The 56236-nt window shown below is 73.2% G+C and carries 53 protein-coding genes and 1 pseudogene (2 of these 54 running past the window's edge); 15 read left to right on the top strand and 39 right to left on the bottom strand.

Going from position 1 to position 56236, the window contains the following annotated elements; translation table 11 throughout:
• A protein-coding gene (gene deoC, locus F4692_RS12390; RefSeq protein ID WP_179619926.1) for a deoxyribose-phosphate aldolase crosses the window boundary here: on the bottom strand, positions 1-246 show its start. 729 nt of this gene lie to the left of the window's left edge; only the first 246 of its 975 coding nucleotides appear in the window; it begins with the start codon at positions 244-246; its stop codon lies off the left edge, out of view.
• Positions 247-324: 78 nt separating this feature from the next.
• Between deoC and F4692_RS12395 the strand changes: the two genes are divergently transcribed.
• Positions 325-933, top strand: coding sequence for a hypothetical protein (locus F4692_RS12395; RefSeq protein WP_179619927.1), 609 nt, complete (start codon positions 325-327; stop codon positions 931-933).
• A gap of 7 nt (positions 934-940) precedes the next feature.
• Here F4692_RS12395 and yidC read toward each other — a convergent pair whose 3' ends face one another.
• From yidC to F4692_RS12415, 4 genes are read right to left on the bottom strand one after another with little or no spacing between them, the layout of a single operon-like run.
• On the bottom strand, positions 941-1732 hold the full coding sequence (gene yidC, locus F4692_RS12400; protein ID WP_179619928.1) for a membrane protein insertase YidC: 792 nt from the start codon (positions 1730-1732) through the stop codon (positions 941-943).
• A 59-nt stretch (positions 1733-1791) separates the two neighbouring features.
• Complete coding sequence (locus tag F4692_RS12405; RefSeq protein ID WP_179619929.1) at positions 1792-2061, bottom strand: hypothetical protein; 270 nt, start codon at positions 2059-2061, stop codon at positions 1792-1794.
• Positions 2062-2090: 29 nt separating this feature from the next.
• Positions 2091-3251 (bottom strand): right-handed parallel beta-helix repeat-containing protein, encoded by a 1161-nt coding sequence (locus F4692_RS12410; protein WP_179619930.1) that lies wholly within the window; start codon positions 3249-3251, stop codon positions 2091-2093.
• The gene (locus F4692_RS12415; protein WP_179619931.1) at positions 3244-4908 is read right to left on the bottom strand and encodes a phospho-sugar mutase; all 1665 of its coding nucleotides are present in this window, start codon (positions 4906-4908) and stop codon (positions 3244-3246) included. Before F4692_RS12415 ends, F4692_RS12410 begins: the two co-directional genes overlap by 8 nt.
• Positions 4909-4966: 58 nt before the next feature.
• On the opposite strand from F4692_RS12415, the gene F4692_RS12420 reads away from it, so the two are divergent.
• Positions 4967-5338 carry a VOC family protein gene (locus F4692_RS12420; protein ID WP_179619932.1) on the top strand — a complete coding sequence of 124 codons (372 nt, stop codon included), beginning with the start codon at positions 4967-4969 and terminating at the stop codon, positions 5336-5338.
• 378 nt (positions 5339-5716) lie between these two features.
• Here F4692_RS12420 and F4692_RS21950 read toward each other — a convergent pair.
• Positions 5717-6094, bottom strand: a pseudogene (locus F4692_RS21950) (NYN domain-containing protein); the annotation flags it as partial.
• A gap of 47 nt (positions 6095-6141) precedes the next feature.
• On the opposite strand from F4692_RS21950, the gene F4692_RS12430 reads away from it, so the two are divergent.
• Positions 6142-6786 (top strand): MOSC domain-containing protein, encoded by a 645-nt coding sequence (locus F4692_RS12430; RefSeq protein ID WP_179619933.1) that lies wholly within the window; start codon positions 6142-6144, stop codon positions 6784-6786.
• 42 nt (positions 6787-6828) lie between these two features.
• On the opposite strand, the gene F4692_RS12435 is transcribed toward F4692_RS12430, so the two are convergent.
• From F4692_RS12435 to tpx, 8 genes are all read right to left on the bottom strand, one after another.
• Positions 6829-7503, bottom strand: coding sequence for a biliverdin-producing heme oxygenase (locus F4692_RS12435; protein WP_218858409.1), 675 nt, complete (start codon positions 7501-7503; stop codon positions 6829-6831).
• Between the two features lie 10 nt (positions 7504-7513).
• A complete protein-coding gene (locus tag F4692_RS12440; protein ID WP_179619934.1) occupies positions 7514-9727 on the bottom strand; it encodes an Ig-like domain-containing protein in 2214 nt (737 codons plus the stop codon).
• Complete coding sequence (locus F4692_RS12445; RefSeq protein WP_179619935.1) at positions 9724-11094, bottom strand: hypothetical protein; 1371 nt, start codon at positions 11092-11094, stop codon at positions 9724-9726. The genes F4692_RS12440 and F4692_RS12445 overlap by 4 nt, the downstream gene beginning before the upstream one ends.
• Positions 11091-12275 carry a hypothetical protein gene (locus F4692_RS12450; RefSeq protein ID WP_179619936.1) on the bottom strand — a complete coding sequence of 395 codons (1185 nt, stop codon included), beginning with the start codon at positions 12273-12275 and terminating at the stop codon, positions 11091-11093. Before F4692_RS12450 ends, F4692_RS12445 begins: the two co-directional genes overlap by 4 nt.
• Positions 12269-13090 carry a heme ABC transporter ATP-binding protein gene (locus F4692_RS12455; RefSeq protein WP_179619937.1) on the bottom strand — a complete coding sequence of 274 codons (822 nt, stop codon included), beginning with the start codon at positions 13088-13090 and terminating at the stop codon, positions 12269-12271. The genes F4692_RS12450 and F4692_RS12455 overlap by 7 nt, the downstream gene beginning before the upstream one ends.
• The gene (locus F4692_RS12460) at positions 13087-14184 is read right to left on the bottom strand and encodes a FecCD family ABC transporter permease (protein ID WP_308645284.1); all 1098 of its coding nucleotides are present in this window, start codon (positions 14182-14184) and stop codon (positions 13087-13089) included. Before F4692_RS12460 ends, F4692_RS12455 begins: the two co-directional genes overlap by 4 nt.
• Before the next feature lie 11 nt (positions 14185-14195).
• Positions 14196-15326, bottom strand: coding sequence for a heme/hemin ABC transporter substrate-binding protein (locus F4692_RS12465; RefSeq protein WP_179619939.1), 1131 nt, complete (start codon positions 15324-15326; stop codon positions 14196-14198).
• Between the two features lie 159 nt (positions 15327-15485).
• Positions 15486-15983: a thiol peroxidase gene (gene tpx / locus F4692_RS12470; protein WP_179619940.1), complete on the bottom strand. Its 498-nt coding sequence runs from the start codon at positions 15981-15983 to the stop codon at positions 15486-15488.
• 36 nt (positions 15984-16019) lie between these two features.
• On the opposite strand from tpx, the gene F4692_RS12475 reads away from it, so the two are divergent.
• Entirely contained in the window at positions 16020-17330 is a 1311-nt protein-coding gene (locus tag F4692_RS12475; protein ID WP_179619941.1) for a DUF2252 domain-containing protein, read from the top strand.
• A gap of 20 nt (positions 17331-17350) precedes the next feature.
• On the opposite strand, the gene F4692_RS12480 is transcribed toward F4692_RS12475, so the two are convergent.
• The 5 genes from F4692_RS12480 to F4692_RS21250 are packed head-to-tail and all read right to left on the bottom strand — an operon-like array spanning position 17351 to position 20959.
• Positions 17351-18370 carry an aldo/keto reductase gene (locus F4692_RS12480; protein ID WP_179619942.1) on the bottom strand — a complete coding sequence of 340 codons (1020 nt, stop codon included), beginning with the start codon at positions 18368-18370 and terminating at the stop codon, positions 17351-17353.
• A gap of 52 nt (positions 18371-18422) precedes the next feature.
• Entirely contained in the window at positions 18423-18797 is a 375-nt protein-coding gene (locus F4692_RS12485; protein WP_179619943.1) for a MerR family transcriptional regulator, read from the bottom strand.
• Positions 18798-18830: 33 nt separating this feature from the next.
• Positions 18831-19640, bottom strand: coding sequence for an NAD-dependent epimerase/dehydratase family protein (locus F4692_RS12490; protein ID WP_179619944.1), 810 nt, complete (start codon positions 19638-19640; stop codon positions 18831-18833).
• A gap of 10 nt (positions 19641-19650) precedes the next feature.
• The gene (locus tag F4692_RS12495) at positions 19651-20475 is read right to left on the bottom strand and encodes a purine-nucleoside phosphorylase (protein ID WP_179619945.1); all 825 of its coding nucleotides are present in this window, start codon (positions 20473-20475) and stop codon (positions 19651-19653) included.
• Positions 20476-20506: 31 nt separating this feature from the next.
• Positions 20507-20959, bottom strand: coding sequence for a gamma-glutamylcyclotransferase family protein (locus F4692_RS21250; RefSeq protein WP_179619946.1), 453 nt, complete (start codon positions 20957-20959; stop codon positions 20507-20509).
• 105 nt (positions 20960-21064) lie between these two features.
• On the opposite strand from F4692_RS21250, the gene lpdA reads away from it, so the two are divergent.
• Both lpdA and F4692_RS12510 read left to right on the top strand, forming a co-directional pair.
• A complete protein-coding gene (gene lpdA, locus F4692_RS12505) occupies positions 21065-22468 on the top strand; it encodes a dihydrolipoyl dehydrogenase (protein WP_179619947.1) in 1404 nt (467 codons plus the stop codon).
• Between the two features lie 118 nt (positions 22469-22586).
• Entirely contained in the window at positions 22587-23984 is a 1398-nt protein-coding gene (locus tag F4692_RS12510) for an NAD(P)H-quinone dehydrogenase (RefSeq protein WP_179619948.1), read from the top strand.
• Here F4692_RS12510 and F4692_RS12515 read toward each other — a convergent pair.
• From F4692_RS12515 to F4692_RS12545, 7 genes are all read right to left on the bottom strand, one after another.
• Positions 23920-24810 (bottom strand): DNA-formamidopyrimidine glycosylase family protein, encoded by an 891-nt coding sequence (locus tag F4692_RS12515; RefSeq protein WP_179619949.1) that lies wholly within the window; start codon positions 24808-24810, stop codon positions 23920-23922. The genes F4692_RS12510 and F4692_RS12515 overlap by 65 nt on opposite strands.
• Positions 24811-24869: 59 nt before the next feature.
• Positions 24870-25607 carry an alpha/beta fold hydrolase gene (locus tag F4692_RS12520; RefSeq protein ID WP_179619950.1) on the bottom strand — a complete coding sequence of 246 codons (738 nt, stop codon included), beginning with the start codon at positions 25605-25607 and terminating at the stop codon, positions 24870-24872.
• Positions 25604-26425 (bottom strand): alpha/beta fold hydrolase, encoded by an 822-nt coding sequence (locus F4692_RS12525; protein ID WP_179619951.1) that lies wholly within the window; start codon positions 26423-26425, stop codon positions 25604-25606. Before F4692_RS12525 ends, F4692_RS12520 begins: the two co-directional genes overlap by 4 nt.
• 64 nt (positions 26426-26489) lie before the next feature.
• Complete coding sequence (locus tag F4692_RS12530; protein ID WP_179619952.1) at positions 26490-28166, bottom strand: helix-turn-helix domain-containing protein; 1677 nt, start codon at positions 28164-28166, stop codon at positions 26490-26492.
• Between the two features lie 35 nt (positions 28167-28201).
• The gene (locus F4692_RS12535; RefSeq protein ID WP_179619953.1) at positions 28202-29614 is read right to left on the bottom strand and encodes an FAD-binding oxidoreductase; all 1413 of its coding nucleotides are present in this window, start codon (positions 29612-29614) and stop codon (positions 28202-28204) included.
• A complete protein-coding gene (locus F4692_RS12540; RefSeq protein WP_179619954.1) occupies positions 29611-30900 on the bottom strand; it encodes an MFS transporter in 1290 nt (429 codons plus the stop codon). The genes F4692_RS12535 and F4692_RS12540 overlap by 4 nt, the downstream gene beginning before the upstream one ends.
• 122 nt (positions 30901-31022) lie before the next feature.
• Positions 31023-31679: a hypothetical protein gene (locus F4692_RS12545; protein WP_179619955.1), complete on the bottom strand. Its 657-nt coding sequence runs from the start codon at positions 31677-31679 to the stop codon at positions 31023-31025.
• 100 nt (positions 31680-31779) lie between these two features.
• Between F4692_RS12545 and F4692_RS12550 the strand changes: the two genes are divergently transcribed.
• Positions 31780-33021, top strand: coding sequence for a SpoIID/LytB domain-containing protein (locus F4692_RS12550; RefSeq protein WP_179619956.1), 1242 nt, complete (start codon positions 31780-31782; stop codon positions 33019-33021).
• Positions 33018-33959, top strand: a complete 942-nt coding sequence (locus F4692_RS12555) for an SGNH/GDSL hydrolase family protein (protein WP_179619957.1) — start codon at positions 33018-33020, stop codon at positions 33957-33959. Before F4692_RS12550 ends, F4692_RS12555 begins: the two co-directional genes overlap by 4 nt.
• A 145-nt stretch (positions 33960-34104) precedes the next feature.
• Here the strand turns inward: F4692_RS12555 and F4692_RS12560 are convergent, their stop codons facing one another.
• Both F4692_RS12560 and F4692_RS12565 read right to left on the bottom strand, forming a co-directional pair.
• Complete coding sequence (locus F4692_RS12560) at positions 34105-37491, bottom strand: pyruvate carboxylase (protein ID WP_179619958.1); 3387 nt, start codon at positions 37489-37491, stop codon at positions 34105-34107.
• A gap of 60 nt (positions 37492-37551) precedes the next feature.
• Positions 37552-38496: an NAD-dependent epimerase/dehydratase family protein gene (locus F4692_RS12565; protein WP_179619959.1), complete on the bottom strand. Its 945-nt coding sequence runs from the start codon at positions 38494-38496 to the stop codon at positions 37552-37554.
• A gap of 126 nt (positions 38497-38622) precedes the next feature.
• Here F4692_RS12565 and F4692_RS12570 point away from each other — a divergent pair, with 126 nt between their 5' ends.
• Positions 38623-39330, top strand: a complete 708-nt coding sequence (locus F4692_RS12570) for a TetR/AcrR family transcriptional regulator (RefSeq protein WP_179619960.1) — start codon at positions 38623-38625, stop codon at positions 39328-39330.
• Between the two features lie 3 nt (positions 39331-39333).
• On the opposite strand, the gene F4692_RS12575 is transcribed toward F4692_RS12570, so the two are convergent.
• From F4692_RS12575 to F4692_RS12585, 3 genes are all read right to left on the bottom strand, one after another.
• Positions 39334-41022, bottom strand: a complete 1689-nt coding sequence (locus F4692_RS12575) for an FAD-binding dehydrogenase (RefSeq protein WP_179619961.1) — start codon at positions 41020-41022, stop codon at positions 39334-39336.
• A complete protein-coding gene (locus F4692_RS12580) occupies positions 41019-41645 on the bottom strand; it encodes a TetR/AcrR family transcriptional regulator (RefSeq protein WP_179619962.1) in 627 nt (208 codons plus the stop codon). The genes F4692_RS12575 and F4692_RS12580 overlap by 4 nt, the downstream gene beginning before the upstream one ends.
• Positions 41646-41755: 110 nt before the next feature.
• Positions 41756-43546: an acetyl/propionyl/methylcrotonyl-CoA carboxylase subunit alpha gene (locus tag F4692_RS12585; protein WP_308645285.1), complete on the bottom strand. Its 1791-nt coding sequence runs from the start codon at positions 43544-43546 to the stop codon at positions 41756-41758.
• A gap of 160 nt (positions 43547-43706) precedes the next feature.
• Between F4692_RS12585 and F4692_RS12590 the strand changes: the two genes are divergently transcribed.
• From F4692_RS12590 to F4692_RS12610, 5 genes are all read left to right on the top strand, one after another.
• Positions 43707-44903, top strand: coding sequence for an acyl-CoA dehydrogenase family protein (locus F4692_RS12590; protein ID WP_179619963.1), 1197 nt, complete (start codon positions 43707-43709; stop codon positions 44901-44903).
• A gap of 60 nt (positions 44904-44963) precedes the next feature.
• Entirely contained in the window at positions 44964-46292 is a 1329-nt protein-coding gene (locus F4692_RS12595) for a sensor histidine kinase (protein WP_179619964.1), read from the top strand.
• Positions 46289-46972 carry a response regulator gene (locus F4692_RS12600; RefSeq protein ID WP_179619965.1) on the top strand — a complete coding sequence of 228 codons (684 nt, stop codon included), beginning with the start codon at positions 46289-46291 and terminating at the stop codon, positions 46970-46972. Before F4692_RS12595 ends, F4692_RS12600 begins: the two co-directional genes overlap by 4 nt.
• Positions 46973-47053: 81 nt before the next feature.
• Entirely contained in the window at positions 47054-47935 is an 882-nt protein-coding gene (locus F4692_RS12605; protein WP_179619966.1) for an ABC transporter ATP-binding protein, read from the top strand.
• Complete coding sequence (locus tag F4692_RS12610; protein WP_179619967.1) at positions 47932-49176, top strand: ABC transporter permease; 1245 nt, start codon at positions 47932-47934, stop codon at positions 49174-49176. The genes F4692_RS12605 and F4692_RS12610 overlap by 4 nt, the downstream gene beginning before the upstream one ends.
• A gap of 42 nt (positions 49177-49218) precedes the next feature.
• On the opposite strand, the gene F4692_RS12615 is transcribed toward F4692_RS12610, so the two are convergent.
• From F4692_RS12615 to F4692_RS12650, 8 genes are all read right to left on the bottom strand, one after another.
• On the bottom strand, positions 49219-49677 hold the full coding sequence (locus F4692_RS12615; RefSeq protein WP_179619968.1) for a VTT domain-containing protein: 459 nt from the start codon (positions 49675-49677) through the stop codon (positions 49219-49221).
• Positions 49677-50306 carry a CDP-alcohol phosphatidyltransferase family protein gene (locus F4692_RS12620; protein WP_179619969.1) on the bottom strand — a complete coding sequence of 210 codons (630 nt, stop codon included), beginning with the start codon at positions 50304-50306 and terminating at the stop codon, positions 49677-49679. Before F4692_RS12620 ends, F4692_RS12615 begins: the two co-directional genes overlap by 1 nt.
• Before the next feature lie 43 nt (positions 50307-50349).
• Positions 50350-50949 (bottom strand): Maf family protein, encoded by a 600-nt coding sequence (locus F4692_RS12625; protein ID WP_179619970.1) that lies wholly within the window; start codon positions 50947-50949, stop codon positions 50350-50352.
• On the bottom strand, positions 50946-52649 hold the full coding sequence (locus F4692_RS12630; RefSeq protein ID WP_179619971.1) for a DUF885 domain-containing protein: 1704 nt from the start codon (positions 52647-52649) through the stop codon (positions 50946-50948). Before F4692_RS12630 ends, F4692_RS12625 begins: the two co-directional genes overlap by 4 nt.
• 45 nt (positions 52650-52694) lie before the next feature.
• Entirely contained in the window at positions 52695-53420 is a 726-nt protein-coding gene (locus F4692_RS12635; protein WP_179619972.1) for a hypothetical protein, read from the bottom strand.
• Complete coding sequence (locus tag F4692_RS12640; RefSeq protein WP_179619973.1) at positions 53417-53695, bottom strand: type IV toxin-antitoxin system AbiEi family antitoxin domain-containing protein; 279 nt, start codon at positions 53693-53695, stop codon at positions 53417-53419. Before F4692_RS12640 ends, F4692_RS12635 begins: the two co-directional genes overlap by 4 nt.
• A gap of 121 nt (positions 53696-53816) precedes the next feature.
• Entirely contained in the window at positions 53817-54044 is a 228-nt protein-coding gene (locus F4692_RS12645; RefSeq protein WP_179619974.1) for an acyl-CoA carboxylase subunit epsilon, read from the bottom strand.
• A 96-nt stretch (positions 54045-54140) separates the two neighbouring features.
• Positions 54141-55769, bottom strand: coding sequence for an acyl-CoA carboxylase subunit beta (locus tag F4692_RS12650; protein ID WP_179619975.1), 1629 nt, complete (start codon positions 55767-55769; stop codon positions 54141-54143).
• Between the two features lie 50 nt (positions 55770-55819).
• Here F4692_RS12650 and F4692_RS12655 point away from each other — a divergent pair, with 50 nt between their 5' ends.
• Positions 55820-56236 carry the 5' portion of a biotin--[acetyl-CoA-carboxylase] ligase gene (locus F4692_RS12655; RefSeq protein ID WP_179619976.1) on the top strand. Its footprint extends 381 nt past the window's final position, so the window shows 417 of its 798 coding nt (coding positions 1-417); it begins with the start codon at positions 55820-55822; the stop codon falls past the right edge of the window.

Raw genomic sequence — 56236 nt, forward strand, 5'->3', positions numbered from 1 at the left:
CAGCGCCCGCACCTTGCCGTGGGTGTCCTGGCCCTCGAGCGTGGTGAGGTCGACCATGCGGATGGCCAGGTCGATCGCCCAGGCCTTCGACGTGGTCTTGATGGACCGGGTGCCGAGACCGGCGGCGCGAGCCTCGCAGCCGACCTGGTCGACCCCGGGGAGGCCGTGGAGGAATCGGCGGAGGGAGGAGTCCGAGCGCACGATGTCGTCGAAGACCCCTGAGCTCGCCGTTGAGCTGGCAGTCACCGACCCAGCATAGGGTTGGCCCCGAGGGCCCGGCCAACCCGCACGGGCCCAATGTCTGCTCAAATCGACGAGGTGAACATGGCACGGCTGCCCGACGAGCGCGAGTCCGTGGTCGAGCGCTTCGACGCCACCAGCGGGCGCGTGTCGGGCTGGATGACGGTGGTGCTCTGCGCGCTGCTGGTCGTCGCCGGGCTCGTCTACCTCGACGACGGCTTCCCCGCCTGGGTCGCGGCTGCGGGACTGCTGGTGGGGGTCCTGGCCTGGGCCGCGATGCTCCGCCCCGCGCTGTGGGTGACCGAGGAGCACCTCGTCATGCGCAACCTCGCCGAGACCGTCCACGTCCGCCTCGCCGCCATCGAGGAGATGGCGGTGCGCCAGGTCCTCGCCGTCCGGGCGGGTGACCGGCGCTACGTGTCCACCGTCCTCGGGCGCACCTGGCGCAAGGCGCTGCTGACCCGACGCTCCGGACCCGCCGAGGGCGGCCCCCGCGAGGGCATGCTCTACGTCGACTGGGCGGAGAACCGGCTCCACGAGCTGGTCGACCTCGCCCGCCGGCGCGCGGGCGTACGGGCCGGGTCGAAGGAGCAGCTGGCGCTGCCCGACCCCGTACGCCGCGAGCCGGACCTCGTGCCCCTCGTGCTGGTCGCGGTCGCCGCGCTCCTGCTCGTCGTCAGCTTCTTCGTCTGACCGGGCGTCACGCCCGTCGGGCCGCCGCCGGCGTCCCGGGGGTCGGCCACCAGCGGGCCACGACCGCCGACTGCCCGAGCGTCCAGGTCTGGCTGCAGACCCAGTAGACGAGGAGCGCCACGGGCACGACCCCGCCGGCCAGGAGCAGGCCGCCCGCGGACAGGGCGGGCATGACCCGCTGCGCGGCGAGGACCGCCTCGGGCATCCCCTCGAGCGGCGTGTTGGGCGCGACGACGTACCGCTGGGTGACGTACGACAGCAGTGCCGCCGTCACCGCCAGCCCCGCCACGACGGCGACGTGCGCCGCCCCGGGGCCGACGTAGCCGTGCCCGGCCAGCGAGACGCCGACGATCGACGCCGCGCCGAACGACGACACCAGGCCGGCGTCCATCGCGCCGACGACCGTGCCGGACGCGACGTCGGAGACGAGGTGGTAGAGAGCGACCCACACGGGCAGCTGGACGAGCACGGGCAGGCAGCCCAGCCGGCTGACGCCGTGCTCGGCGGACACCGTGCGGCGCTCGTCCAGGTGCGCCCGGACGCTGTCGGCGTCGGTACGCCCCCGGTAGCGCTCGGCGATGCCCCGCAGGTGCGGCCGGGCGCGGGCGGCGGCGTGCGCCTGGCGTACGCCGTGCACGACGAACGGCAGCAGCAGGAGGCGGACGAGGAGCACGAGCGAGGCCGTGGCCAGCACCCACGTGGCGGCACCGTCCGGTGCCGCGCCGAGGGAGGTCAGGGCGTGGTGGGCGGTCGCGAGGACCGCGGCGAGGGCGTGCGAGATCGGTTCGAGCAGGGACATGCGGGCTCCTGGGTCCAGGGAGGGGAGGGACGGTCGTCGTCCTCGCGCGGGGCGAGGGGTCAGACGAGTCCAGGAGCGCGCGGACGTACCGGGTGGTGGACCACGTCGGTGGTGCGCCCGGGCAGCACGAGCGGCACGGAACCCGCCCGGCGTCGCGGACGCAGCGCGCGCAGCGTCGCGTCGGGCACCACGGCCGGGGCGTGGACGCCCATCAGCGCCGTGGCGGCGGCGAGCGCCGCGAGGACCAGCACGGCCTCGGTGGGCATGGTCGGGGCCAGCGAGGCGGCGACGACGAAGGACGCCATCGCCAGCAGCAGGGTCCGGACCATGGCGACAGCGTAGACGCCCGCCGGTCGCCTCAGCGCAGCTCGAACGCGCCCAGGTCGGTGGGTCCCACGCGAGGGCGGCGTACGGCAGCGGCGGGTGGGGCGTACTCCCAGCGGGGCCGCCACCGCCGCGGGACGGCCACGCCGCGGTCGACGGCGGGTGAGGAGGCGAGCAGCCGGAAGTCCTCGGCCGACGCGTCGACGAAGCCGCTCGTGCCGACGCGGCGGTTGGCCCGCGCGGCGGCTGGACCGGTGCTCAGGTCCCCGGGACCGACGAGCAGGTTGTTGCGCAGCGTGGCCCGGGCGCCGTCGGCGACCACGACGAAGGTGCCGGAGGTGCGGCGGTTGACGAAGGTGTTGTTGACGACCCACAGCCGGCGGTCCGGGTGGGTCAGGCCCTCGGCCCCGTAGGAGACGAGGGCGGGGTTCTCCGAGCGCGGGCCCTGCACGACCACGTTGCCGGCGACGAGCGCCCGCCCACCGTCGGGGAGGTCGATGGAGTAGCTCGCGGTGGTGTCCCCGTCGCTGATCCGGTTGCCGACGATGGTGGTGCGGGCGGCCCGTGACTTCAGCTCGTGGCCGGTGTCGGCGCCGGCGAACCAGCTGCCCGTGACCGTCAGCGAGCGGACCGCGCCGACGTAGAGGTTGTGCGAGTAGCCGTCGCCGTGCCCGTTGCGGAAGAACCGCGAGCGGCGGATGACGATGTCGCTGGCGGGATCGGCCCCGGTCAGGATGCCGTTCTCGTTGTCGTGGAACCAGCTGCGGGTGACCGTGAGCCCGGTGCCCTCCTGCCGAATGCCGGCCCCGTTGAGGTCGGCGACCGCCGCGCCGCTCAGCTCGACGCGGTCGATGCGCGTCCGGTCGCCCGCCACGACCCAGATCGCCTTGCCCTGCGCGTCGTTGCCGTCGGCGCGCAGGTGGGCGCGGCCGCCGTCGCCGCGGATGGTGAGGTCGTCCTGCGTCCAGGTGGCGACGTCGCCGGAGTAGGTGCCGGCGTCGATGAGGACCGTGTCGCCGTCGCGGGCCACCGCGGCCGCCTGGCTCGGGAGCGTCAGCGCCCGGTCCGGCCCGACCCGCCACGTCCGCGGCGCGCGCTCGTCGTGCGCCGCGGGTGCGGCGTGCGCGGCCCCGCCCGCCACCGCGAGGACGGCGGCGAGGGCGACGAGGGCGTGCCCCGGGCGCACCTCAGGCACCGAACGCCGCGCCCCGCAGGTCCGCCTTGATGGCGTCGAGCCTGCCGGCCGCCTGGATGCGCGCCGCGTCGACGCCGCCCTCGTCCGCGCCGTCGCCGACGGGGACGACCACCTCGAGGTAGCACTTCACCTTGGGCTCGGTGCCGCTCGGCCGGACGATCACCCGGGCACCCTCGGCCAGCGAGTAGCGCAGGCCGTCGGTCGGGGGGAGGGTCTCGGTGCCCTCGGACAGGTCCTCGGCCTTCTCCACCGCGAGACCGCCGAGGGTGGTCGGGGGAGTGGCGCGCAGCCGGTCCATCGTGGCCGCGATGTCGGCGAGGTCCTCGAAGCGCACCGACAGCTGGTCGGTCGCGTGCAGGCCGTGGCGGTGCGCGATGTCGTCGAGGACGTCGGTCAGGCCGCGGCCCTCCGCCTTGGCCTGCGCGGCGAGCTCGCAGACGAGCAGCAGCGCCGAGACGCCGTCCTTGTCCCGCACGTGCTCGGGGTCGCAGCAGTAGCCCAGCGCCTCCTCGTAGCCGAACGCCAGGCCCTCGACGCGCCCGATCCACTTGAACCCGGTCAGCGTCTCCTCGTGGGGCTGTCCGGCGGCGGCGGCCATCTTGCCGAGCAGGCTGGAGGACACGATCGAGTTGGCGTACGTCCCCTGCCGCCCGCGGGCGAGCAGGTGGTGGGCGAGCAGGGCCCCCACCTCGTCGCCGCGGAGCATCCGCCAGCCGTGGGCGTCGGGGACGGCGACGGCGCACCGGTCGGCGTCGGGGTCGTTGGCCACGACGAGGTCGGCGCGGGTCTGCGACGCGAGCTCCATCGCGAGGTCCATCGCGCCCGGCTCCTCCGGATTGGGGAAGGACACGGTCGGGAAGTCGGGGTCGGGGTGCTCCTGCTGCTCGACGACGTGCGGGGCGTCGAACCCGGCCGTCTCCAGCACCTGCGCGACGGTCGTCCCCCCGACGCCGTGCAGCGGCGTGTAGACGATGGCGAGGTCGCGCGGACCGTCCTCGGCGAGGCCGGCGACGGTGTCGAGGTAGCGGTCGACGATGTCCTCGCCGACCAGGCGGCCGGCGTCACCGCGCGGCAGGTCGGCCAGTGGGCCGACGGCGGCGATCCTCCGGGCGATCTCGACGTCCGCCGGGGGCACGATCTGGCTGCCGTCGCCGAGGTAGACCTTGTAGCCGTTGTCCTGCGGCGGGTTGTGGCTCGCGGTCACCATCACGCCGGCGACGCAGCCCAGCTCACGGATCGCGAACGCCAGCAGGGGCGTGGGCAGCGTGCGCGGCATGACCAGCGCCCGGAAGCCGGCCCCGGTCATGATCTCGGCGGTGTCGCGCGCGAAGACGTCGGAGTTGTGACGCGCGTCGAAGCCGATGACCACCGAGCCCCCGGCGTGCCCGGTGTCGCGGAGGTACGCCGCCAGTCCGGCCGCGGCCCGGGTGACGACGACGCGGTTCATCCGGTTGGGTCCGGCGCCGAGCGCTCCCCGCAGGCCGGCCGTGCCGAACTCCAGCGTCCCGGAGAACCGGTCGGCGAGGTCCGTCTCCTCGCCGCGCCCGGCGGCCGCGACGAGGGCCTCGAGCTCCGCGCGGGTCTGCTCGTCGGGGTCCTCCGCGGCCCATGCGCGGGCGGCCTCGAGCAGGTCGGTCTGGGTGGTCTCGGCGGTCATGGACGCACGCTATCCCCACCGCCTGGTCGCTGTCGGTGGGCGGTGCCACGATCGGGGCATGATCGATCACCTGGGCATCAACTGCACCGACCTCGACCGGGCCGCCGCCTTCTACGACCGGGTCCTCGGAGTCCTGGGCCACCGCCGGGTCATGGACGTCGGCGTGGCCATCGGCTACGGCACCGAGGAGCCGGACTTCTGGATCGGCACCTTCGAGGGCGTCGGCCCCAACCGCGAGGTCCACGTCGCCTTCCGGGCGCCCGACGCGGCCACGGTCCGCGCCTGGCACGCCGAGGCCGTCGCCGCGGGGGCGGAGTCGCTCCACGAGCCGCGCCTCTGGCCGGAGTACCACCCGGCCTACTACGGCGCCTTCGTCCGCGACACCGAGGGCAACAACATCGAGGCGGTGTGCCACACGGGCGACAGCTGACCGCGGGTCAGCGGAGCCGCACCAGTTGGTGGGTGTCGCGCAGCTTGGTGACCACCGCGGTGCACGACTCAGCAAACGCCTTGAAAGAGGCGTGCCCGAGCGTCTTCTCGTCGAATGCCGGATCAATCCGCTCATCTGACTCTTGAGGGCTGCGGCGTAGACCCAGCCGTCGTCGGTCTTCTTGGCGACCTTGAGGGTTCGGACCAGCAGAGCCTGGGCGGCTTCGTGCCCATTCGTCGCGGACGCAGATGTCGCATCCGCGGCATCTCCCGACGCCTGGACTGCTTCGGCTGTCGCAAGTGGAGCCTTCGTTCCAGACATACGTACGGCCTCGTCCTGGCCCACCCCGGGTAGTTCTTCGTATCGAGCGAACTCGTCGCACGCGCGCACCAGAACCGGGCTGGTCGACCCCGCCACACCGATCCCGACGACGGTGCGTCCCAGTCGCTTGCAGCGCTGCGCCAGTGGTACGTAGTCCGAGTCACCCGCGACGAGCACCACGTGCGTGATGTCCGGATGGCGCGACAGGTCGTCGACCGCGTCGACGGCGAGTCGTATGTCGGCGCCGTTCTTGGTGCCAGAGACCGGGAACAGCTGCACCAGGCCCACGGTCTGGTTGACGAGGTCCTTCCTGTACGCCGCATTGGCGCGTACAGACACTAGGTGTCCGGGAGCCGCAACATCGGAAGATCGTGGAGGTCCTGTGTCACTGGGTGACTCTGGAGCTCCACGATCCGACGAGCGTCCACCGCCCACCAGATGACGATCGGCATGAGGTCGTACGCCCCGGCTAGCGTGACGCCGTGATCGCGACCGTCCTCTCCGTCAATGCCGGCAGGCCCGCGCCGGTGGCCGGGCTGCGACGCCCGAGCGGCATCCGCAAGGAGCCCGTCGGTCGGATCGAGGTGCGCGACCCGGGACCGAAGCGTGGCGGGCTCGGCAGCGGGGTGGTGGGCGACCACATCATCAGCCGCAAGCACCACGGCGGGGAGACCCAGGCGGTGTACGCCGTCGCGCGCGAGGAGCTCGACTGGTGGGGCCGCGAGCTCGGCCGGGAGCTGCCGGACGGCATGTTCGGTGAGAACCTCACCACCTCCGGGATCGACGTGGACCACGCCGAGGTGGGCGAGCAGTGGCGCGTCGGGACGGCGCTGCTCGAGGTGTGCGGTCCACGCGTGCCGTGCGCGACGTTCGCCCTGCACATGGGGGAGCGGCGCTGGGTGCGGCGGTTCGCCGAGCGTGGCCTCACGGGCGCCTACCTCGCCGTCCGCGAGGCCGGCGTCGTCGAGGTCGACGACCCGGTCGAGGTGGTGCACCGGCCCGGCCACGGGCTCACGGTGCCGGTGCTCTTCCGAGCCGTGATGGGCGAGCGGGAGCTCGCGCGGGTGTTCCTCGAAGCGGGGATCCTGCCCGAGGCCGAGCACGAGTGGCTCGCCTCCGGCGTGTGACGGGGGCCGGGCGGCCACGCGTGCCGCCCGGCTCCCGACGGGTCAGCGGAGGTAGCCCGCGAGGTCCTCGCCGAGCTCGGTGAAGACCGCCTGGTTGAGCTCGAAGGCGACACTCACCTCGGCCACGACCTGCCGCTGCTGCTCGGGGGTCAGGTCGAGCGCGTCGAGCCGCGACCGGTAGCCGTCCTTGTAGGGCTTGGGCTTCGGGATCGCCGGGAAGGCGTAGAACGCGATCCCCCTGCCCTCCAGGCCGAGCTCCCTGTCGAGCACCCGGCCGATGACCTGGCCGCCCGAGAGGTCGCCGAGGTAGCGCGTGTAGTGGTGCGCCACGAAGAGCGGCGCCCATGCGCGCACCGCCAGCAGCCGGGCGACGTAGGCGTCCGTGGCGGGGCTGTGGAACACCGCCGGCACCGGCGCGCCGGCCACCTCCGCCCAGTAGGCGAGGTCATCCTCGATCGCCGGAAGCCGGTCGAGCGCCGGGTCGACGACGGCGGCCACCGCCGCGTCGCCGGCGAGCTCGGCGCCGAGCAGCTCCATCGTCCGGTACACCTCGCGGTAGCGGAGCAGGTAGTCGCGCACCCCCAGCGCGTTGACCCGCGCCGAGGTGAGCTCGGCCATGAAGGCCGAGCCCTCCGCCTCGGTGTGGGCCTCCTGGGACCCCTCGCGCATGGCGAGGGATAGGGGAGCGGTGGTCGGTGCCGGGTCGAGCATCGTCATGACGACGTCCTCACTTCACTCGGAAGGTGCGGGTGACCTTCACCTTGCGGACGGCGTCGTTGCCGGGGACCTTCACCACGAGGGCGTACTTCCCGGTGGCGAGCCTGGGCAGCCGGGCGCGGACCGTGCCGTCCTTGATGCGGACGGTGCGGGACTCCACCTTCTTCCCCTTCGCCGTGCGCAGGACGACCGTGGCCCTGCCCGTGGCGAGATCGCTCACCTCCACGACCGCGGTGCCGCGCTTGCCCGCCGTCGGCCTGGTGGCCCAGGTGACCTTCGCGATGCCCTTGACGGGCGTGTCTGCCGAGCCGGGCGCGGGCTGCGCGGCCGTGACGGCGATGCGGGCGAGGCCGGAGGCGGCGTGGTGGTTCGCGTCACCGGCGTACGACGCCACGAGCGCGTGGTCGCCGGGCGCCAGGCCCGTCAGGGTGAAGGTGGCCCGGCCGGCTGACGTGGCGGCGGTGCCGAGGGTCGTGGCGCCCTCCTTGAGGACGACCGCACCGCTCGCGCCGGCGGGGACGGTGACGCTCACGCCGACGGGCGCACCCGCCTGGCCCCCGCTGGCGGCGACGGAGACGGTCGGGACGGCCTTGCTGACGGTGGCGGTCCCGGTGCCCTCGGCGGGCTCGGTGTTGGCGTCGCCGGCGTACGTCGCGGTCAGCGCGTGCACGCCCGCTCCGGGCCTGGCGAGGAGGAACCCGGCGGAGCCGTCCTCGAGGTCCGCCGTGCCCACCACGGTGGCACCGTCGCGCAGCTCGACCTCGCCGGTGGCGTCGGAGTCGCCCGCCACGGTGACGGTCACGGGCACGTCGGCGCCGTAGGTGGCGGTGCCGGCGGTCACGTCGACCTCCGGCACGGCCTTGGCGAAGGTGAGCGGGGTGAAGGTCTCGTAGGCCGACTGGGTCGCGCCCGAGCCCGGGTAGGTGTAGATGCCGTAGTTGCCGGCGCTCGCCTTGGCGTCCAGGACGGCCTTGTCGATCGTCAGGGTCGCGCTGAAGGAGCCGTCCGGCCGGAGCTCGACGGCCCCGGCGGCGGCGCCGCCGACGGTCGCCATGCTGGCCGCGGGCACGGCCCACCTGAGGCCCGTGCCGCCGGCGTTGACGCGCGCGCCGGCGGGGGCGCCGGCGGAGGGGCGCCAGACGTCGGCGTAGCGGCCGAAGGCGATGTAGGCGCCCGCGGCCTGGCCGGCGAGCGGGGGCCGGGCGCCGGTGGCGAGGGCCGGGTCGAAGCCCGTGCCCTCGACCGTGACCTGCTGGGCGCCGCTCGGGAGGAGGGTGGTGTCGGAGACCGTCACCGCCGGCTGGCTGCCCACGCTCCACGACACGTGGAGCGGGGTGGTCACCTTGCGGGCGTCCGCGCCGCCGCCGCTGGAGTACCAGTACGACGCGGTGCCCACGCCGCCCTGGAAGTCGACGAACGACTGGGGGAAGGACCCTGCCGTCGCCGGGTTGCTGGTCACCTGCGGCACGTTGTCGGCGGGCGGCGTCACGGTGACGCCGAGGTAGGCCGGGGTGGCGGTCAGGCCGGTGGCGGTGAGGTCCACGCCGCTGACGTCGCCCAGCGTGACCTCGGTCGCGGGCAGTGCGGTCCACGCGGTCGGGTCGGCCTGGTCGGAGCCGTAGCCGCTGAGCGTGGCCGTCAGCCGTGCGGTGCCGTTCGTCACCGTGAGCGTGGGGTCGGACACGTAGAAGAACGACATCCCGGAGTAGTAGACGACCGTGAAGTCCCCGTCCCACGAGAGCGTGCCGGTGTCGGTGACGGGGTCGACCGTGCCGGTGCCGTTCCTGAGCGAGAGCAGGTTCTCGGAGGTGGTGCCGGAGGTGTTGGAGCTCTGGCCCGCCGCGTTCTGCCGCGCGCCCAGCCAGGTGGTGGGGGCGTAGGTGCCGTCGGCCTGCTTGTCGAGCACGGTGACGTTGCCCTCGGTGTTCCTCCAGCCCGCTGTCGCGCCGTTGCTCCATGTGGCTCCCTCGCTGCCGCTGACGAGGGTCTGGCCGCCGGCGCCGGGGTTGCCGAGCCTGCCGGCGGAGAACAGGTTCCAGGTGCCGGGCGCGTAGGCGCCGGACACGGACTCCTTGTTGATCTCCCAGCGCAGCTCCGCACCGGTGATTGCGGTGGTGGCGGCCTGGGCCGGAGCGGCGGCGACGACCGCCGCCCCTCCGGCCAGGAGGGCCAGGGTGGCGATGCTGCCCACGGAGCGGCGTACGCCGCTGTGCGCGTGCTTCATTTCGTTCCTTCCACGGGTTTGCTGACCAGGGAGGTGCTGATCAGGGTGGTCGCGAGCGCTCCGAGCAGCAGCACGCAGCCGAGCAGCCACAGGACGTGGGACTCGGTGTCGTCGGCCGCGGGCGCGGCCGACGTGGGGGGACTGGTGGCGGCCTGGACCAGCACGGGCTGGACGGCCAGGGGGCTCGTCGCGGAACCGCCCGCGAGCACGCCGGTGTCCGGGGCGGTGGCGGCGTCGACCGACGACGGGGTGCCGGGCGGCGCCGGCGCCAGAGGCCGCGTCGTGCTCGCGGTCGGTGCGGCTGTCGGGCTGGGAGGGCGCGAGGGGGCCGCGGTCGGGGCCTCCGTCGGCTTCGGGGTGGCGTTCTTCGTCGGCGTCCGGGTCGGCTTCGTCGGGGTCGCCGTGGGACTGGGGGACGGCGCCACGACCGGCGCGCCGGCCCAGCTCACCGTGAGCGGCAGCGCGGGCTTGTACGCGTCGGTCGATCCGCCCGTGGAGTACCAGTACCCGGCCGTGCCGGCAGTGGCCAGGAAGTCGAGGAAGCTGCTGGGGAAGGCGCCCTTCCACTGCCCGCCGACCTGCGCGGACTCGTCTGCCGGCACCTGCCAGTCGACTCCGAGGTATGCCGGTGTGCTGGCGAAGCCGTCAGCCGCGGTGAGGTCGACCTCGGCCCGCGGCAGGTCGGCGAGCACCACCGGGGTGGGCGGCAGCGCGCTCCACTGCGCCTGGTCCTCCATGTCGGAGGCGAAGCCGCCGGCCGTGGCCGTGAGCTGGGCGCGCTCGGGCGTGACGGTGAGCGTCGGGTCGGTGACGGTGAAGAAGCTCATCCCCGAGTAGAAGAGGACGGTGAAGGAGCCCTTCCAGGCGATCGTGGCGAAGCCGGTCGCCGGGTCGACGGTGCCCGACCCGGCGCCGAGGACCACCTGGTGGTTGCTGAACTGACCGCTCGCCGGGCTGGTGATCGTCGCGCCCTGCGGGGTCGTGGTCAGGCCGTCCCAGGTGGCGAGGGCGTACGCCCCGTCCGCCTGCTGCTTCTCGATCCGGACGTCGCCCTCGCTCGCCCGCCAGCTCGACTGCGGCAGCGTGGTGCCGCCCCTGCCGGGGTCGGGGACGATGCCCGCGGAGAAGAAGTTGTGGGTACCGGGCGCGAACGCACGGTTGTTGGACTCGTTGTTGACACCCCAGCGCAGCTGCGCGCCGGTCACGGTGAAGGGGTCGCTCCCCGACGGGCCCGCCCCCCGCGCAGGCCCGGCGGAGAGCGAGAACGGGGCCACGGCGGCGACGATCATCGCCGCCGTGGCCGCCACCGCGCCGACGGTGTGGCGACCGCGACGCGAGCCGGTGGTGGTCCGTGGACGGAACCTCATGCGACGGCCTCTTGTACGGCCGGGCGGCGGACCCGTCGGCGCAGGCGCACGACGAGCAGGACGAGCGAGGCGAGCAGCGCGATCGCCGCGACCGCCACGAAGGCGGCGGCGACGCCACGCCCGGCGGGCGCGGCCGCGGGCTCGGTGTCGGGGGCTGCTGCGTCGGTCGTGGTGATGGTCGCGGCGCGCACCGGGAACCGCTCGGCCGGTCGGGCACCCGACGCGGCGCCGACGAGACGGAGCTGGTGGGTCCCGACCCGGAGGTCGACCGGCAGCGCCATCACGCCGGCGACGTCGCCCGCGGCACCGGCGACCAGCGGGCCCAGGGCGACCACGCCGTCGTCGAGGAGGGCCAGCACCTGCTCGCCGGGCTCGAACCCGCGGCCCGTGAAGGCCAGGGCCTGGCCGGCGCGGGCGGTCTGCCGTTCGGTCAGGACCCGCGGGCGGCCGCGGGCCGCGGTCGTCCGACGAGCGTCCGTTCCGGCGCCGGCGCCGTCCCGGGCGCTCGGCGCGGGTGTCGAGGTGGTCTCCGCCGACGGCGTGACGGCGTCGTCGTCCTGGGGCGCGGGTGTGCTCGGTGCGCCTGCGGGCTCGGCGAACCGCACCGGGGTGAAGGTCTCGTTGCGGGCGTTCTTGACGCCGTGCGCGCCGAACGTGATCACGCCGCAGGTCACCGAGCGGCAGTCGACCTGCACGGCGTTGCCGTCGCGGTCGACCGCCTCGAACGTCGGGCCGGGCACCGTCAGCGGCACCGAGAACGATCCGTCGTCCGACATGACGGCCTGGGCCTCGCCCGCGGTCGAGCCGCCGGGGAACGAGACGAAGCGCAGGTAGCCGGCGTTGTCCTCGCTCTCGGAGTCGGGCACGTAGCGGTAGTCGCGCCCGGTCACCCCGCCCGCGGACGGACGCCAGCCGCCGCCGGCGGGGTCGCGCACCCAGCCGAAGGCGACGTAGACGCCGCCGAAGCCGCCCTTCACGGACTGGAAGCCGGACCCGCGGACGGTGAGGGAGGTCGTGCTCGCGCTGTCGGCGACGGCGATGCCGCGGTCGTTGCTGACCGCGACGCGCGCGGCGGCGCCCGCAGGGACGGCGACGGTCAACGGTGCCGCGAGGGCGAGAGCACAGGCGGCGACGATGGCGGCCGGCCGGGCCGGCCGGGCCGGGCGGGTGCGGGTCAGCACCGGTCCTCCTGGTGGCGTGCGGTCGTGACGGGTGCGGCGGCGGCGCCGCTCCGGTCGGCGAGGACGATCGGGTCGCCGGTGCGGGGGTGGGTGACGACCTCGACCGGGTGTCGGTAGACGCGGGTGAGCAGGGCGGCCTCGAGGACCTCGTCGGGGGCGCCCGCGGCGGCGACCCGCCCCTCCTCGAGCAGGACCATGCGGTCGGCGTGGACGGCGGCCAGGGTGAGGTCGTGGAGCACGACCAGGACGGCTGCGCCGGCGTCGGCGCGGGAGCGGGCGGTGGCGAGCAGCGTCTCCTGGTGACCGATGTCGAGCGCGGCGGTCGGCTCGTCGAGCAGGAGGACCCCCGTCTGCTGGGCGAGGACGCGGGCGAAGGACGCACGCCCCTTCTCGCCGCCGGACAGGGACCCGAAGGCGCGCCCGGCCAGGTGCGCGACCTCGGTCGTCGCCATCGCCGCGGCGACCTCGAGGTCGTCGAGGTCCTCCTCGGGCAGACCCCGCCACGGGGCGCGACCCATCGCGACCACGTCGCGGACCGGGAAGGGGAACGAGAGCCGCTGCTCCTGGGTGAGGACGGCGCGCTCCCGCGCGAGGGCCTGCAGCCGCCACTCCCGGACGGGACGGCCCTGCACGCTCACGCGGCCGGAGTCGGGCTCGAGGTCGCCGGCGACGACGGCGAGCAGGGTGGACTTGCCGGTGCCGTTGGGGCCGACGAGGGCCACCACCTCCCCGGCGCGGACGTCGAGGTCGACCCCGTCGAGCACGCGCGCAGAGCCGAAGGACACGGAGAGGCCGCGTGCCTCGATCGGGTTCATGCCCAGCCACCCGACGTGCGACGGGTGCGCCAGAGCAGCCAGAAGAAGAACGGGCCCCCCACGAGCGAGGTGAGCATCCCGAGCGGCAGGTCGGAGTAGGCCACGAGGGTGCGTGCGGCGAGGTCGGCGACGACGAGCACGAGGCTCCCGGCGAGCAGGCAGCCGGGGAGCACCAGCCGGTGACCGGGGCCGGTCACCATCCGGACGAGGTGCGGGACCACCAGGCCGACGAACGCCACGATGCCGCAGAACGACACGGCGGCGGCGGTCAGCAGCGCGACGACCACGATCAGGCCGATCCGCAGCCGCTCGACGTGGACGCCCAGGTGGCGCGCCGGTCGCTCGCCGAGGGCGAGCAGGTCGAGGCTGCGGGCACTCAGCAGGGCGAGCACGATCCCCACGAGCGCGAACGGCGCGACGACCGCGACGTAGGGCCATCGGCTCCCGTTGAGGCTGCCGAGCTGCCAGAAGACGATCTGCTCGCGCGCCTGGGTGTCGCCGAGGAACATCAGCAGGGCGAGGAGCGCTCCCGCGACCGCGTTCACGGCGATGCCGGTGAGGACCAGCGTGACGACCTCGGTGCGTCCGCCGGCGCGCGCGAGGGCGTAGACGAGCAGGGTGGTCAGCAGGCCGCCCGCGAACGCGGCGACGGCCACCGTCCAGTCGCCGGCGAAGGTGAGCCCGAAGACGATGACCGCCGCGGCCGCGACCGCGGCGCCGGAGGAGACCCCCACGATGCTGGGCTCTGCCAGCGGGTTGCCGAAGATGCCCTGCATCAGGGCGCCGGCGACCGCCAGGGCCGCTCCGACGAGCGCGGCCATCGCCACCCGCGGGAAGCGGACGCTCCACAGGGTGTCGTCGCCGCGCGGGTGGGCCGGCAGCGGGAGCCAGTCGATGCCGAGCCGGTGCAGGAGCGAGCCCGCGACCTCGTCGGCCGGCACGGGCAGCTGGCCCGAGCCCGCGGAGAGGACGAGGGCGACGACGAGGGCGCCGCTCAGCAGCGTGAAGAACGCGGTGAGACGGAGCGGGCGAGCCGTACGCCCGCGGCGCGGGGCAGCAGCAGGCTGGAGGGCAGCGGGGGCGGGCCGCGGCACGACGGGCGTCGTCACAGGGAGTCCGGGGCGTAGAGCGCGACAGCCAGGGCGTTCAGCACGTCAGCGGTCCGCGGGCCGTAGCTGAGGACCTGGTCGTCGTCCATGGCGACGACCCGCTCGTTCTCTCCTGCCGGGGTCTGGGCCAGCGCGGGGAACCGGTCGAGCAGGCCCTCGACGCCCCCCACGGACTCGAGCCCCTTGCTCATCATGAGCACGACGTCCGGCTGCGCGGAGACCAGGCCTTCGTCGGTGAGGGGCCGCATGCCCTTCCAGCCGATCTCGGCGCTCACGTCGTAGCCGCCGACAGCCTCGATGAGGGAGTCGGCGCCGGACTCCTGGCCGAACATGTAGTAGACGCCCGAGCTGCCACGTACGTAGAGGAACACCGTGCGCAGCCGCGCGTTGGGGTCCTTCGGGACGACGGCGGCGATCTGCTCCTCCATCTCCTCCGCCTCCGAGGTGATCCGCTCGCCGAGCTCCTCGCCCTCGGCGGGCACCCCCAGCGCGTCGGCGACCTGGCCGGTGAGCGATGCGAGGTTGTCGAGGCCGCGGTGCGAGTCGGTGACGACCACGGGGATGCCCGCGTCGCGCAGCTGCAGGACGACGTCCCACGGGCCGAGGGAGGTGTCGGTCAGCACCACGGTGGGGTCGAGGGCGAGGATCGCCTCGGCGTTGAGCTCGTGGCCGTTGCTCGTCACGAGCGGCCGGTCCGCGATCTCGTCGAACTGCGACGAGGTGTCGCGGCCCACGACGCGGTCGCCCAGGCCGAGCTCGAAGACGGTCTGGGACAGCGTGCCGTAGATGTCGAGGGCCAGGATGCGCGAGGCGTCCTCGACCGTGACCCGGGTTCCCTGGGCGTCGGTCACGGTGACGGGGAGGTCGGGCGTCGGGTCGTGGACGGGGGCGACCTCGATCCCGGGCAGCGAGATGTCGACCAGGCCCGTCCACGAGCGGGGATCGGCCAGAGGGTCGACCTCCGAGACGTGGGGGACCGCGCCGGTGGTGGACGGAGCCGACGAGGACGGCGTGGCGACGGGGGAGCACGCCCCGAGCAGCAGCGCGGCGGGCACGGTCGCCGCCAGCACGGCGACCGTCGTCGTGCGACGACGGCGACCGCCTCGGGCGAGGGAGGAGAGGTTCATGACGACCTTTGGTGAGGCTTACCTAACTAAGCCAAGCCTAACCTAACTCGTCCCGAACGCGCGACCCGGTCCACGTCCTGGCCCGGTCCGCGGTCCGGGCACGCGAACGGCCGCGGACCCCCTGGGGGATCCGCGGCCGCTCGCCGGGTGCGCGGTGGGTCAGCCCAGGGCCGCCACCGCTGCGTCGTAGTCGGGCTCCTCGCCGATCGTGTCGGTGAGCTGGGTGTGCAGCACGGTGCGGTCCGCGTCGAGGACGACGACCGCGCGGGCGAGCAGGCCCTGCCAGCCGCCGTCGGCCATCGCGACGCCGTAGTCCTCGCCGAAGGAGGAGCGGAACGCCGAGCCGACCAGGACGTCCTCGATGCCCTCGGCGCCGCAGAAGCGCGCCTGCGCGAGGGGCAGGTCGACCGACACGTTGACGACGGCCGTGTTGTCGAGGCCGGCGGCGAGCTCGTTGAACTTCCGCACGCTCGCCTGGCACACGCCGGTGTCGATGCTCGGGAAGATGTTGAGCACCACGCGCTTGCCGGCGACGTCGGCGTCGGTGAGTGCGCCGAACGCGAGGTCGACCAGCTCGAAGCCGGGAGCCTGGGAGCCGACCGCGGGGAGCTCGCCCACGGTGCTGACGGTGTTGGGACCGAGTTGGGTGGTTGCCATGGGCTCAACCTAGCGGCGCTGCCTAGAGTGCACGTCATGGCCACCCCAGACCGGACGACCGTCATCATCGAGGTGCTGCGCGACGCCTTCGCCCCGCTGATGCGGGCGGATCCCGCGGCGTTCCGGGCGAAGTACCGCAAGATGGCGCGCGACCCCCACGCGTTCTACCGGGGCACCGCGTGCCTGTTCTTCCACGACGTCACCCAGGAGACCGACGAGTGGGCGGCCCACGGCGCCGAGCGGATCTGGATCCACGGCGACCTCCACGTGGAGAACTTCGGCACCTACCTCAACTCCGACGGCCGGCTGGTCTTCGACATCAACGACTTCGACGAGGCCTACGTCGGGCACTACACGTGGGACCTGCAGCGCTTCGCCGCCAGCCTGGCCCTGGTCGGGTGGCAGAAGGCGCTGCCGGAGGACGCGATCCGCAAGCTGATCGGCCGGTACGCCCGCTCCTACCTCGCGCAGGTCAGCCACTACGTCGCCTCCGACACCGACGACGACTTCGAGATCCGCCTCGACACCGCCGACGGCCCCGTCCTGACCGCGCTGGTCGCGGCCAGGACGATGCGGCGGGCCGACCTGCTGGACTCGATGACGTACATGAAGGACGGGGGTCGCCGGTTCGCCGAGGACGGCAGCACCCGCCGGCTCAAGCGCGACGAGCGGAAGGAGGTCGTCGCAGCGTTCCGCGCCTACCTCGACACCATCCCCGACTCCAAGCGCTTCGACCGCACGCTCTTCTACGAGCTGCGCGACGTGGTCGGCAAGTCCGGCTTCGGCATCGGCAGCGCGGGCCTGCCGGCGTACAACGTGCTGGTCGAGGGCTACAGCCAGGCCCTCGACAACGACGTCGTCCTCAGCATGAAGCAGGCGAACGTCCCCGCCCTGAGCCGGTTCGTCGACACCACCGAGGTCGACGGCTACTTCGAGCACGAGGGCCACCGGACCGTGGTCAGCCAACGCGCGCTGCAGGTGCACACCGACCCGCTGCTCGGGCACACCGAGATCGGCGGTGTGGGGTACGTCGTCTCCGAGGTGTCGCCCTACGAGGTCGACCTGGACTGGTCGGAGATCAACGAGCCCGCGGACATGCGGTCGGTGGTGGAGCTGCTCGGCCGCGCCACGGCGAAGATCCACTGCGCGTCGGACGAGGACAGCCAGCAGGACCTCGTCGACTTCCAGGTCGAGGAGGCGATCGCCCGCTCGCTCGAGGGACGACGTAACGATCTCGTCAGCTGGCTGTGCGACTGGGGTATCGCGTACGCCGCACGCGTCCGCGAGGACCACGCGCTGTTCGTCGACGCCTTCCGCGAGGGCCGGGTGGGGATCGCCGCCACCTGACCCTCGCGGACGGCTGCGGCTCAGCTGTCGATCGTGGACATGTCCCCGTAGCGGTCGCCGGCCACGGCGTCGCGCGGCACGGCCTGCTCGAGCGCGGCGAGGTCGTCGGCGGAGAGCTCGACCCCGACGGCGCCGACGTTCTCCTCGAGGTACGTGACGCGCTTGGTGCCGGGGATCGGCACGACGCCGAGGGAGTCGTCGGCCTGCGCGAGCACCCACGCGAGCGCGAGCTGTCCGGGTGTGCAGCCCTTGTCCGCGGCGAGCTCCTTGACCTTCTCGACGAGCGCGAGGTTGGCGTCGAGCGCCTCGCCCTCGAAGCGGGGGAACCGGCCGGCGGCGCGGGAGTCGCCCGCCTCGAGCGAGTCGCGGGTCACCGCACCGGTGAGGATGCCGCGGCCCAGTGGCGAGTAGGGCACGAGCCCGATGCCCAGCTCGCGCAGGACCGGCACGACCTCGTCGTCGAGGTCGCGCGTGAACAGTGAGTACTCGCTCTGCAGGGCGGTGATCGGGTGGACCGCGTGGGCTCGGCGGATGGTGTCGGCGCCGGCCTCGGAGAGACCGAGGTGCCGCACCTTGCCGGCGTCCACGAGCTCCTTCATCGCGCCGACGGTCTCCTCGATCGGGACCGACCTGTCGACGCGGTGCTGGTAGTAGAGGTCGAGGTGGTCGACGCCGAGGCGCTGCAGCGACGCGTCGCAGGCGGCGCGGACGTACTCCGGGGAGCCGTTGATGCCGACCCAGGAGCCGTCGGGATTGCGCTCGTTGCCGAACTTCGTGGCGAGCTGGACCTCGTCGCGGCGACCGGAGATCGCGCGTCCCACGAGCTGCTCGTTGGTGAACGGGCCGTACATGTCGGCGGTGTCGAGGAAGGTCACGCCGAGGTCGAGGGCGCGGTGGATGGTGTCGATGCCGGACTGCTCGTCGGGGGTGCCGTAGAACTCCGACATCCCCATGCAGCCGAGGCCGAGGGTGCTGACGGCCAGGGCGGACGTGGTGCCGAGCGTGCGCTGCCCGACCGAAGGGGTCGCTGTGTCTGTCATGCCCACCAGCGAACTCCTTGGAGTGCGCTCGAAGTCAAGACCTCGGATCGATTCAGGCCGACTTGTCGAGCGTGTTCTCGTAGAGCGCGATCTTGTAGTCGATGGCGCGCAGGTGGGAGGTGACCTCGGCGAGCTGGCGCTCGACGACCTCGCGGTGCGCGAGGAGCAGGGCGAGGCGCTCGGCCTCGTTGCCGTCACCGTCACGCACGAGCGCTGCGTAGCGGCGCACGTCGCGGATCGGCATGCCCGTCGAGCGGAGCCGGGTGACCATCTCGATCCAGCGCAGGTCGTCGTCGGTGTAGCGACGGTGCCCCGAGGGCGCCCGGTCGACCGCGTGCAGCAGCAGGCCGTCACGCTCGTAGTAGCGCAGGGTGTGGGCGGTGAGTCCGGTCCTCTCGGCGGCCTCGGCGATCGTCAGGCTGGTCATCGAACCAGTCTCCGACTTGGAGTGCGCTCCAAGTCAAGAACCCAGGGCCGGCCTGTGGAACTCGGCGGTGGCGAAGGGGCCGCCGACGAACGCGGCCTCGGCCTCGTCCTCGGCGCCGGCCCCGATGCGTGCGGCGTACGCCTCCGCGTCGTCCTGCGGCTCGTAGCCCAGGCGCCGCCCGGGCTCGAGGTCCCACCACGCGCGGGTGTTGGCGCTGATGCCGTAGAGGACGGCGTACCCGGGGGCGGGGGTGGTCAGGGCCGCCTCGACCATGCGCAGCCCGTCGGCGTGCGACAGCCACGTCGACAGCCCGCGCAGGGTGGTCGGCTCCTCGAGGAAGGAGCCGATGCGGCAGGAGACGACGTCGATGCCGTGACGGTCGACGAACAGGCGCATCAGTGCCTCGGCCGCGACCTTGGCGACGCCGTAGTAGGTGTCGGGGCGGGGGAGGGCGTGCTCGGTGAGCTCGCCGTCGGCCCGGGGCGTACGCCCGACCGCGTGGTTGGACGACGCGTAGACCAGCCGCGGCACGTCGTGCGCGACCATCGCGTCGAGCAGGGCGGCGGTCGTGATGACGTGCGAGGTCAGCTCGTCGGGCAGCGAGAGCTCCTCGGGGACGCCCGCGAGGTGGACGACGGCGTCGAGGGTGCCACCGGTGGTCAGGGCGGCGACGACGGCCTCGACGGCGTCGGCGTCGGCGCAGTCGGCCTCGTGCCACGGGAACGTCGTGCCCTCCGGCGCCGGGACGAGGTCGAGGCCGACCACGTCGTGGCCGAGCCCGGCGAGCCCGGCCGTGATCACCCGGCCGAGGCTGCCGGCGGCACCGCTGACGAGCACGCGCATGTCGGCGCCCTCAGATCTTCGCGACGACCTGGCTGAGCAGGCCGCCCATCCGGCTCGCCGCGGCCTTGCCGGCCTCGAGGACCTCCGCGTGGTCGAGCGGCTCGCCGCTCAGGCCCGCGGCGAGGTTGGTCACCAGGCTGATGCCGAGGATCTCCATGCCGGCCTCGCGGGCCGCGATCGCCTCGAGCGTGGTGCTCATCCCGACCAGGTGGCCGCCCATGATCCCGGCCATCCGGACCTCGGCGGGGGTCTCGTAGTGCGGACCGGGGAACTGGACGTAGACGCCCTCGTCGAGCGAGGGGTCGACCTCCTTGCACATCGCGCGCAGGCGCGGGCTGTAGAGGTCGGTGAGGTCGACGAAGGTGGCGCCGACGATCGGGCTGGTGCCGGTGAGGTTGATGTGGTCGGAGATCAGGACCGGCTGGCCGGGCTCCCAGCCCTCCTTGAGCCCGCCGCACCCGTTGGTGAGCACGATGGCCGAGCAGCCCGCAGCGGCGGCGGTGCGGATCGGGTGGACGACCGCGGCGACGCCCTTGCCCTCGTAGAAGTGGGTGCGCGAGAGGAAGACCAGGAGGTTCTTGTCGCCCGAGGCGGTCGACTGGCGGATCGAGCGGATCTTGCCGCTGTGACCGGCGACCGCGGCGGCGCTGAAGCCGGGCAGGTCGGTCGTGTCGATCTCGGCGGTGGCCTCGCCGAGGGCGTCCACGGCCGGGAGCCAGCCCGACCCGAGGACCAGGGCGACGTCGTGGCGCTCGACGCCGGTCAGCTCGGCGAGCCTCGCGGCCGCCTCGGCGGCGTTCTCGTAGGGCGTGGTGGCAGCGGCTGCGTGGGTCACGCGCCGAACTCTAGACCGGCTCGCGCCCGGCTCAGAGCCCGGTGGAGCGGCAGGAGCGGCGACGCAGGGCGCCCACGTAGTCCTCCGGCGCCCCGGCGGCCTCCGCGGAGTCGGCGAGCACCCCGAGGTAGGACGCCGACGGCAGCCCGCCCTCGTACGCGTCGAGCACGTAGGCCCACACGACCATCTCACCGGTCATGGTCTGCACGCGCACCTTGGTCTTGCGGTAGAGGCCGCTGTCGGCGGACTCCCAGCCGTCGAGGGCGCGCTCGTCCTCGGGCGTCACGTCGTAGACGGCGACGAAGACCTGCTCGAAGGGGTCCTGGACGATCGTCGAGAGCGCGCCGTCCCAGCCGTGCTCCTCGCCGCCGAAGGTCAGCCGCCACCCCGTCAGCCAGCCCGTCGACTGGAGGATCGAGTGCGGGCAGCGCTCGCTCATGCGGGCGGGATCGAGGTTCGTCCCGTAGGCGGCGTAGAGCGTCACGGTCCACACGATATCGAGCCCCGACCCTTCGAGACACGCGCAGGGCGCGTTCCTCAGGACAAGCCTCGGTGTTCCCCCCGTGCGGTCGACAACTAGGCTGGGGGCGTGACCGACACGCACTTCGACACCCTCGTCCTCGGCGCCGGCCCCGGTGGCTACGTCGCCGCGATCCGCGCAGCCCAGCTCGGCCAGAAGGTGGCCGTGGTGGAGGAGAAGTACTGGGGAGGTGTCTGCCTCAACGTCGGGTGCATCCCGTCCAAGGCCCTGCTCAAGAACGCCGAGCTGGCGCACACGCTCCAGCACGAGAAGGCCAAGTTCGGCATCGAGGGCGACGTCTCGATGTCCTTCGGCCCGACGCACAAGCGCAGTCGCGACGTCTCCGCCGGCATCGTCAAGGGCGTCCACTACCTGATGAAGAAGAACAAGATCACCGAGATCGACGGGTGGGGCACCCTCACCGGTCCGACCGGGATGGACGTGAAGGACAAGGACGGCCAGACCACCGGCTACACCTTCGACAACCTGGTGCTCGCCACCGGCGCGACCGTACGGCTCGTGCCCGGCGTCGAGCTCAGCGACAACGTCGTCACCTACGAGGAGCAGATCCTCACCGACGAGCTCCCGGGCTCCATCATCATCGGCGGCTCCGGCGCGATCGGCGTCGAGTTCGCCTACGTCATGGCCAACTTCGGCGTCGACGTGACCATCGTGGAGTTCCTCGACCGGATGGTCCCCACCGAGGACCACGACATCTCCAAGGAGCTCCTCAAGCACTACAAGAAGCTCGGCGTGAAGGTCATGACCTCCACCGCGGTGAAGAACGTCGAGGACACCGGCTCGGGCGTCAAGGTCACGGTGGCGCCCGCCGACGGTGGCGACGAGCAGGTGATCGAGGCCGACAAGTTCCTCGCCGCCTTCGGGTTCGCCCCCCGCGTGAAGGGCTTCGGCCTCGAGAACGTCGGCGTCACCGTCACCGAGCGCGGTGCCATCGAGATCGACGAGTACTGCCGCACAAACGTCGACAACGTCTACGCGATCGGCGACTGCACCGGCAAGATGATGCTCGCCCACGTCGCCGAGGCGATGGGCATCGTGGCCGCCGAGACCATCAACGGCGCCGAGACGATGCCGGTCGAGTACGACTTCGTCCCGCGCGCGACCTACTGCATGCCGCAGATCGGCTCGTTCGGCTACAGCGAGGCCCAGGCCAAGGACAAGGGCTACGACGTGAAGACCGCGACGTTCCCCTTCACCGCCAACGGCAAGGCCATGGGCCTCGGGGAGGCCGTCGGCTTCGTCAAGGTCGTCGCCGACGCCGAGCACAACGAGATCATCGGCGCCCACATGATCGGCCCCGACGTGACCGAGCTGCTCCCCGTCCTGACGCTGGCGCAGAAGTGGGACCTCACCGCCGACGAGGTCGCCCGCAACGTCTTCGCGCACCCGACCCTGGGCGAGGCCGTCAAGGAGGCCGTCCACGGCATCGCCGGCCACATGATCAACCTCTGAGGGCAGCAGGCACCGAGCTCGCGAGGTGGCTGCGGCGCCCGAGGAGGTCGAGTGCCGCAGCGGCTGAGGAACGAAGCCGCGTCGCGGTGTATCGAGACCTAGGAAGATCGAAGTGACCATGAGCAGCAGCAACCACATCGTCATCATCGGCGGCGGCCCGGGCGGCTACGAGGCGGCCCACGTGGCCGCCCAGCTCGGCGCCGAGGTGACGGTCGTCGACACCGACGGTGTCGGCGGCTCCGCGGTCCTCACCGACTGCGTGCCCAGCAAGACGCTGATCGCGACGTCGGAGCTGATGGCGGACCTGACCGGCGCCCAGGAGCTCGGGGTCAACTTCCGCGACCACGAGGGCGACGCGGCGACGTCGATCGCGGTCGACCTGGCGCGGGTCAACGCCCGCGTCAAGCAGCTCGCCGCCGACCAGTCGGTCGACATCGCGGCCCGCCTCGACCGGGACGGCGTACGCGTCGTGACCGGCCGCGGCCGGCTCGGGCCCGACCTCACCGTGGTGGCGACGACCGCCGACGGCGAGGAGACCATCGAGGCCGACGCGATCATCGTCGCGACCGGCGCGTCGCCGCGTACGCTCCCCAGCGCCCAGCCCGACGGCGAGCGGATCCTCACCTGGGAGCAGGTCTACGACCTGACCGAGGTGCCGGAGAAGCTCATCGTGGTCGGCTCGGGCGTCACCGGTGCGGAGTTCGCCAGCGCCTACCTCTCGCTCGGCATCGACGTCACGCTCGTCAGCAGCCGCGACCGGGTCCTGCCGGGTGAGGACGCCGACGCGTCCGCCGTGCTCGAGGACGTCCTGACCCGCCGCGGCATGAACGTCCTCGGCCAGTCGCGCATGCAGTCGGTGACCCGCGACGGCGACACGGTCACGGTGACGCTGACCGACGGGCGCACGGTCTCCGGGAGCCACTGCATCCTGGCCCTCGGCTCGGTGCCCAACACCGCCGACCTCGGCCTCGACGAGGCGGGTGTGCGCACCGACGACGGCGGCTTCATCACCGTCGACCGGGTGTCGCGCACCTCCGCACGCGGGGTCTACGCCGCGGGCGACTGCACCGGCGTGCTGATGCTCGCCTCCGTCGCCGCGATGCAGGGCCGGATCGCGATGTGGCACTTCCTCGGGGACGCCGTGGCGCCGCTCGACCTCAAGAAGGTCTCCTCCAACGTCTTCACCTCGCCCGAGATCGCCACGGTGGGCTGGTCGCAGAAGTCCGTCGACGCGGGCGAGATGCAGGCCGAGGTCGTCACCCTGCCGCTGGCCGGCAACGCCCGCGCCAAGATGCAGGGCGTGCGCGACGGCTTCGTCAAGCTCTTCTGCCGCCCCGGCACCGGCATCGTCGTCGGGGGAGTGGTGGTCGGGCCGCGGGCCTCCGAGCTCATCCACCCGGTGTCGATCGCGGTCGCGGAGTCGTTGACGGCCGATCAGCTCGCCAACGCGTTCACCGTCTACCCGTCGATGAGCGGCTCCGTCGCCGAGGCCGCGCGACGCCTGCACCGGGTCTGAGGCGCGCGTCCGGCCCGGGGCCGGGCTGGCACGACGCGCACCACCACGTCCGGCGGTTGGCGGCGTCGCCGGCCACCTCGGCCTGCACGCTGATCGGACCGCGGCACCGCCGGCACCCCTGGCGCTGTCTCCCGGTCACCCAGTGGTCGTCGCCCTTGACCGGCGAGCCGGTGGTGACCTGGTAGGCGCCGTCGACCGTCGCGGAGTGGCGCAGCATGGTCGCGGCGCGGTCCACGAGCCGCTCGACGTCGACCTCGCCGATCGGCGTCCACGGACTGACGCCGGTGAGGAAGGCGAGCTCGTTGGCCCAGAGGTTGCCGAGCCCGGCCATCGCGCGCTGGTCGAGCAGCGCGCTGACCAGCGGCGTCGACGGCTCGGCGCGCAGGCGGCGCACGGCCTCCGCGGCGTCCCAGTCGTCCCGCAGCGGGTCGGGCCCGAGGTGGCCCACGAGGTCGGCCTCGCGGGCGGTCGGCACGAGGTCGAGGTCGTGGAGCCGGATGCCGTGCACCACCCGGTCGTCGTCGAGCGTCAGCAGCAGCCGGACGTGGGGCTGCAGCGTGCCCGGCAGCCGCTTGCCGGGGGCGAGCGTCGACCACGACCCGTCCATCTTGAGGTGGCTGTGCAGCGTGGCGGCGGGCGACCCGGCCGTGGCGCTGAAGCGGGTCAGCAGGTGCTTGCCGTGGGTGTCGTGGCCCAGCACCTCGCGGCCCGCGACGTCACGGGTGGCCAGTCGGGGCGTGCGGAAGTCGGAGCGCGCGACCGTGTGGCCCACGAGCTGGCGGTCGAGCCGCCGCGCGAGCTTCCAGACGCTGTCTCCCTCGGGCACCCGTCCAGTGTCACAGGTGGGTGGGACAGCGGGCCGCCCGGAAGAGGGTCCCGCAGGCGTCAGCCGGGGGTGAGCAGGTCCCGCACCGCCGCGCACGTCCGGTCCGCGTCCTCGAGCCAGAAGTCGTGACCGATGCCGGGGAGCCGGCGCACGTCCCAGCCGCGGCCAGCCAGTCGGACGGCCATCTCGTCGGGCAGCACGGCGGGCGAGTCGTCCGAGAGCAGCACCGTGGACGGGACGGCCGGCGCGGCCACCGCGACCGGGTGGTGCGCGACCTCGCGGAACACGCCCACGCTCATCCGCATCGCGAAGCCGGACGCCGCCGCCTCGCGCAGGACGAGGTCCTCGGCGGAGGGCTTCGGACGGTGGCGGCTGCGCCACTTCTGCACGAGCCCGGCGGCGAGCACGCTCACCGGAGCCGCGCCCCAGAAGAGCCTCCCGCCCAGGCCCTCGCTCGGGAGGCCGAGCCGGAAGCCGGGGTCGAGGTAGAGCGCATACGCCGGCCGGAGGCGGCCGACCGCGCGCTCGAGCACCGTGCCGCCCAGGGAGTGGCCCACGACGAGGTCCAGCCCGGCGGGCAACGACTCGACGAGGTCGTCGGCGAACGCGCGGAGGCCGTAGTCGTCGGAGCGGTCGCTGCGGCCGTGGCCGCGCAGGTCGACGGTGGTCACGGTGGTGCCTCCCGCCGCGACGATCCGCTCGGTGAGCCCGCGCCAGAGGGCGCCGGACGACCCGAGCCCGTGGACGAGGGCGACCTGACGGGGGCCCGCGCCGTGCTGCTCGGTGGCGAGCCTCACCGCACGCCTGCCCCGACCTCGGCCAGGAACCCGAGGAGCAGCTCGTTGAACACGTCGGGCTGGTCGATGCTGATGGCGTGGCCGGCGTCCTCGACGACGACGGCACGCCCGGTCACGGACCCCGCCACCGCGGCCTCGGCGTGCTCGCACGACCAGACCTGGCTCTCGCGCCCCGCGAGCATGAGCAGCGGCCGGGGGAAGCGGCGTACGACGTCGCGCCAGTCCTGCAGCGCGTGGTCACGCAGCAGCCCGAGCGTCTCGGGTGCCGTGCTGTCGCGGAAGGCGGGGGCGCCGCCGAGCCGCTCGGCCAGCCGGGCGACGGCGGGCCCGGACCGGTCGACGGTGCGGCCGCCGTCCAGCTGCGGGACGCCGTGGTCGAAGAAGGTGGCCGCGTTGGAGGTGTCGTAGCCGTGGAAGCCGTGGGGCCAGGTGTCGTCGTTGAGCATCTTGGGGGTCTGGTCGACGACGACGGCCCCGGCGAGCCGGGAGGGTCCGAACTGGTCGACGTAGGCCCAGAGGGTGTTGCCGCCCATCGACGCCCCGACGGCGACCGCGTCGTGCAGGTCGAGGTGCTCGAGCAGCTCACCGAGGTCGCGACCGTGGCGGGCCATCCGCTGGCCGTGGGCCGGCGTCTCGGACTCGCCGTGCGCGCGGCGGTCGAAGGCGATCGCGCGGTGGCCGGCGGCGAGCAGCGCGTCGACCGTCAGCACCCAGGCGGTGGCCGGCGCCGTGAAGCCGTGCACGAGCACGACGGGACGCCCCTCGCCCTCGTCGGTGTAGGCGAGCGTCACGTCGTCGGTCGTGGTGAAGGTCGGCATGCCACCGACCGTAGCCGCGCCGGTCCGTCGCACGGGATGGAGACAACCCCCACACCGGCGGGCGTCAGGTGGAGAGCTCCGCCATCAACCGGTGGAGCCGCAGCGCGACCTGGAGCTCGAGCGCGCGTCCCGGCTCCTTCCACTGCGTGCCCAGCACCTCGGTGACCCGGTCGAGGCGCTGGTAGAGCGTGTTGGGGTGGATGTGGAGCGCCTCGCAGGTGCGGGCGTGGTGCCGGGCGTGCTCGAGGTAGTTCTCGAGCGTGGTCGCGAGGTCGCGCTGCCGCTCCCGGTCGTGGTCGAGCAGGGGGCCGATGGTGGTCCGGACGAAGGTCGCCAGCTCCTCGCGTCCGGACCCGCTGAAGAGCGAGCGGTAGAGCCCGAGGTCGTCGGCGGCCGCACACGTCCCGGGCCGGCCCAGCGCGAGCAGGAGGGCGGCGGTCTGACGAGCCTCCTCGTGCGCGGCGCGCACGCCCGCCAGGCCTCCCGCGGCCGCGGCCAGCCCGGTCGTGGGGGCCTCGCGCGCGGACAGCCGCGCGGCCGCCTCGCGCGCGTCCTCCACCCCGGTGGGCGCGAGGACGATGACCCGCCCGGCGTGCGTCGCGGACCAGCCGCGGAGGTCCGCGGCGAGGCGGGCGGCGTACGCGGTCGCGTGGGCGACGCCGACCGGCTCGGGCTCGACGACGGCGACGGCGGCGACGGCGCGCAGGTCGATGCCGACGGCGCGGGCGCGGCGTACGAGGCTGTCCTCGTCGGCGTCGGAGGAGAGGAGGGCGTGGACGAGCTCGCCCCGGGTGCGCAGCTCGGCCTCGGCGACGGAGCGTTCGGACGCGACGAGGACGGCGACCGTGGTGGCGCCGATGCGCAGGAGCCGGTGGGTGTCCTCGTCGGTCGCGCCGGCCGCGTCGGGAGGGCTGGCGACCAGGTCGCCCACGCGTCCGTCCGGCAGGTCGACGGGCACGACGAGGCCGTCGTCCGTGGCGCGCTCGCCGGCGAGCGTGCGCCCGTCCGCGTCGCGCACCTCGACCGTCAGCCCGGCAGCGCGATCGAGGGCGGCCACCACCTCGGGGAGGCCGCCTCCGCGGATGACGACCTCGTTGAGGACGTCGCGCAGGTCGCTGGCCCGCTGGCGGCTCTCGCTGATCTCGCGCAGGGTCGCGTTGGCCTGCCGCAGCTCGGCGGCGGCGGCGCGCTCCCGGTCGAAGAGGTCGGCGGTCCGCAGCGCGAGGGCGGCGTGGGCCGCCAGGCCGGCGAGCAGCTCGACGTCGTGGTCCACGAAGGGACGTGGCCGTCGCTCGGCGGCGAGCAGCACGCCGAGCGTGTCGTCGCCCACCACGAGCGGGACCCCGAGGATCCCGCCCAGCTGCTCGCTCTGGGCCGCGGACTCCGCCCCCTCCGTACGCCGGAAGCGGCTGTCGTGCAGGTAGTCCCCGCTCCACAGCGGCCGGCCCGTCGCGAGCACCTGGCCGCCCAGCCCCTGGGCGGGCGCGAGCTCGATGCCGCGCATCGCCGAGCCCATGGCGCCGTCGACGACCTCGATCCGCAGCCGGTCCCCGCGCAGGAGCATGATGTAGGCGACGTCGGCGCCGAGCAGCCGACGGGCCTGCCGGGCGACCTCGTCGAGGACCTCGCGGGTGTCGTGGAGGGCGGCCAGGCGGCGGGCCAGGTCGTTGAGCACGGAGAGCTCGTCGGCGCGACGACGCAGCTCCTCGAGCGACTGCACGTCGTCGTGCCGGGGACCCATCGCCCCATCCTCGTGCATGGGACGCCCGGGCGGTCTCAGCCCACGACCTTCCCGGGGTTGAGCACGCCGTGCGGGTCGAGCGCGCGACGGATCGCCCGGTGCATGTCGAGCACCGCGAGCGGGAGCTCGGCTGCGAGCCCGGCGCGCTTGAGGAGCCCGACCCCGTGCTCCCCGGTGACCGTCCCGCCGCAGGCGAGGGCCTCGCCGATGATGTCGTCGAAGGCGGCCTGCGCGCGCACCCGGGCCGCCTCGTCGCCGGCCGGCGTGATGATCAGCGGGTGCAGGTTGCCGTCCCCGGCGTGGGCGATGTTGGCGATGAGCACGTCGTGCTGCACACCGATCGCCTGGACGCGCGCGAGCATCTCCGGGACGCGACCCACGGGGACGCAGACGTCCTCGGTCAGCACGGGTCCCAGCCGCTCGAGCGCGGGATAGGCCAGCCGCCGCGCGGCGAACATCGCGTCCGCCTCGGCCTCGTCGTCGGACCGGGCGGCGAACGACGCGCCCGACGACTCGAACGACGCCAGCACGGCGTCGGCCTCCGCGGCCCCGGCTGCTCCCGGGGCGTCAACCCGCGCGAGGAGGATCGCCTCGCAGTCGGCGTCGATGCCCAGGTCCTTCCAGGCGTTGACCGCGTCGAGGCAGTGCTGGTCGAGGAGCTCGAGCGCCGAGGGCACGATCCCGGCGCGGGCGACGGCGGCGACCGCCTCGCCCGCGGCGACGAGGGAGCCGAAGAAGCCGACCACGGTCTGCTCCGGTGCCCGCGCCGGGCGCAGCCTGACCGTCACCTCGGTCACCAGCCCGAGCGTGCCCTCGGACCCGACGAGCAGCGAGACCAGGTCGTAGCCCGCCACGCCCTTGGCGGTCTCCCGCCCGACGCGGACCAGCTCCCCGGTGCCGGTGACGACCTCCAGGGCGAGCACGTAGTCGCCCGTGACGCCGTACTTCACGCAGCACACGCCCCCGGCGTTGGTGGCCACGTTGCCGCCGATCGTCGACCAGGGCGAGCTCGCCGGGTCGGGCGGGTACCAGAGGCCCTGCTCGGCGCACGCGGCGCGGAGGTCGTCGTTGACGACCCCGGGCTGGACGACGGCGAGCCGCTCGACGGGGTCGATGCGCAGCACCGCGGCCATCCGCTCGAAGCTGACGACGATCCCGCCGGCGACCGCGTTCGCGCCGCCGGACAGCCCCGTCCCGGCGCCACGGGGGACCACCGGTACGCCGTGCTCGAGGCACCAGCGGACGATGGTGCGTACGCCCTCCGAGCAGGTCGGCCGGGCCACGGCCAGGGGCTGCGCCCAGGGCGCCCACTCGGCCTCGTCGTGGCTGTAGCGCGCGGTGGAGGCCGGGTCGGTGAGGATCGTCCCGGCGGGCAGCAGGGCGGCGAGCCCGGCGACATCGGGGAGGTCGGCGGCGTCCGACTGCGGGCGTACGGCGGACAGGGTCATCGCACGGCCTTGATCGGGCGGACGAGGGCGGCGCCGAGCATCACGAAGACGATGCCGGAGACGAACAGGGCCGGGTAGCCGCCGGTGAGCGTGACCAGCGCGGCGGCGATCGAGGGGCTGAGCGCCTGGGGGAGGGTGGTCGCGAGGCCGAGGATGGCGAGGTCGCGGCCGGCGCTGCTGCCGCCCTGGAGCCGGGCCGGCAGCACCTCGGTCATGAGGGCGAGGTCGATCGAGATGTAGACGCCGAAGCCCAGGCCGAGCAGGAAGGCGTACGCCAGCACGCCGGTGGTGGTGGGGACGGCGAGCGGGATGGCCAGGGCCACCGACATCACGACGGAGGACCAGACGATGAAGGGTTTGCGGCGCCCGACCTTGTCGGAGAGCCAGCCGCTGCCGATCGCGGACAGCAGCACGCCCACCAGGAGGACGACGCCCATGGTGGCGGCGAACGAGTTGGACTCAGCGTCGCTGAGGCCGATGTAGTCGCGCAGGATGTAGAGGCCGTAGGTCTGGGCGCCGTAGAAGCCGATGACCATGAGGAACCGGGACGCGAAGGCCCACGCGAAGTCGGGGTGCTGGCGCGGGCTGACCCAGAAGCCGCGGAGGAACTCGCGGGCGCCGGTGCGCTCGCGGGGCAGGTGGGCGCTGGGCTCGTCGCGGTTGACGACGACGAAGACGCCGACGACGACCACGGCGAGCGCGGACAGCACGACGTAGGGGAGCATCCCCTGCGTCGCGGTGCCTCCGGCCACGACGACGCCCACGGCGTTGCCGATGGTGATGCCGACGCCGATCATCGCCGAGACGCCTCCCCGGCGTGCGGCCGGGTAGCGGTCGGGGACGATCGCGGTGGCCGCGGCCTGGAGCGTGTTGACGCCGACCTGGACCACCAGCCACACGAGCGCCACCGCCAGCACCGACTGGGCCAGCGGGAGGCCGAGCAGGAAGCCGGAGGTGAGGAGCGCTCCACCCACCATCCAGGGGGTGCGGCGGCCGAAGCGCGAGCGGGTGGCGTCGGAGAAGGCGCCGGCGAGCGGCTGGGCGAAGATGTTGGCGATGAAGGCCACCGTCGTGACGAAGGCGAGGTTGCCGACCTTCCCCGCCTCGTCGATGCCCGCCACGATGTTGGGCAGCAGGATGCCGTTGCCGCCCGAGTTCACCGCGAGCATCGCGACGTAGACCATCAGCAGGCCGAAGGACATGCGGCGCAGCGGCTGCCCTCCGGGGACGGGCGTCGCGGTCGGGGCGACGGGCGGGGCGGGTGTGGTGATCTCGGACAGCGCCATCGGGTGCTCCTGGCTCGGGGCGGCCTGGTCGCCGCTCCCGCCGACGCTACGGACGCCCGCGCCCACCGGCGACGGACGTGTTCTCCGTCACCGACCTCTCCCCATGGAGAGGATCTCCACGCTCAGCCGAACGGCCCGTTGATCCCGTTCGCCCCGTCGGTCGTCTGCTTGAGGTAGGCGGCGGCGAGGTTCTGCTGCCCGTGCACGCCGTGGGCGGTGCCGCGCGCCAGCTGGACGCCGGCGTCGATCGCGCCGTCGATGCCGCTGGAGAGGTGCCACGGCACCCACCGGTCCCCGACGCGGACCATCCGGACGAGGGGATCCTCACCGGCGGCCAGCCGACGGGCGTCCGCGGCGCAGACACCGATGACCCGGGCGACCCCGCCCGGCGGGGTCCACTCCACGTCCCGCATCGCGGGGCCGTGCCGCGGGTCGAAGAAGCACGGCTCGCGCCGCTCGGGGAGCGGGTCGCCGTCGCGGACCGCGATCACGGCGGCCCGGTGGTAGCGGGCGTCGGCGAGGACCTGCTCGATCGCGACCACGTCGTCCGCGGTCTCGCTCGTGGCGAGCCGGTGCTTGGCCTGCTCGTAGTGCTCCAGCGCGCGCCGGTAGTGCTCACGCGCCGCCGGGTCGAGGTCGTCGCCGAGGGTGTCGACGTGCAGGTCGGTCAGCTGCTCGCCGAGCACCGTGACGTCCTCGTCCACCACCTTGCGCGCGACGCGCCACCGGTCCTTCTCGACCAGCTCCTGCTCGCGCCTGCGCCTGCGTCCCCCGAACATGTCGCGCAGTCTGTCACCGATCCCACGGTCCGGGACCGGCGCCACCGCTCCCCTGTACGCTCGGAGATTCTGTTCCGTCGACCTCGGGGGAGGACACGCCATGACCAGGACCCGGCTGCGACCACGCCTGCTGGCCGCGCTCGCCGCGAGTGCCCTCCTGCTGCCGGTGCTGCCCGCGTCCGGCGCGTCGGCGGCCGAGCCGCGCAGGAAGGTCGAGGTCTGGTCGACCCCCGGCAGCACCGCGATCACCCTCACCGGCCACGGGTTCGGCCACGGCCACGGCATGTCGCAGTACGGCGCGCTCGGCGCCGCCCAGCAGGGCCTGGGCTGGCAGCAGATCAACGAGTTCTACTACCCCGGCACCACGTGGGGCGAGGTACGCGGCACGATCCGCGTGCTCATCACCTCCGACACCGGCCGCGACGTCCAGGTCGCCGCCGAGCGCGGCCTCAAGGTCACCAGCCTGTCCCGCACGCGGACCTGGCGGGTGCCGTCCTTCGCGGCGAAGAAGTGGCGACTCGTCGCGCAGGGCGAGCGCACCGCGGTGCAGTGGACCAAGGGCGGCCGCTGGCGGACGTGGAGGACCTTCCGCGGCGAGGCGGAGTTCACCGCCTCCGACGGGCTCCTCACGCTCGTCACGCCCCGCGGCCGGCACGACTACCGCGGCGCCCTGCAGTCCGTCGGCCCGCGCCAGGGCGGCAAGCGGCAGACGGTCAACAAGCTCGGCATGGAGGCGTACCTCCGCGGCGTCGTGCCGCAGGAGGTCCCCGCGCTCTGGACCCCCGCCGCCGTGAGCGCGCAGTCGGTCGCGGCGCGGACCTACGCGGCGTACGAGCGCTCCCACCCGGCCGCCGCGCACTACGACCTCTGCGACACCACCCAGTGCCAGGTCTACGGCGGCGCCGACGTCGAGCACCCCGCCGCGACCGACGCCATCCGCGCGACCGCGCGCCAGGGCCTCTTCTTCGACGGGCGCCCCGCGTTCACGCAGTTCTCCGCCAGCAACGGCGGGTGGTCCTCCGCGGGCTCGATGCCCTACCTGGTCGCGCAGCAGGACCCCTACGACGGTCTCGTGAACCCGACGTACTCCACGTGGACGACCACGATCGACGACACCCAGGTCGAGAAGCAGTGGCCCGACATGGGCGACCTCACCGGCATCGAGGTGATCGCCCGCGACGGCAACGGCGACTGGGGCGGTCGGGTCACCGAGATGGCGTTCGTCTTCGCCAACGGGCGCATCACGACCGACGGCGACGCCGTCCGGTCCGCCTTCGGCCTCTACTCCGACTGGTTCACCTTCAGCGTCACGCCGCGGCAGAAGGGTCCGGCCCGCCAGTGACGCGTTCCCACCGGCTGGCGGCGCTGCTCGGCGCCCTCGTGCTGGCCGCCACCGGCTGCACGTCGGGATCCGCCGACGACGGCGGCATCGACCTGCCCGACCCGGTGGTCGAGACCGAGGTCGCCACCCCGATCGACTACGTCGCCCTCGGGGACTCCTTCTCCGCCGGACCGCTCATCGGCACGATGCGCTCCGACCCGACCGGATGCGCGCGGTCCAAGGACAACTACCCCGCGTTCGTCGCCGACTGGCTCGACGTCACCTCCTACACCGACGTGACGTGCTCGGCCGCCACGACGGTGGACCTCTACGAGCCGATGCTCATGTTCGACGGCAACACCGCCCCGCCCCAGCTCGACGCCGTCACGAGGGGCACCGACCTGGTCACCCTCGGCATGGGCGGCAACGACTTCGGCATCTACGACTCGCTGATCCGCTGCCAGGGCAGCGCCGCCGCGGACTGCCCGGTCGCCCAGCTGCGCGACGACACCGGCAAGGTCGCCGCCCGGGTCGAGAAGGCCGTACGCCGCATCCTGAGGGCCGCGCCGGACGCGCGCGTCCTCGTCGTCGGCTATCCCGACATCCTCCCGACCGAGGGCACGTGCAACGCCGTCGGCGTGCCGGCCGACGTGCTCGGACCGGTCGCGGAGGTCGCGGGCCTGCTCAACGACGCCCTGGCCACCGGTGCCGAGGACGGCGGTGGCGAGTACGTCGACATCGAGGCCGTCTCCGAGGGGCACGACGTCTGCGCCAAGGGCCGCGCCTGGGTCAACGGGCCGCGGTTCCGCGTCGGCGTCGCGGCGCCGTTCCACCCGAAGATCAACGGCATGCGCGCCGTCGCCACCGAGGTCTTCCGCCAGGTGACCGGGGAGGACCCCGCCGAGGTCACGGAGTACGCCGAGCCCGACCCCGACGCGATCGTCCTCAACGCGGGGTAGCGGGCCCGGTGGGGAAGCGGCACGAACGGCACGTCTCGCACGTGCGGCAGATGTGGCCCCCGCGGACGGGCTGCGAGGGCGATGACCGCCGCACCTGCGCACGTGCGGCCGTGTGGCGTACGGACCCGCCGGGGCCCGGTCGGGCTCAGCCGATCACCAGCACCAGGTCGCCACCCTCGGCGGCCTTGGTCGAGGCGATCACCAGGCGCTGGACGGTGCCACCCACCGGCGCGGTGATCGACGCCTCCATCTTCATGGCCTCGATGGTCGCCACGGTCTGCCCGGCCTCGACGGTGTCACCCTCCGCGACCGTCGGGGTGACGGCTCCGTCGTAGGGAGCGGCGACGTGGCCGGTCGCCTTGGGGTCGGCCTTCTCGGCGGACGCGACCTCGGCGGAGATGCCGCGGTCGCGCACCTGCACCGGGCGCAGCTGCCCGTCGACGGTGGCGAGCACGTTGCGGAAGCCGCGTTCGTCGGGCTCGCTGATCGCCTCGAGGCCGAAGAGCATCTCGCGGCCCTCACGGACCCGGACGCGGTGCTCCTCGCCGCGGCGCAGGCCGTAGAGGTAGTCGATGGTGGAGACGCCGGCGAGGTCGCCGTACTTCTCCCGCGACTCGTGGAAGGCGGCTGTGGGCGCAGGGAAGAGCAGCTCGTTGAGCGTGGCGCGGCGGTCGCTGGCGAGGCTGGCCTGCTGCTCCTCGGTGAGGGTCTCGACCGGCTGCTTCCACGTCCTGCCCGCCAGCGCCTTGCTGCGGAACGGCTCGGGCCAGCCGCCGGGCGGGTCGCCGAGCTCGCCGTTGAGGAAGCCGATGACCGAGTCGGGGACGTCGTACGACGCGGGGTCGGCCTCGAACGCGGCCGGGTCGGCCTTCGCCGCGACGAGCGCGAGTGCGAGGTCGCCCACGACCTTCGACGACGGCGTCACCTTCACCACGTTGCCGAGGATGTCGTTGGCGGCGGCGTACATGTCCTCCACCTGCTCGAACTTCTCGCCGAGGCCCAGCGCGATGGCCTGCTGGCGGAGGTTGGAGAGCTGGCCGCCCGGGATCTCGTGGCGGTAGACGCGACCGGTCGGCGCGGGCAGGCCGGACTCGAACGGCGCGTAGACGCGGCGCACGGCCTCCCAGTAGGGCTCCATCGCGTTGACGGCCGCGAGCGAGAGACCGGTCTCGCGCGCGGAGTGGTCGGTGGCGGAGACCAGCGCGGACAGCGCCGGCTGCGACGTGCCGCCGGCCATCGAGGCGCAGGCGGCGTCGACGGCGTCGACACCAGCGTCGATGGCGGCGAGCAGGGTGGCGAGCTGCCCGCCCGGGGTGTCGTGGGTGTGCAGGTGCACCGGCAGGTCGAAGCGCTCGCGCAGCGCGGTCACCAGGGTGCGGGCGGCAGGGGCGCGGAGCAGGCCGGCCATGTCCTTGATCGCCAGGACGTGCGCGCCCGCCTCGACGATCTGGTCGGCGAGGCGCAGGTAGTAGTCGAGGGTGTAGAGCTTCTCGCCCGGGGAGGAGAGGTCGCCGGTGTAGCAGAGCGCGACCTCCGCGACGGAGGTGCCCGTGGCGCGCACGGCGTCGATGGCCGGGCGCATCTGGGAGACGTCGTTGAGGGCGTCGAAGATGCGGAAGACGTCGATGCCGGTGGCGGCCGCCTCGTCCACGAACGCCTCGGTGACCTCGGTGGGGTACGGCGTGTAGCCGACCGTGTTGCGACCGCGCAGCAGCATCTGCAGGCCGACGTTGGGGATCGCCTCGCGCAGGGCGGCGAGCCGCTCCCACGGGTCCTCGTTGAGGAAGCGGAGCGCGACGTCGTAGGTGGCGCCGCCCCAGCACTCCACCGACCAGAGCTGCGGGGTCGTGCGGGCGACGTGGTCGGCGACGGCGAGCAGGTCGCGGGTGCGGACCCGGGTGGCGAGCAGCGACTGGTGCGCGTCGCGGAACGTGGTGTCGGTGACGGCGACGCTCGTCTGCGCGCGCAGCCGGCGGGCGAACTCGTCGGGCCCGATCTCGCGCAGCTGCTGACGGGTGCCGTCGGGGACCGGCTGGGTCCGGTCGAGCGACGGGAGCTTGCTGACCGGGGAGACCGACACCGGCGCGGCGCCGTGCGGCTGGTTGACCGTGACGTCGGCGAGGTACTCCAGGAGCCGCGTCGCGCGGTCGCCGCCCACCTGCGCCTTGAGCAGCTGCGGGTGGTCCTCGATGAAGGACGTGGTGACCCCGCCGGCCGCGAAGTCGGGGTCGGCGAGCACGGCCTGGAGGAAGCCGACGTTGGTCGAGACGCCACGGATGCGGAACTCCAGCAGCGCGCGGCGGGCCTTCTGCACGGCCGCCTCGAACGTACGTCCGCGGCAGGTCAGCTTGGCGAGCATGGAGTCGAAGTGGGGGCTGATCTCGGCGCCGGTGTAGGTGGTGCCGCCGTCCAGGCGTACGCCCGGGCCGCCCGGCGAGCGGTACATCGTGATCTTGCCGGTGTCGGGCCGGAACCCGTTGGCCGGGTCCTCGGTGGTGATCCGGCACTGCAGCGCGAAGCCGCGCGGCTGGACCGAGTCCTGGGTCAGCTCGAGGTCCGCGAGCGTCGCGCCGGCGGCGATCCGCATCTGCGACTGCACCAGGTCGACGCCGGTCACCTCCTCGGTGACGGTGTGCTCCACCTGGATGCGGGGGTTCATCTCGATGAAGACGTACGTCCCCGACGGGTCGAGCAGGAACTCCACGGTGCCGGCGTTCTTGTAGCCGATCTCGCGGGCGAAGCGCACCGCGTCCTCGCAGATGCGCATCCGCAGCTCGGGGTCGAGGTCGGGCGCCGGCGCGATCTCGACGACCTTCTGGTGGCGGCGCTGGACCGAGCAGTCGCGCTCGTAGAGGTGGATGACACCACCCTCGGAGCCCGTCCCGTCGGAGAGGATCTGCACCTCGATGTGGCGCGGGTCGACCACGGCCTGCTCGATGAAGACGGTCGGGTCGCCGAAGGCACCCTCGGCCTCACGCATGCAGGTCTCGATCGCCTCGCGCAGGTCCGCACGGTCGTCGACGCGGCGCATCCCGCGCCCGCCTCCGCCTGCGACGGCCTTGACGAAGAGCGGCGCCGCGATCTGCTCGGCCGCTGCCAGCAGCTCCTCGACGTCGGTCGAGGGCGGCACGGACTGGAGGACGGGTACGCCCGCGGCCTTGGCCGCGGCGATCGCGCGCGCCTTGTTGCCGGTGAGGGTGAGCACGTCGGCGCTGGGACCGATGAAGGTGATGCCGGCCGCCGCGCAGGCCTCGGCGAGCGCCGGGTTCTCCGACAGGAAGCCGTAGCCGGGGTAGATCGCGTCCGCGCCGCAGTCGACGGCGACCTGGACGATCGCCTCCGGGTCGAGGTAGGCACGGACCGGGTGTCCGACCTCACCGATCTGGTAGGCCTCCTCGGCCTTCATCCGGTGCTCGGACCCGCGGTCCTCGTGGGGGAAGACGGCCACCGTGCGCGCACCGATCTCGCGCGCTGCACGGAAGGCCCGGACTGCGATCTCGCCACGGTTGGCGACGAGCACCTTGGAGAACATGGGCCGAACGCTATCCAGCCCGGGCCGTGAGGTGGGTCACCTGTCCGCGACCCGGTCGCCTCAGGCGGCGCGCGTCGAGTCCTGGGCGCGCCACCAGGCGACCGTGGCCGCGAGGCCCGCGTCGAGCGAGGTGGGGGAGAGGCCGAGGCGTGCCTCGCTCGCGCTCGAGTCGACCACGAACGGGTCGGTGAACATGTACGCCGTCTCGGTCATCTCGCGCGTGCCGCCGTGGACCAGCGCCACGGACCTCAGCGCCCACATCGGGATCGTCGACATCCGGGGGACGGGCACGCCACCTGCGGCGGCCGTGCGCTCGACCAGCTGCCGCTGCGTGAGCGCCGGAGCGGTCGGGGCGTGCAGGAACGAGTTCCAGAGGTCCTCGCGACCGGCCGCGACGACCATCGCCGCGGCGAGGTCCGGCACGTAGGTGAAGGAGTGGGGCTGGTCGAGGCTGCCGAGCACTCGCATCGTCCGGCCGGCCAGCACGGTCGGGACCATCCGCTCGCCGGCGTGAGCCGTGCGGACGAGGGGCCCGTAGAAGTCGGACGCCGCGACGCTGACGGTAGGCGTCGCCGACGCCTCGCGCTGGGCGAGCAGCTCGGTGCGTACGCCGAGCTTGCCCGTCGTCGCGGAGCGCGGCGTGTCCTCGGTGATCGGCCCGCTCACCGGTCCGTAGGAGTAGAGGCTCTCGGGGAAGGTCACGACCGCACCGACGCGGCCGGCGGCGTCGAGGACCGCCTTCTCCGCGCGGGGGAGCTCCGCGCGCCAGACCTTCGCGTCGTAGGCCGAGCCGTGGATGCAGTGGTGCACCGCGACGGCTCCGGCGAACGCCTCGGCGAGCACCTCGGGACGCGAGACGTCGACGCGGCGGCGGTCGATGAGGGGGTGCACGGGGCCGCTCCCCGAGCGGGTGAGCAGGCGGACCCGGTGGCCGGCCTCCGCCAGCTGCAGGGCGATGGTCGAGCCGACGGGACCGGCTCCGGTGACGACGTGGACGTCGGGCATGGGGTTCTCCTCGTGAAAGAGAGAGCGGTGCTCTCGGTTCGTCCAGCATGCACTGCGCCATCCAAGAAAGCAAGAGCAGTGCTCTCATTCGTCACGAATGCTCTCGAATGTGCGATGATCCGGTGCATGGAGTCCGCCTCGACCCCCCGCAGCCGGGCCCGGGAGCAGACGATGCGCGACATCGTCCGGATCGGTCGGCAGCACCTCGCGTCCGACGGTGCTGCCGCCCTGTCGCTCCGGGCCGTGGCGCGCGACCTCGGCCTCGTGTCGTCGGCCGTCTACCGCTACGTCGCGAGTCGCGATGACCTGCTCACCCTGCTGGTGGTCGACGGCTACGACGAGCTGGGCGACGCCGTCGACCAGGCGCTCGCCGGCGTCGAGCGCGAGGACCACGTGGGACGCATGGCGGCGATCGGCCGCGCCGTCCGGGCGTGGGGGCTCGCCGAGCCGGCGACGTACGCGCTGCTCTTCGGCAGTCCCGTGCCGGGCTACGAGGCGCCGGCGGAGCAGACGACCGGACCGGGCACGCGCGTCGTCGTACGCCTCGTCGAGGTGTGGGAGGACGCCTGGCAGGCGGGGCGGATCGGGCTCGACGACTCCCCGCTCGCGCCGCGCCGGCTCACCCGCGACCTCGCCCGGATCCGCCGCGAGATGGGCCTCAGCGCCCCCGACGCGTTGCTGGCCCGGGGCCTGTTCGCCTGGGCCGCGCTCTTCGGCTGCGTGACGTGGGAGGTCTTCGGCCAGTACGGCACGGCGACGCTCACCGACCCCGCCGACCTCTTCGAGCAGCACCTCGACGCGCTGGTGGAGGCCGTCGGGCTGGCGAGAGCCTGACGGTCAGCGGGCGAGCGCCCGCCCGACCGCGCGTCCGGAGAAGATGCAGCCCCCGAGGAAGGTGCCCTCGAGCGCGTTGTAGCCGTGGACGCCGCCGCCCCCGAAGCCGGCGACCTCGCCCGCGGCGTACAGGCCGGGGACGACGCTCCCGTCGGCGGCGACGCACTGGCCGTCGAGGTTGGTCTCCAGGCCGCCGAGGGTCTTGCGCGAGAGGATGTTGAGCCGCACCGCGATCAGCGGGCCGTGGGCGGGGTCGAGGACCTTGTGGGGCTTGGCGACGCGGATCAGCTTGTCCGTACGGCTGCGGCGGGCGTTGTGGATCGCCATCACCTGGATGTCCTTGGAGAAGGCGTTGTCGACCTCGCGGTCGCGGGCGACGACCTGCCGCTCGAGGTCGTCGACGTCGAGCCTCGGGCCGCGGGCGAGCTCGTTCATCCCGGTGACCAGCTCGTCGAGCGTCGCGGCGACGACGAAGTCGACCCCGTGCTCCTTGAACGCCTCCACCGGGCCGGGTGCGCCCTTCGCGAGGCGGGTCTTCGCCAGGAACTTCAGGTCCTTGCCGGTGATGTCGGGGTTCTGCTCGGAGCCGGAGAGCGCGAACTCCTTCTCGATGATCGACTGGGTCAGCACGAACCAGGAGTAGTCGTGGCCGGTCGCGAGGATCTGCTTCATCGCACCGATCGAGTCCGCGCCGGGTACGCCCGACATGCCCTCGAGGCGCTTGCCCGTGGCGTCGAACCACATCGACGAGGGACCGGGGAGGATGCGGATCGCGTGGTCGGGCCAGACCGGGTCCCAGTTGTGGATGCCCTCGACGTAGGCCCACATCCGGTCCCGGTTGACCATCGTGGCGCCCGCGGTCTCGGAGATGGCCTGCATCCGGCCGTCGACGTGCGCCGGGACGCCGGAGATCAGGTGCTCGGGCGCCGGACCGACGCGCTCGGTGGGCCAGCTGCGCCGCATCAGCTCGTGGTTGTGCCCGATGCCGCCGCTGGTCACGACCACCGCCGCGGCGCGGTGCTCGAAGTCGCCGACCGCGTCGCGGCTCGACTTCACGCCGCGTTCGGCGTCGTCGTCGGCCAGGACGGTGCCGCGCACGCCGACCACGGTGCCGTCCTCGACGACCAGCTCGTCGACCTGGTGGCGGAACGCGAGGCGTACGAGCCCCCGGGCCTCCGCCTCCTGCACCGGCTCGACGAAGATCCGCACGACCTCGGGGCCGGTGCCCCAGGTGAGGTGGAAGCGGGGGACCGAGTTGCCGTGGCCGGTCGCGCGGCCGTCGCCCCGCTCCGCCCACCCGACGAACGGCAGCGACCGGAGCCCGAGGGCGTGGAGGTAGTCCCGCTTCTCGCGGTTGGCGAACTCGACGTACGCCTTCGCCCACTGCAGCGGCCAGTGGTCCTCACCGCGTCCGGGGCCGTCGGTGCCGTCGCCGAGGCGGTCGAACTGGGCCGAGCCCTGCCAGTCCTGCCAGGCGAGCTCGGGGGAGTCCTTGATGCCCATCCGGCGCTGCTCGGGGCTGTCGACGAACAGCAGGCCGCCGAGGGACCACCACGCCTGGCCGCCGAGGTTCGCGCGGTTCTCCTGGTCGAGGACCAGCACCCGCTTGCCCGCGAGGGCGAGCTCGTGGGTCGCGACGAGGCCGGCGAGCCCGGCGCCGACGACGATGACGTCGGGGGTGAAGTCGGTCATGGCTGCTCCTGCGGGTAGTGGCTGACGATCATCTCGGCGAGCAGGCGCAGGGCGCGCTCGACGGTGCGGCCGGGCGGGGCCGCGGGGTCGGGGTCGAGGGCCGAGAACGCCAGCCCGTCGAGCATGTTGACCACGATGCTGAGCACGGCGGCGAGGTCGTCGGCCGGCAGGCGGTCGGCCCACAGGTCGGCCGCCGCGACGAGCATCTGGGACTGGAGCGACTCCCGGGCCGGGTGCAGCGCGGCGCGGAGGTCGGCGTCGGCGCGGGCCGCGACGAGGAGCTCGCGCCAGGTCTGGTTGGCGGGGGAGAGGACGACCCCGCGCAGGTGGGTCAGCACGACCGCGACGTCCTCGACGGTGTCGACGCCTTGCGCGACGGTCGCACGGAACTGCGCCACGTTGCGGGTCGCGACGTGCTTCGCCGTCGCCACCAGCAGCGCCTGCCGGGTGGGGAAGTGGCGGAAGAGCGCCCCCTGGCTCACCCCCGCCTCGGCGCAGACGGCCGCGGTCGAGGTGGCGGCGTACCCCCGCTCGGCGAGACAGCGCACCGTCGCGTCGAGGAGGGCGGTGATGGTGCCCTCGCGGCGCTCGGCCTGGGTGCGCCGGGAGGGCGTGGTGGTCACACCGCAGAGTGTGACATAGAAAGTGAGTGCTTGCTATCTAACTGTCTCAGCGGTGCGTGAGCCACGAGGTGAGGCGCGGACACGTGGCTCACGCACCGCTCGGGTGCGCGTCAGTCCTTGATCTCGCAGATCACGGCGCCGTTGGTGACGGTGGCGCCGACCTCGGCGGCGAGGCCGGTGACGGTGCCGGCCCTGTGGGCCTTGAGGGGCTGCTCCATCTTCATCGCCTCCATGACGACGATGGTGTCGCCCTCGGCGACGGCCTGGCCGTCCTCGACGACGACCTTGACGATGGTGCCCTGCATCGGCGAGGTGACGGCGTCGCCCGACGCGGCGGCGCCGGCCTTCTTCGCGGCACGCTTGCCGGCCTTCTTCGCACCGCCCCCACCCGGGCCCGTCGCGGCGAGTCCGCCCAGGCCGGCGAGGTTGCCGGGCAGGACGACCTCGAGGCGCTTGCCGCCGACCTCGACGGTGACCTTCTGCCGCTCGCCCTGCTCCTCGGCCTCGGCGGCGTCTCCGGCGTACGGCTCCAGCTGGTTGTCGAACTCGGTCTCGATCCACTGGGTGTAGACGGTGAACTCGCCCTCGCCGGACGGGTTGGACGGGCCGACGTAGGCCGGGTCGCGCACGACCGCGCGGTGGAACGGGATCACGGTCGGCATGCCGTCGACGACGAACTCGTCGAGGGCGCGGCGCGAGCGCTCGAGGGCCTGGGTGCGGGTGGTGCCGGTGACGATGAGCTTGGCGATGAGGGAGTCGAACGAGCCGGGGACGGTCTCGCCGTTCTCGTAGCCCCCGTCGAGGCGTACGCCGGGGCCCGACGGCGGTGCCCACGCCGAGAGGGTGCCGGGTGCGGGCATGAAGTTGCGGCCGCCGTCCTCGGCGTTGATGCGGTACTCGATGGAGTGGCCCCGGATCTCGGGGTCGTCGTAGCCGAGCTCCTCGCCGGCGGCGATGCGGAACATCTCGCGGACGAGGTCGATGCCGGTGACCTCCTCGGACACGCAGTGCTCGACCTGGAGGCGGGTGTTGACCTCGAGGAAGGAGATGGTGCCGTCCTGGGCCACGAGGAACTCGCACGTCCCGGCGCCGTGGTAGCCGGCCTCCTTGAGGATGCGCTTGGAGGAGTCGTAGAGCTCGTCGAGCTGCTCCTGGCTGAGGAACGGCGCGGGCGCCTCCTCGACGAGCTTCTGGTTGCGACGCTGCAGGGAGCAGTCGCGCGTCGAGACGACGACGACGTTGCCGTGCTGGTCGGCCAGGCACTGGGTCTCGACGTGGCGCGGCTTGTCGAGGAACTTCTCGACCAGGCACTCGCCGCGACCGAACGCGGTCACGGCCTCGCGGACCGCGGACTCGTACGCGTCGGGGATCTCTTCCAGGGTGCGGGCGACCTTGAGCCCGCGCCCGCCGCCGCCGAAGACGGCCTTGATGGCGACCGGCAGGCCGTTGGCCTTCGCGAACTCGACGACCTCGTCGGCGTCGGCGACCGGGTCCTTGGTGCCCGGCGCGAGCGGCGCGTTCGCACGGTCGGCGATGTGCTTGGCCTTCGCCTTGTCGCCGAGCGCCTCGATCGCGGCCGGTGGGGGACCGATCCAGACCAGCCCGGCGTCGATGACGGCCTGGGCGAAGTCGGCGTTCTCGGCGAGGAAGCCGTAGCCGGGGTGGACGGAATCTGCACCGGTCTTCTCCGCGACCGCGATGATCTTGGCGATGTCGAGGTACGACTCGGCGGGGGTCGCCCCGCCGAGGGAGTGGGCCTCGTCGGCGAGCCGGACGAAGAGGGCGTCGCGGTCGGGCTCGGCGTAGACCGCCACCGAGCCGATCCCGGCGTCCTTGCAGGCGCGGATGACGCGGACGGCGATCTCGCCGCGGTTGGCGATGAGGACCTTCTTCAAGCTCACGCGAGGACTCCTTGACGGCGACTCTGGTGGGGCGGCACGGCGACCGGGCGCGTACCGCTCGGCAGGCTACCGCGCCCGGACCGCGGTACGTCCGCTGCCCGATGTGACGGAGACCACCCGCGGGTTAGCGATCGTTAACCAACCCGGATAGGCTGCTGCCATGACCTACGAGCTGTCCCCCGAGCACGAGCAGTTCCGTCGCAGCGTCCGTGACTTCGCCGAGGCGGAGATCGCCCCGCACGCCGCGCAGTGGGACCGCGACCACCACTTCCCGACCGACGTCGTGCAGAAGATGGGCGCGCTCGGCCTGATGGGCCTCACGGCCCCGGAGGAGTTCGGCGGCGCCGGGATGGCGGGGGAGGACGGCGGGTTCACGTCGCTCTGCCTGGCGATCGAGGAGGTCGGCCGTGTCGACCAGTCGATGGGCATCACCCTCGAGGCCGCGGTCGGCCTCGGCATCAACCCGATCCTGACCTACGGCACGGACGAGCAGAAGAAGACCTGGCTGCCCGACCTCGTCGCCGGTGAGACGCTCGCCGGCTTCGGCCTCACCGAGCCGGGCGCCGGCTCCGACGCGGGGGCCACCCGGACGAAGGCCGTCCTGCAGGACGGCGAGTGGGTCGTCGACGGCGCCAAGCAGTTCATCACCAACTCCGGCTCGTCCATCACCTCGCTGGTGACGGTCACCGCCCGCACCGGCGAGCGCGCCGACGGCCGCCCCGAGATCTCGACGATCATCGTCCCGTCCGGCACCCCCGGCTTCACCGCCGAGAAGGCCTACGACAAGCTCGGCTGGCACGCCTCCGACACCCACCCGCTGTCCTTCGACGGCGCCCGCGTCCCCGAGGCCAACCTCCTCGGCGAGCGCGGCCGCGGCTACGCGCAGTTCCTGGCCACCCTCGACGACGGCCGGGTCGCCATCGCCGCGCTGGCGGTGGGCTGCATCCAGGCCTGCCTCGACATGTCGGTGCAGTACGCCGGCGAGCGGCAGACGTTCGGCGGCCCCATCGGCCGCAAGCAGGGCCTCGCCTTCCAGGTCTCCGACCTCCAGGTGATGCTCGACGCCTCGCGCCTGCTGACCTACAAGGCGGCCGCGATGAAGGACGCGATGGACGCCGGCCGCGACGTCTCGATGGCCGCCTTCAAGCAGGCGGCGGCCGTGGCGAAGCTCTACGCCACCGAGTCCGCGGTGACCGCGACGCGGATCGCGACCCAGGTCTTCGGCGGCTACGGCTTCATGGAGGAGTACCCCGTCGTCCGGTTCTACCGCGACGCCAAGGTCCTCGAGATCGGCGAGGGCACCTCGGAGGTGCAGCGGATGCTCATCGCCCGCGGGCTCGGCCTGCCCGTCGAGTGACGCGGTGATCTCCGCCTCCCGGCGGATCCCGCGCGCGGGGTGGCGCTCTACCCTCGCCCCATGACCGGTCCGAGCCAGCGCGTCCTGACGTGGTTCGGCGTCGACGACCCGTGGGAGCGCCCGCGCCCGCCGATCGGCCGCCAGGACGTCGTCCTCGCCGCGAGCGTCGAGGCCGTCAGCCTGCTCGCCCTCGAGCTGGTGCGCAGCTCCGGCGGCTTCGAGCACACCGACGCCCCGGTGTGGGCGCAGTGGCTGGCCGTGTCGACGGGGGCGTTGCTGCTGCTCGGGCGCCGCCGGTGGCCGTTGGCGATCGCGCTGGTGGCCGCGGTGCACATGTTCGTCGCGGGCGTCACGATGCCCGAGGTGATGGGGCAGGTGTCGCTCCAGATCGTCTACTTCGTCGCGCTCCTGTCGGGCGTGGCGTACGCCCGTGACCGCCGTGCGATGGTCGTGGTGATCGGCGCGATCGTGCTCTTCATGTTCGCCTGGATCACCTGGCAGTTCGCGGTGGGCTCGGGGATGCAGGACTGGCTCGAGGACGAGGGCCTGACCGAGGACGTCGGCTTCTTCCCACCGATCCCGGCGGCGGTCGCGATCACCCTGCTGATCAACGTCATCTACTTCGGTGGTGCCATCGCCGGAGGCGGCGTGTCGTGGCGCGCGGCACGCCAGCGGCACCGGCTCGTGGAGCAGGCGACGACCATCGCCGCCCAGGCCGGCCGGCTGCGCGAGCAGGCCGTGATGGACGAGCGGCTGCGCATCGCCCGCGACCTCCACGACGTCGTCGCCCACGGCGTCTCGGCGATGGGCATCCAGGCGGGCGCGGCGCGACGGGTCCTCGACCGCGACCCCGACGCCGCGCGTACGGCCCTCAGCCACGTCGAGCAGGCCTCCCGCGACGCCGTCACCCAGATGCGCCGCCTGCTCGGGACGCTGCGCGAGGGCACCGGCGGCGCCGGTGAGGAGCGTGAGGGCCGTACGCCCGAGGCGGGCGTCGCCGACCTGCCCCGGCTCGTCGCGGAGGCGTCCGGCGCGGGCCTCGACGTCACGCTCGACGTGGTCGAGGCGCAGGACGACGCCGCCGGCCGGCTGCCGCGTGGCCTGGGCCTCGCCGTCTACCGCACCGTGCAGGAGGCCCTGACCAACGTCCGGCGCCACAGCACCGCCGACACCGCGTCCGTCGTCGTCCGAGTCGACGAGGTCGCGTCGTACGCCGAGGTGGAGGTCGTCGACAACGGCCGCCCGCGCCACGGCACCTCCGGCAGCGGGCTGGGCCAGCTCGGCATCCGGGAGCGGGCCGCCACCCACGACGGCCAGGTCGACATCGGCCCCCGCGTCACCGGCGGCTACCGCGTCCGCGTCCGCTTCCCGCTGGGAGCCCGGCCATGACCGACGACCCGACCGACCGGCTGAAGGTGCTGCTCGTCGACGACCACGCGATGGTGCGATCGGGCTTCGCGATGGTGCTCTCGGTCGAGGACGACATCGAGGTCGTCGGCGAGGCGGCCGACGGCCTGCAGGCGATCGAACGGGCCCGCGCGACGAGGCCCGACGTGGTGCTGATGGACGTCCAGATGCCGCGGATGGACGGCATCGAGGCCACCCGCCACCTCGTGGCCGACGACCTGGGCCACGTCGTCATCGTGACCACCTTCGACCGCGACGACTACCTGTTCGACGCCCTCCAGGCCGGGGCGAGCGGGTTCCTGCTGAAGAACGCCGGCCCCGAGCAGCTCCTCGACGCCGTACGCGCGGCCGGGCGCGGCCACGCCCTGCTGGCACCCGAGGTGACCCGCCGCGTCATCGGCCGGATGGCCGGCGGCGCGGCGGACGCCCCGGACCGACCCGAGCCCGCTGCGCTGGCCCACCTGACCGCGCGCGAGCGCGAGGTCCTCGTGCTGCTCGGTCGGGGCCTGTCCAACGGCGAGATCGCGGCCGAGCTGGTGCTGGGCGAGGCGACGGTGAAGACCCACGTGTCCAACGTCCTCGCCAAGCTCCACCTGCGCGACCGCGTGCAGGCGGTCGTCTACGCCTACGAGGCCGGCCTCATCCTCCCGACGGAGGAGTGAGGCCGTCGCCGCTGCCCTCCGCCCGGAGGTTCCGTCGCGCGGGGGATCCGCGCCACGTCGTACGCCCCTAGCGTCGTGGCCATGTTGGAGATCCGGGAGCTGACCAGACGGTTCGGTGAGAACACCGCCGTGGACCACGTGTCGTTCGAGGTGCCGAGCGGTCTGATGACCGGCTTCGTCGGCGGCAACGGCGCAGGCAAGACCACGACCATGCGGATGGTCATGGGCGTGCTGGGCATCGACGAGGGGGAGGTGCTCTGGCAGGGCCGCCCGATCACGCGGCTGGACCGCCGCTCGTTCGGCTACATGCCCGAGGAGCGCGGGCTCTACCCCAAGCAGCCCATCCTCGACCAGCTCGTCTACATCGCCCAGCTCAAGGGGATGGAGGGCGGCGCGGCGCGGACGGCGGTGACCGAGCTGCTGGAGCGCTTCGGCCTCGGCGAGCGCACCAAGGACCACCTCGAGAAGCTGTCGCTCGGCAACCAGCAGCGGGTGCAGATCATCGCCTCGGTGCTGCCGCAGCCCCAGGCGCTGATCCTCGACGAGCCGTTCTCCGGGCTCGACCCGGCGGCCGTCGACTCGATGGTCGACCTGCTGCGCGAATACACCCGCGACGACGTCCCGGTGCTGTTCTCCAGCCACCAGCTCGACCTCGTCGAGCGCCTGTGCGACCGGCTGGTCGTGCTGTCCCAGGGCCGCCGGGTCGCCGCCGGGTCGGTGACGGAGCTGCGCGACGCGGGGGTGCCGCGCTTCCGTCTCGTCCTCGGCGGCGACGCCGGCTGGGTGCGCGACCTGCGCGGCCTCGAGGTCCTCGACCTCGACGGCACCACCGCGCTCGTGGAGGTCCGCGAGGCCGGCGCCGAGCAGCAGCTGATCACCGAGGCCACCGGCCGCGGTGACGTCCACGAGTTCGTCCGGGTGCGCCCGGCACTCAGCGAGATCTACCGGGAGGCGACCGCATGAGCACCGACAAGACCGCCGACAAGACCGCCGACAACACCGCCGGCACGACGGCCGGGAGGACCGGCGACAGGACCGGGGGCGAGCCGGCCTGGCTGCTGGTCACCCGTCGCGAGATCGTCTCGCGGATCACCGACAAGTCCTTCGTGCTGGGCACCGCCTTCATGGTCGTGCTGATCGCGGGCTTCATCGGCTTCTCCATCTGGCAGGACGAGAAGACCACCGACGTCACGCTCGGCGCGACGCCCGACTCGGTCGCGATGGCGACGGCGATCAAGGACGGAGCGCCGGACGTCGACGACAAGGTCGAGGTCACCGTCACCGAGCTCGCCGACCGGGACGCCGCCGAGGCGGCGCTGCGCGACGACGAGGTCGACGCGTGGCTGCACCCGACCGACGACGGCTGGCAGCTCACGACGGAGTCGAGCGAGCAGGACGCGCTGACCACGGTCACCCGCGCCGTCGTGCAGCAGACGGTGCTGGCGGACAACGCCGCCCAGGTGGGGACGACCGTCGAGGCGCTCCAGGCGGGCAGCACCGTGACGACCGAGTTCCTCCGCGGTGACGCGGAGCGGGCCAACGTCGCGGAGGCCGTCGGGTTCGTCTTCGTGTTCCTCTTCTACTTCGCCGCCCTCGTCTTCGGCATGCAGCTCGCCTCGTCGGTGATCGAGGAGAAGCAGAGCCGCATCGTGGAGATCATCGCCGCCGCCATCCCGCTGCGGCACCTGCTCGCCGGCAAGGTCCTCGGCAACACGGCGCTGGCAGTGATCCAGCTCCTGGTCTACCTCGCCGTCGGGCTCGTCGGACTGTCCTTCACGTCCTACTCGTCCTACGTCCCGGCGCTCTCAGGACCGGCGGCCTGGTTCGTCGCGTTCTTCCTCGCCGGGTTCGTCGCGCTCGCCTGCCTGTGGGCCGTCGCCGGCTCGCTCGCCTCGCGCACCGAGGACCTGCAGTCCACGTCGACGCCGCTGACGATGCTGATGCTGGTGATGTTCTTCGGCGGGCTCTCGCTCGACGGCCGGGCACAGGTCATCGCGTCGTACGTCCCGCCCGTCTCCGCGGTCGTGATGCCCAAGCGGATCCTCGCCGGCGGGGTCGAGTGGTGGGAGCCGCTGCTCGCCCTGGGCCTGCTGGCCGTCTTCGCCGGCCTCACGGTCATGGTGGGGGAGCGGCTCTACCGGCGGGCGCTGCTGCAGACCGGCGGCCGGGTCAGCCTCAAGCAGGCGTGGGCCACGGCGGAGTGACGGCTCGCTGAGCCGGCGCGGGCCGCGGTCCGGGGTGCGTGGTCAGAAGAGGTCGACGATGGACGTCGCTCCCGCGACCACCGCCCAGAACCGCAGCCCGCGCCCGAGCGTCCCGGTGAGCAGGAAGACCCAGAACGGCACGCGCAGGGTGCCCGCCAGCACAGCCGTGATCGCGTACGGCGGGAAGCCGGTCGCGGCGGAGACGAAGAGCAGGCCGGCCGTGAAGAACGGCCGGCCCTCCGCGCGCTCGTGCCACTTCTCCAGCGACGCCTTGGCCTTCGGCTTCTGGAGCTGGCGGCTGACCCACGGCGCCCGGTCGAGGTGCATGCCGCCCCAGTACCAGAGGATCTTGCCGAGCATCTGCCCGACGGTCGCGGCGACGAGCAGGCCCCACGTGTGGCCGGGGGTCTGGCTGACCGCGACCGCGAGGATCGCCTCGATGTTGATCAGCGGGAGCAGTGCGGACCCGACGGACGCGCCCATGACGCTCCAGAAGAGCATCAGCCGACGGCCCCGGGCACCGGGAGGCCGATGCGGGTGAGGCGGTGGAGCGAGACGCACTTGAGGACGAGCAGCGCCGTGGCGATCGCGAGCCCCACCCACATCCAGCCGGTCACCAGCAGCAGCACCGCGAACAGGGCGCTGTTGACGGCCTTGGCGGGCTTGGACCAGTTCCACAGCCAGATCGGGCGGTCGACGACGAAGAAGTAGTTGGGGCTGCGGATCGGCCACGCGAGGAACGCGATCGACAGGAAGCAGTCGACGACCATGAACTCGGCGAGGTAGACGAAGATCGCCGGCGACAGGTCCGGCTGCAGCCAGGCGAGGCCGATGTAGAACGCCGCGGCGTTGAGCCGGTCGCACATGATGTCGAGCACGGCGCCGATGCGGGTCTCGCAGTCGCGCACCCGGGCGTAGAAGCCGTCGAGCATGTCGCCGACCCAGTAGACGACGAGCGCGACGACGAGCAGCGTGAGGTCCTGCTGGTGGGCGGCCATCGCGGCGAGGACCACCGAGGCGACGGTGCGGACCGCGGTGACGACGGTCGCTCCGGTCAGCAGCCGCTCCTCGCGGACGCCGTAGCGACCCTCGGGGTCCGGGGTCCCCTGTGCGACGGGCTCAGCCCGCACCCCTCCCTGAACCCCGCTCCCCACGGTCCGTGATGCTATCGGGTCAGGTCCACAGATCGGGCCACGCGTGGCCGAGCTCGAGCACGAGGTCGCGCAGCAGGGGCAGGCTGAGGCCCACCACGTTGTGGTGGTCGCCCTCGATCCGGGTCACGAACGCACCGCCCAGGCTGTCGATCGTGAACGCGCCCGCGACGTGCAGCGGCTCGCCGGTGGCGACGTAGGCGTCGATCTCCTCATCGGTGACGTCGGCGAAGTGCACGACCGTGGACCCGGTGGCGGCCGCGACCCGGCCGCTCGCGACCTCGCGCAGGCAGTGACCGGAGTGCAGCACGGCGGCGCGGCCCCGCATCGCCCGCCAGCGGCGTACGGCCTCGTCGGGGTCGTGGGGCTTGCCTAGCGCCTCGCCGTCGAGCTCGAGCACCGAGTCGCAGCCGACCACGAGGGCGCCGGCCGGCACGTCGGCGTGCCCGGCGACGGCCGCGCACTTGAGCTCGGCGAGCTGGAGGGCCAGCTCGGCCGGCGGGAGGTCGGTGAGCTGCGACTCGTCGACGCCGCTGACGATGACCGTGGGCTCGATGCCGGCCGCGCGCAGGGTCGCGAGGCGCGCGGGGGAGGCCGAGGCGAGGACCAGCGGGGTCGTCACAGGCGCTCCAGCGCTGCCCGCAGCGGGTCGAGGCCGAGCGAGCCGAGGTCGAGCGCGGCGCGGTGGAACGCCTTGAGGTCGAAGTCGTCACCCTGGCGCTGCTGCACCGCGGCCCGGGCCTCCAGCCAGATCCGCTCGCCGACCTTGTAGGAGGGCGCCTGGCCGGGCAGACCGAGGTAGCGCTTGACCTCGAACTGGATGAACTCGTCGTCCATCCGGCAATGCAGCCGCATGAACTCGAGGCCGAGCTCGGGCGTCCACGTCTCCCCGGGGTGGAAGGCGGCGCCGCCGGGTCCGAGCCGGTTGTCCTCCGGGATCCTCAGCTCGAGGTGCATGCCGATGTCGACGACGACCCTGGCCGCGCGCAGCGACTGGCCGTCGAGCATGCCGAGCAGGTCGGCGGGGTCGTCGAGGAAGCCGAGCTCCTCCATCAGCCGCTCGGCGTAGAGGGCCCAGCCCTCGCCGTGGCCGCTGCACCAGCACATCAGACGCTGCCAGCGGTTGAGGGTGTCCCTGCGGTAGGCCGTCTGCGCGACCTGCAGGTGGTGGCCGGGGACGCCCTCGTGGAAGACGGTGGTGACCTCGCGCCACGGGTGGAAGTCCTCGATGCCGTCGGGCACCGACCACCACATCCGGCCGGGGCGCTCGAAGTCCTCGGAGGGGCCCGTGTAGTAGATGCCGCCGTCGTTGGTCGGCGCGAGCATGCACTCGATGCGCCGGATGGGCTCGGGGATGTCGAAGTGCACACCCGCCATCTCCGCGATCGTGCGGTCCGCGAGGTCCTGCATCCAGTCGCGGAACGCCTCCCGGCCGTGGACCACCCGGGCCGGGTCGGCGTCGAGGTGCGCGACCGCGCCGTCGACGCCGGCGCCCGGGGCGATGCGCTCGGCCGTGGCGTGCATCAGGTCGGACAGCCGCTGCAGCTCGGTCCAGCCCCACGCGTACGTCTCGTCGAGGTCGACCTCGGCGCCGAGGAAGTAGCGGCTGGCGAGGGCGTACACCTCGCGTCCGACGCCCTCCCGGTCCTTGCCCTGCGGCTCCATCTCGTCGCTGAGGAACAGCCCGAACGCGGCGGTCGCGGCGCTCGCCGCGCCGGCGAGGGCGCGGAGCTCGGCCTCGTCCCCGCCCTGCAGGCGCTCGACCAGGCCGAGGTAGAAGTCGCCGGCCTCCCCGGTCTGGCCCGTCCAGCGACGCACCTGCTCGGCCACCTCGGCGTACTGCCGCGCGGCGACGACGTTGCCCTTGCGTGCCTCGTCGGACAGCGTCACCCGCAGCCCCTCGAGGGCGGCGGGCACGGCCGCGAGCCGCGCCGCGATCGCCGCGACGGCCTCCTCGCCCTCGGTCGGCATCAGGTCGAACACGCCGCGGACCTCGTGCAGGGGGCTCCACAGCACCGACATCCGCGACCGGTTGACGCCGGCGTCCTCGAGCTCGATCTCGAGCCGGGTGCGCTCGAGGAACGCGTCTTTCGCCGCTGCTTCGCGGTCGTCCACCGGTGTCGCGGCCTCGACCGCCGCCACGACCTCGCGGGCGAGCGCCTCGCGTGCGTCGAAGCCCGCGGGGGAGAAGTCGGTCATCTCGTGCTCGTGCCCGGCGACCCCGATTGAGGTGGCCGTCAGCGGGTCGAGGGCGCAGTAGTCGTCGACGTAGGCGTCGCAGAGGGCGTCGATCGTGCGGACGCTGTCGCTGGTCTGGGTCACGGCCCCGACGATAGTGCCGTCGCCCGATCGTGGAGCGAGGTGCCGCTAGGTCCGGCCGCCCGCTCCACTGTCGAGCGTGCACGTCGGACCGCACGCTGCGGGTCGCCCCTGCCACCCCCGCCGGCCGAGCACGACGCCGACGATCCCGGCCAGCCGGCAGGGCTCGAGGACCTGCGCCCATCCGGGTCTCAGCGTGAGGTGGTCGTCGAGGACGGCGTCGATGTCGCGTTGGAGGTCGGACCACCGGTCGACGGAGTCGCGGTGGCCGAACGCGCCGTCGAGCTCGATCAGCAGGCGCTCCGGCCGGTGACGCACGTCGCGGCGGACCACGCCGCTGACCGTGTCCTGTCGCACCTGGCGCTCGCCGACAGGCAGGCGGTGCGCGCGCTCCACGTCGCGGAGGTAGCGGTGCTCGAGGACCGACATGGCGCTAGTGGCCACGTCCGCGAGGACCTCGCGCAGCAGCGCACGCCGGCGCAGGCGTGGGAGCCGGTCGATCGTGCGGACGAGACGCTCCGCGGTCGTCAGGCCCTGGTGCACCGCGTCGGAGAGCAGTCCGATGGCCTCAGCGACGTCGAGGTCGCCGGCGGTCTTGAGCACAGCGAAGTCGAAGGTCGCCCGGGGAGGTCGTCGATGGTCCTGCACCCACGTCTCGTGGTCGGCGACCCGCTCGATCGTGACGCCCGCCGGCGGCGTGATCCGGCGGTCCCGTTCCACGAGCAGGTGGATCGTGCGGCTGTCGGATCGACCGCCGGCGCGGTCGCGGGTCATCCCGTGCGCGTCGAGGGCTGACTGTCGGTGGAGGGCGGGGGGGCGCAGGCGAGGACGGCCGCCCACTCACGCTGGCGCCGGGTGACCGCCCCATTGTGGTCGACGAAGACACCGGGATGCACGACGTGCAGCTCGCGGCGCGCCAGCAGTCGGCGTACGTCGGTGCGCGTCGCGCCCAGCTCGACGAGCTGGCGGCGTGAGACCACGCCGTCCTGGTCACGCAGCAGGCGGGCCACTCCGGTCTCGTCCAGGGCGCTCGTCGCTCGTCTCGGCATCCGTCGACCATCGCTGGCGCCGCGCCGTGCGCGCCACCCGTTCGAGACGATCTGTGGAGGGATCAGGGGAGCCGGCGGACGTTAGGTCCGGCCGGTGGCTCCACTGTCGGCGTACGCCCGCTCAGCGCGGCAGGCCGCTGGCCCGCCAGGCCCCGGGACCGGCGCGGTGCGTCTGCCGTACGCCCCGGGCGGGCGCGTTCCACGACGGCCGCGGGCGCCGCGGTGCCTCGCCGCCCGCCGAGCCGAGGGCCGAGAACACCGCGACGAGGGCCGCGACCTCCTCCGGCGTCGCGTCGGGATTGACGACCTTCAGGAGCGGGACATCCGTGGACCTGGTGTCCGGGTTCATGTTCGCCTCCATGGTTTCGAGCTCAGCCGGTGCCGCCTGCCCGACCTCGTCTCCGTTCGGTCCTCGCTCCTTCGTCGCGAGTCCCGAGTCGCTTGATCAGAGCGGGATGTTCCCGTGCTTCTTGGCCGGCAGGGTCTCGCGCTTGGAGCGCAGCAGGCGCAGGGAGCGGATGATCTCGACGCGGGTCTCGTGGGGTGCGATGACGGCGTCGACGTAGCCGCGCTCGGCCGCGATGTAGGGGTTGGCGAGGGTGGTCTCGTACTCGTCGATGAGCTCGGCGCGCCTGGCCTCGACGTCGCCGCCCTCCTCCTCGACCGCCTTGAGGGTGCGGCGGTGGACGATGTTGGCGGCGCCCTGGGCGCCCATCACTGCGATCTGCGCGGTGGGCCAGGCGACGTTGATGTCGGCGCCGAGGTGCTTGGAGCCCATCACGTCGTACGCCCCGCCGTAGGCCTTGCGGGTGATGACGGTGATCAGCGGGACGGTGGCCTCGGCGTAGGCGTAGATGAGCTTGGCGCCGCGGCGGATGATGCCGTCCCACTCCTGGTCGGTGCCGGGCAGGAAGCCGGGCACGTCGACGAAGGTCAGCACGGGGATGTTGAAGGCGTCGCAGAACCGGACGAACCGGGCGGCCTTCTCGCTGGCGTCGATGTCGAGGGTGCCGGCGAACTGCATCGGCTGGTTGGCCACGACCCCGACCGACTGGCCCTCGACGCGGCCGAAGCCGACGAGGATGTTGGGCGCGAACAGCTCCTGGACCTCGAGGAACTCCTCGTCGTCGAGCACGGCGGTGATGACGTCGTGCATGTCGTAGGGCTGGTTGGGGGAGTCCGGGATGATCGTGTCGAGCGCCCGGTCGAGGTCGGTGACCTCCATGTCCGGGACATCGTCGTAGGACGGGGCCGGGTCCAGGTTGTTCTGGGGCAGGAACGACAGCATCGACTTCACGTACTCGATGGCGTCCTCCTCGTCGGAGGCCATGTAGTGGGCGTTGCCGGACTTGGTGTTGTGGGTCCGGGCGCCGCCGAGGTCCTCCATCGTGACGTCCTCGCCGGTGACGGTCTTGATGACGTCCGGGCCGGTGATGAACATCGCGGAGGTCTGGTCGACCATGATCGTGAAGTCGGTGACGGCGGGGGAGTAGACGTGCCCGCCGGCGCAGTTGCCCATGATCAGGCTGATCTGCGGGATCACGCCGGAGGCGTGGACGTTGCGGCGGAAGATCTCGCCGTACAGCCCGAGCGAGACCACGCCCTCCTGGATGCGGGCGCCGGCGCCCTCGTTGATGCCGATGATCGGGCAGCCGGTCTTGATCGCGAGGTCCATGACCTTGGTGATCTTCTCGCCGTAGACCTCGCCGAGCGAGCCGCCGAAGACCGTGAAGTCCTGGCTGAACACGCACACCATCCGGCCGTTGACCTCGCCGTAGCCGGTCACCACGCCGTCGCCGTAGGGGCGGGTCTTCTCCAGGCCGAACGCCGTCGAGCGGTGCCGGGCGAGCTCGTCGAGCTCCACGAAGGTGCCCTCGTCGAAGAGCATCTCGATGCGCTCGCGGGCGGTCTTGCGGCCCTTGGCGTGCTGCTTCTCCACGGCCTTGGCCGAACCCGCGTGCACGGCCTCGTCGAGGCGCCGCTCCAGGTCGGCCAGCTTGCCGGCAGTGGTGTGGATGTCGGTCTCAGTACCTTCGCCCGGCTGTGCACTCACGCGGTTGGCCTCCTGTGGCATGTGCTGGTCGTCTGCACGTGGATGTCTCCCACTGGGGCAATCTAGACCCCATGACGCAGCCCCCCGCACCGCGCCCACCACTCGACCCCGCGCGCCTGAGCACTCCGTCCGGGTGGTGGGTGGAGGTCGTGGAGGCGACGCCGTCGACCAACGCCCTGGTCGCCGAGCGGGCCCGGGCCGGGGAGGAGCCGGGGCTGGTCGTGGTCACCGAGCACCAGACCGCCGGCCGCGGCCGCCTCGACCGGGTGTGGGAGACGCCGGCCCGGTCGTCGCTGACGTTCTCGGTCCTGCTGCGGCCCGACGTGCCGCCGACGTCGTGGCCCTGGCTGCCGCTGCTGACGGGGTACGCCGTCCAGGCGGCGCTGGCCGACCGCCTGCCCGACATCGCGCTGAAGTGGCCCAACGACGTCCTCGTCGACGCCGGGTCCGGCTCCGGTCGCAAGGTGTGCGGCATCCTCGTCGAGCGG

The organism is Nocardioides cavernae (assembly GCF_013410035.1).
GTDB lineage: Bacteria > Actinomycetota > Actinomycetes > Propionibacteriales > Nocardioidaceae > Nocardioides > Nocardioides cavernae_A.

Coding starts and splice junctions, on each gene's coding strand:
- F4692_RS12475 (WP_179619941.1), top strand. CDS start 16,020: ATGGCCACCCCAGACCGGACGACCGTCATCATCGAGGTGCTGCGCGAC.
- F4692_RS12575 (WP_179619961.1), bottom strand. CDS start 41,022: ATGACCGACTTCACCCCCGACGTCATCGTCGTCGGCGCCGGGCTCGCC.
- F4692_RS12435 (WP_218858409.1), bottom strand. CDS start 7,503: ATGACGATGCTCGACCCGGCACCGACCACCGCTCCCCTATCCCTCGCC.
- F4692_RS12650 (WP_179619975.1), bottom strand. CDS start 55,769: ATGCCACAGGAGGCCAACCGCGTGAGTGCACAGCCGGGCGAAGGTACT.
- F4692_RS12415 (WP_179619931.1), bottom strand. CDS start 4,908: ATGACCGCCGAGACCACCCAGACCGACCTGCTCGAGGCCGCCCGCGCA.
- F4692_RS12560 (WP_179619958.1), bottom strand. CDS start 37,491: ATGTTCTCCAAGGTGCTCGTCGCCAACCGTGGCGAGATCGCAGTCCGG.
- F4692_RS12395 (WP_179619927.1), top strand. CDS start 325: ATGGCACGGCTGCCCGACGAGCGCGAGTCCGTGGTCGAGCGCTTCGAC.
- F4692_RS12570 (WP_179619960.1), top strand. CDS start 38,623: ATGGAGTCCGCCTCGACCCCCCGCAGCCGGGCCCGGGAGCAGACGATG.
- F4692_RS12640 (WP_179619973.1), bottom strand. CDS start 53,695: ATGCCGAGACGAGCGACGAGCGCCCTGGACGAGACCGGAGTGGCCCGC.
- F4692_RS12465 (WP_179619939.1), bottom strand. CDS start 15,326: ATGAACCTCTCCTCCCTCGCCCGAGGCGGTCGCCGTCGTCGCACGACG.
- F4692_RS12445 (WP_179619935.1), bottom strand. CDS start 11,094: ATGAGGTTCCGTCCACGGACCACCACCGGCTCGCGTCGCGGTCGCCAC.
- F4692_RS12405 (WP_179619929.1), bottom strand. CDS start 2,061: ATGGTCCGGACCCTGCTGCTGGCGATGGCGTCCTTCGTCGTCGCCGCC.
- F4692_RS12490 (WP_179619944.1), bottom strand. CDS start 19,640: ATGCGCGTGCTCGTCAGCGGTGCCGCCGGCAGCCTCGGCCGGGTGATC.
- F4692_RS12535 (WP_179619953.1), bottom strand. CDS start 29,614: ATGACCCTGTCCGCCGTACGCCCGCAGTCGGACGCCGCCGACCTCCCC.
- F4692_RS12510 (WP_179619948.1), top strand. CDS start 22,587: ATGAGCAGCAGCAACCACATCGTCATCATCGGCGGCGGCCCGGGCGGC.
- F4692_RS12590 (WP_179619963.1), top strand. CDS start 43,707: ATGACCTACGAGCTGTCCCCCGAGCACGAGCAGTTCCGTCGCAGCGTC.
- F4692_RS12600 (WP_179619965.1), top strand. CDS start 46,289: ATGACCGACGACCCGACCGACCGGCTGAAGGTGCTGCTCGTCGACGAC.
- F4692_RS12530 (WP_179619952.1), bottom strand. CDS start 28,166: ATGGGTCCCCGGCACGACGACGTGCAGTCGCTCGAGGAGCTGCGTCGT.
- F4692_RS12525 (WP_179619951.1), bottom strand. CDS start 26,425: ATGCCGACCTTCACCACGACCGACGACGTGACGCTCGCCTACACCGAC.
- F4692_RS12615 (WP_179619968.1), bottom strand. CDS start 49,677: ATGCTCTTCTGGAGCGTCATGGGCGCGTCCGTCGGGTCCGCACTGCTC.
- F4692_RS12595 (WP_179619964.1), top strand. CDS start 44,964: ATGACCGGTCCGAGCCAGCGCGTCCTGACGTGGTTCGGCGTCGACGAC.
- F4692_RS12480 (WP_179619942.1), bottom strand. CDS start 18,370: ATGACAGACACAGCGACCCCTTCGGTCGGGCAGCGCACGCTCGGCACC.
- F4692_RS12610 (WP_179619967.1), top strand. CDS start 47,932: ATGAGCACCGACAAGACCGCCGACAAGACCGCCGACAACACCGCCGGC.
- F4692_RS12455 (WP_179619937.1), bottom strand. CDS start 13,090: ATGAACCCGATCGAGGCACGCGGCCTCTCCGTGTCCTTCGGCTCTGCG.
- F4692_RS12645 (WP_179619974.1), bottom strand. CDS start 54,044: ATGAACCCGGACACCAGGTCCACGGATGTCCCGCTCCTGAAGGTCGTC.
- F4692_RS12565 (WP_179619959.1), bottom strand. CDS start 38,496: ATGCCCGACGTCCACGTCGTCACCGGAGCCGGTCCCGTCGGCTCGACC.
- F4692_RS12485 (WP_179619943.1), bottom strand. CDS start 18,797: ATGACCAGCCTGACGATCGCCGAGGCCGCCGAGAGGACCGGACTCACC.
- yidC (WP_179619928.1), bottom strand. CDS start 1,732: ATGTCCCTGCTCGAACCGATCTCGCACGCCCTCGCCGCGGTCCTCGCG.
- F4692_RS12540 (WP_179619954.1), bottom strand. CDS start 30,900: ATGGCGCTGTCCGAGATCACCACACCCGCCCCGCCCGTCGCCCCGACC.
- F4692_RS12440 (WP_179619934.1), bottom strand. CDS start 9,727: ATGAAGCACGCGCACAGCGGCGTACGCCGCTCCGTGGGCAGCATCGCC.
- F4692_RS12635 (WP_179619972.1), bottom strand. CDS start 53,420: ATGACCCGCGACCGCGCCGGCGGTCGATCCGACAGCCGCACGATCCAC.
- F4692_RS12420 (WP_179619932.1), top strand. CDS start 4,967: ATGATCGATCACCTGGGCATCAACTGCACCGACCTCGACCGGGCCGCC.
- tpx (WP_179619940.1), bottom strand. CDS start 15,983: ATGGCAACCACCCAACTCGGTCCCAACACCGTCAGCACCGTGGGCGAG.
- F4692_RS12545 (WP_179619955.1), bottom strand. CDS start 31,679: ATGTTCGGGGGACGCAGGCGCAGGCGCGAGCAGGAGCTGGTCGAGAAG.
- F4692_RS12550 (WP_179619956.1), top strand. CDS start 31,780: ATGACCAGGACCCGGCTGCGACCACGCCTGCTGGCCGCGCTCGCCGCG.
- F4692_RS12605 (WP_179619966.1), top strand. CDS start 47,054: ATGTTGGAGATCCGGGAGCTGACCAGACGGTTCGGTGAGAACACCGCC.